The sequence below is a fragment of the Mangrovibacter sp. MFB070 genome, from assembly GCF_000705335.1.
Taxonomy (GTDB): domain Bacteria; phylum Pseudomonadota; class Gammaproteobacteria; order Enterobacterales; family Enterobacteriaceae; genus Mangrovibacter; species Mangrovibacter plantisponsor.
The window spans coordinates 173,015-230,685 of the sequence record NZ_JJMI01000019.1; the positions used below are offsets into that span (position 1 = coordinate 173,015).

General features: G+C 50.1%; 52 protein-coding genes, 3 tRNA genes, 1 pseudogene and 1 other annotated feature (1 of these 57 cut by a window edge). Of the genes and pseudogenes, 19 read left to right on the forward strand and 37 right to left on the reverse strand.

Going from position 1 to position 57,671, the window contains the following annotated elements; all coding sequences use genetic code 11:
- Positions 1–2,158, reverse strand: partial view of an isoleucine--tRNA ligase gene (ileS, locus tag DT73_RS07365; RefSeq protein WP_036106328.1) — the 5' portion only. Its footprint begins 692 nt before the window's first position; only the first 2,158 of its 2,850 coding nucleotides appear in the window; the start codon lies at positions 2,156–2,158; the stop codon falls past the left edge of the window.
- Positions 2,159–2,266: 108 nt separating this feature from the next.
- On the reverse strand, positions 2,267–3,202 hold the full coding sequence (gene ribF / locus DT73_RS07370; protein WP_036106331.1) for a bifunctional riboflavin kinase/FAD synthetase: 936 nt from the start codon (positions 3,200–3,202) through the stop codon (positions 2,267–2,269).
- Between the two features lie 329 nt (positions 3,203–3,531).
- Here ribF and rpsT point away from each other — a divergent pair, with 329 nt between their 5' ends.
- On the forward strand, positions 3,532–3,795 hold the full coding sequence (gene rpsT / locus DT73_RS07375; protein ID WP_036106334.1) for a 30S ribosomal protein S20: 264 nt from the start codon (positions 3,532–3,534) through the stop codon (positions 3,793–3,795).
- Between the two features lie 68 nt (positions 3,796–3,863).
- On the opposite strand, the gene nhaR is transcribed toward rpsT, so the two are convergent.
- The 4 genes from nhaR to dnaK all read right to left on the reverse strand — a co-directional run bounded on the left by nhaR (position 3,864) and on the right by dnaK (position 9,595).
- Complete coding sequence (nhaR, locus tag DT73_RS07380; protein ID WP_036106337.1) at positions 3,864–4,769, reverse strand: transcriptional activator NhaR; 906 nt, start codon at positions 4,767–4,769, stop codon at positions 3,864–3,866.
- A gap of 78 nt (positions 4,770–4,847) precedes the next feature.
- Positions 4,848–6,017, reverse strand: coding sequence for a Na+/H+ antiporter NhaA (gene nhaA, locus DT73_RS07385; RefSeq protein ID WP_036106340.1), 1,170 nt, complete (start codon positions 6,015–6,017; stop codon positions 4,848–4,850).
- A 268-nt stretch (positions 6,018–6,285) separates the two neighbouring features.
- The gene (dnaJ, locus tag DT73_RS07390) at positions 6,286–7,431 is read right to left on the reverse strand and encodes a molecular chaperone DnaJ (RefSeq protein ID WP_036106343.1); all 1,146 of its coding nucleotides are present in this window, start codon (positions 7,429–7,431) and stop codon (positions 6,286–6,288) included.
- 247 nt (positions 7,432–7,678) lie between these two features.
- The gene (dnaK, locus tag DT73_RS07395) at positions 7,679–9,595 is read right to left on the reverse strand and encodes a molecular chaperone DnaK (protein ID WP_036106346.1); all 1,917 of its coding nucleotides are present in this window, start codon (positions 9,593–9,595) and stop codon (positions 7,679–7,681) included.
- A 297-nt stretch (positions 9,596–9,892) separates the two neighbouring features.
- Between dnaK and satP the strand changes: the two genes are divergently transcribed.
- Positions 9,893–10,465: an acetate uptake transporter gene (satP, locus tag DT73_RS07400; RefSeq protein WP_036106349.1), complete on the forward strand. Its 573-nt coding sequence runs from the start codon at positions 9,893–9,895 to the stop codon at positions 10,463–10,465.
- Between the two features lie 51 nt (positions 10,466–10,516).
- Here the strand turns inward: satP and DT73_RS07405 are convergent, their stop codons facing one another.
- From DT73_RS07405 to tal, 3 genes are all read right to left on the reverse strand, one after another.
- Positions 10,517–11,827, reverse strand: coding sequence for an MFS transporter (locus DT73_RS07405; protein ID WP_036106352.1), 1,311 nt, complete (start codon positions 11,825–11,827; stop codon positions 10,517–10,519).
- A gap of 126 nt (positions 11,828–11,953) precedes the next feature.
- Positions 11,954–12,541 carry a molybdopterin adenylyltransferase gene (mog, locus tag DT73_RS07410; RefSeq protein WP_036106355.1) on the reverse strand — a complete coding sequence of 196 codons (588 nt, stop codon included), beginning with the start codon at positions 12,539–12,541 and terminating at the stop codon, positions 11,954–11,956.
- 206 nt (positions 12,542–12,747) lie between these two features.
- A complete protein-coding gene (gene tal / locus DT73_RS07415; RefSeq protein WP_036106358.1) occupies positions 12,748–13,701 on the reverse strand; it encodes a transaldolase in 954 nt (317 codons plus the stop codon).
- A gap of 201 nt (positions 13,702–13,902) precedes the next feature.
- Here tal and DT73_RS07420 point away from each other — a divergent pair, with 201 nt between their 5' ends.
- The 3 genes from DT73_RS07420 to DT73_RS07430 all read left to right on the forward strand — a co-directional run bounded on the left by DT73_RS07420 (position 13,903) and on the right by DT73_RS07430 (position 18,068).
- Complete coding sequence (locus tag DT73_RS07420) at positions 13,903–15,330, forward strand: sodium:alanine symporter family protein (protein ID WP_036106361.1); 1,428 nt, start codon at positions 13,903–13,905, stop codon at positions 15,328–15,330.
- A 91-nt stretch (positions 15,331–15,421) separates the two neighbouring features.
- Entirely contained in the window at positions 15,422–16,195 is a 774-nt protein-coding gene (yaaA, locus tag DT73_RS07425) for a peroxide stress protein YaaA (RefSeq protein ID WP_036106364.1), read from the forward strand.
- A 322-nt stretch (positions 16,196–16,517) separates the two neighbouring features.
- The gene (locus DT73_RS07430; protein WP_051691294.1) at positions 16,518–18,068 is read left to right on the forward strand and encodes an AbgT family transporter; all 1,551 of its coding nucleotides are present in this window, start codon (positions 16,518–16,520) and stop codon (positions 18,066–18,068) included.
- 94 nt (positions 18,069–18,162) lie between these two features.
- On the opposite strand, the gene thrC is transcribed toward DT73_RS07430, so the two are convergent.
- The 6 genes and pseudogenes from thrC to yjjY all read right to left on the reverse strand — a co-directional run bounded on the left by thrC (position 18,163) and on the right by yjjY (position 24,423).
- A complete protein-coding gene (gene thrC / locus DT73_RS07435; protein ID WP_036106367.1) occupies positions 18,163–19,449 on the reverse strand; it encodes a threonine synthase in 1,287 nt (428 codons plus the stop codon).
- A 3-nt stretch (positions 19,450–19,452) separates the two neighbouring features.
- Positions 19,453–20,382 carry a homoserine kinase gene (gene thrB, locus DT73_RS07440; RefSeq protein ID WP_036106370.1) on the reverse strand — a complete coding sequence of 310 codons (930 nt, stop codon included), beginning with the start codon at positions 20,380–20,382 and terminating at the stop codon, positions 19,453–19,455.
- A gap of 2 nt (positions 20,383–20,384) precedes the next feature.
- Entirely contained in the window at positions 20,385–22,847 is a 2,463-nt protein-coding gene (thrA, locus tag DT73_RS07445; protein WP_036106374.1) for a bifunctional aspartate kinase/homoserine dehydrogenase I, read from the reverse strand.
- A gap of 25 nt (positions 22,848–22,872) precedes the next feature.
- Positions 22,873–22,989, reverse strand: a sequence feature (Thr leader region).
- Positions 22,928–22,996: a thr operon leader peptide gene (locus tag DT73_RS27055; protein WP_072006919.1), complete on the reverse strand. Its 69-nt coding sequence runs from the start codon at positions 22,994–22,996 to the stop codon at positions 22,928–22,930. Its footprint overlaps the feature before it by 62 nt.
- Before the next feature lie 202 nt (positions 22,997–23,198).
- Positions 23,199–23,885, reverse strand: coding sequence for a tRNA/rRNA methyltransferase (locus DT73_RS07450; protein WP_036106377.1), 687 nt, complete (start codon positions 23,883–23,885; stop codon positions 23,199–23,201).
- Between the two features lie 396 nt (positions 23,886–24,281).
- A pseudogene (gene yjjY / locus DT73_RS26150) lies at positions 24,282–24,423 on the reverse strand (protein YjjY).
- Between the two features lie 97 nt (positions 24,424–24,520).
- Between yjjY and arcA the strand changes: the two are divergent.
- Positions 24,521–25,237, forward strand: a complete 717-nt coding sequence (arcA, locus tag DT73_RS07455) for a two-component system response regulator ArcA (protein WP_036106380.1) — start codon at positions 24,521–24,523, stop codon at positions 25,235–25,237.
- A gap of 65 nt (positions 25,238–25,302) precedes the next feature.
- On the opposite strand, the gene creA is transcribed toward arcA, so the two are convergent.
- On the reverse strand, positions 25,303–25,770 hold the full coding sequence (gene creA, locus DT73_RS07460; RefSeq protein WP_036106383.1) for a protein CreA: 468 nt from the start codon (positions 25,768–25,770) through the stop codon (positions 25,303–25,305).
- A gap of 205 nt (positions 25,771–25,975) precedes the next feature.
- Between creA and robA the strand changes: the two genes are divergently transcribed.
- Positions 25,976–26,845: an MDR efflux pump AcrAB transcriptional activator RobA gene (gene robA, locus DT73_RS07465; RefSeq protein ID WP_036106388.1), complete on the forward strand. Its 870-nt coding sequence runs from the start codon at positions 25,976–25,978 to the stop codon at positions 26,843–26,845.
- Between the two features lie 7 nt (positions 26,846–26,852).
- Here the strand turns inward: robA and gpmB are convergent, their stop codons facing one another.
- On the reverse strand, positions 26,853–27,500 hold the full coding sequence (gene gpmB / locus DT73_RS07470; protein WP_036106391.1) for a 2,3-diphosphoglycerate-dependent phosphoglycerate mutase GpmB: 648 nt from the start codon (positions 27,498–27,500) through the stop codon (positions 26,853–26,855).
- Between the two features lie 52 nt (positions 27,501–27,552).
- Here gpmB and yjjX point away from each other — a divergent pair, with 52 nt between their 5' ends.
- Positions 27,553–28,065, forward strand: a complete 513-nt coding sequence (gene yjjX / locus DT73_RS07475; RefSeq protein ID WP_036106393.1) for an inosine/xanthosine triphosphatase — start codon at positions 27,553–27,555, stop codon at positions 28,063–28,065.
- 5 nt (positions 28,066–28,070) lie between these two features.
- Here yjjX and trpR read toward each other — a convergent pair whose 3' ends face one another.
- Both trpR and sltY read right to left on the reverse strand, forming a co-directional pair.
- The gene (trpR, locus tag DT73_RS07480; RefSeq protein WP_036106398.1) at positions 28,071–28,397 is read right to left on the reverse strand and encodes a trp operon repressor; all 327 of its coding nucleotides are present in this window, start codon (positions 28,395–28,397) and stop codon (positions 28,071–28,073) included.
- 55 nt (positions 28,398–28,452) lie between these two features.
- Positions 28,453–30,387 (reverse strand): murein transglycosylase, encoded by a 1,935-nt coding sequence (gene sltY, locus DT73_RS07485; protein ID WP_036106401.1) that lies wholly within the window; start codon positions 30,385–30,387, stop codon positions 28,453–28,455.
- Between the two features lie 234 nt (positions 30,388–30,621).
- On the opposite strand from sltY, the gene ettA reads away from it, so the two are divergent.
- The gene (ettA, locus tag DT73_RS07490) at positions 30,622–32,289 is read left to right on the forward strand and encodes an energy-dependent translational throttle protein EttA (protein WP_036106404.1); all 1,668 of its coding nucleotides are present in this window, start codon (positions 30,622–30,624) and stop codon (positions 32,287–32,289) included.
- Between the two features lie 135 nt (positions 32,290–32,424).
- On the opposite strand, the gene nadR is transcribed toward ettA, so the two are convergent.
- The 3 genes from nadR to serB all read right to left on the reverse strand — a co-directional run bounded on the left by nadR (position 32,425) and on the right by serB (position 36,213).
- Entirely contained in the window at positions 32,425–33,669 is a 1,245-nt protein-coding gene (nadR, locus tag DT73_RS07495) for a multifunctional transcriptional regulator/nicotinamide-nucleotide adenylyltransferase/ribosylnicotinamide kinase NadR (RefSeq protein ID WP_036106407.1), read from the reverse strand.
- 151 nt (positions 33,670–33,820) lie between these two features.
- On the reverse strand, positions 33,821–35,212 hold the full coding sequence (gene radA, locus DT73_RS07500; RefSeq protein WP_036106890.1) for a DNA repair protein RadA: 1,392 nt from the start codon (positions 35,210–35,212) through the stop codon (positions 33,821–33,823).
- A gap of 29 nt (positions 35,213–35,241) precedes the next feature.
- Complete coding sequence (gene serB, locus DT73_RS07505) at positions 35,242–36,213, reverse strand: phosphoserine phosphatase (RefSeq protein ID WP_036106410.1); 972 nt, start codon at positions 36,211–36,213, stop codon at positions 35,242–35,244.
- 110 nt (positions 36,214–36,323) lie between these two features.
- On the opposite strand from serB, the gene DT73_RS07510 reads away from it, so the two are divergent.
- Positions 36,324–36,980, forward strand: a complete 657-nt coding sequence (locus tag DT73_RS07510; RefSeq protein ID WP_036106412.1) for a YtjB family periplasmic protein — start codon at positions 36,324–36,326, stop codon at positions 36,978–36,980.
- A gap of 130 nt (positions 36,981–37,110) precedes the next feature.
- Here the strand turns inward: DT73_RS07510 and deoD are convergent, their stop codons facing one another.
- From deoD to DT73_RS07570, 13 genes are all read right to left on the reverse strand, one after another.
- Complete coding sequence (gene deoD, locus DT73_RS07515) at positions 37,111–37,830, reverse strand: purine-nucleoside phosphorylase (protein WP_036106415.1); 720 nt, start codon at positions 37,828–37,830, stop codon at positions 37,111–37,113.
- A gap of 130 nt (positions 37,831–37,960) precedes the next feature.
- Entirely contained in the window at positions 37,961–39,184 is a 1,224-nt protein-coding gene (deoB, locus tag DT73_RS07520) for a phosphopentomutase (RefSeq protein ID WP_036106418.1), read from the reverse strand.
- A gap of 73 nt (positions 39,185–39,257) precedes the next feature.
- Positions 39,258–40,580 (reverse strand): thymidine phosphorylase, encoded by a 1,323-nt coding sequence (gene deoA, locus DT73_RS07525; protein WP_036106420.1) that lies wholly within the window; start codon positions 40,578–40,580, stop codon positions 39,258–39,260.
- Positions 40,581–40,633: 53 nt separating this feature from the next.
- The gene (gene deoC, locus DT73_RS07530; protein ID WP_036106423.1) at positions 40,634–41,413 is read right to left on the reverse strand and encodes a deoxyribose-phosphate aldolase; all 780 of its coding nucleotides are present in this window, start codon (positions 41,411–41,413) and stop codon (positions 40,634–40,636) included.
- A 276-nt stretch (positions 41,414–41,689) separates the two neighbouring features.
- A complete protein-coding gene (locus DT73_RS07535) occupies positions 41,690–42,967 on the reverse strand; it encodes a NupC/NupG family nucleoside CNT transporter (protein ID WP_036106429.1) in 1,278 nt (425 codons plus the stop codon).
- Between the two features lie 159 nt (positions 42,968–43,126).
- Entirely contained in the window at positions 43,127–43,918 is a 792-nt protein-coding gene (locus DT73_RS07540; RefSeq protein WP_036106432.1) for a TatD family hydrolase, read from the reverse strand.
- Complete coding sequence (locus DT73_RS07545; protein WP_051691295.1) at positions 43,915–44,979, reverse strand: patatin family protein; 1,065 nt, start codon at positions 44,977–44,979, stop codon at positions 43,915–43,917. Before DT73_RS07545 ends, DT73_RS07540 begins: the two co-directional genes overlap by 4 nt.
- Before the next feature lie 103 nt (positions 44,980–45,082).
- On the reverse strand, positions 45,083–45,244 hold the full coding sequence (locus DT73_RS25435; RefSeq protein ID WP_072006915.1) for a DUF1328 domain-containing protein: 162 nt from the start codon (positions 45,242–45,244) through the stop codon (positions 45,083–45,085).
- 112 nt (positions 45,245–45,356) lie between these two features.
- Positions 45,357–45,974, reverse strand: a complete 618-nt coding sequence (gene osmY, locus DT73_RS07550; protein WP_036106434.1) for a molecular chaperone OsmY — start codon at positions 45,972–45,974, stop codon at positions 45,357–45,359.
- Positions 45,975–46,351: 377 nt separating this feature from the next.
- Positions 46,352–47,941, reverse strand: a complete 1,590-nt coding sequence (gene prfC, locus DT73_RS07555; RefSeq protein WP_036106437.1) for a peptide chain release factor 3 — start codon at positions 47,939–47,941, stop codon at positions 46,352–46,354.
- Positions 47,942–48,035: 94 nt separating this feature from the next.
- Positions 48,036–48,713: a pyrimidine 5'-nucleotidase gene (gene yjjG / locus DT73_RS07560; protein ID WP_036106440.1), complete on the reverse strand. Its 678-nt coding sequence runs from the start codon at positions 48,711–48,713 to the stop codon at positions 48,036–48,038.
- 30 nt (positions 48,714–48,743) lie between these two features.
- On the reverse strand, positions 48,744–49,187 hold the full coding sequence (rimI, locus tag DT73_RS07565) for a ribosomal protein S18-alanine N-acetyltransferase (protein ID WP_036106444.1): 444 nt from the start codon (positions 49,185–49,187) through the stop codon (positions 48,744–48,746).
- The gene (locus DT73_RS07570; protein WP_036106447.1) at positions 49,156–49,569 is read right to left on the reverse strand and encodes a DNA polymerase III subunit psi; all 414 of its coding nucleotides are present in this window, start codon (positions 49,567–49,569) and stop codon (positions 49,156–49,158) included. The genes rimI and DT73_RS07570 overlap by 32 nt, the downstream gene beginning before the upstream one ends.
- A 104-nt stretch (positions 49,570–49,673) precedes the next feature.
- Here DT73_RS07570 and rsmC point away from each other — a divergent pair, with 104 nt between their 5' ends.
- The 4 genes from rsmC (at position 49,674) to DT73_RS07590 (ending at position 51,152) form a co-directional block, all read left to right on the forward strand.
- Positions 49,674–50,702: a 16S rRNA (guanine(1207)-N(2))-methyltransferase RsmC gene (gene rsmC, locus DT73_RS07575; protein WP_036106451.1), complete on the forward strand. Its 1,029-nt coding sequence runs from the start codon at positions 49,674–49,676 to the stop codon at positions 50,700–50,702.
- Between the two features lie 136 nt (positions 50,703–50,838).
- Positions 50,839–50,925 (forward strand) — tRNA-Leu (locus tag DT73_RS07580).
- 26 nt (positions 50,926–50,951) lie between these two features.
- Positions 50,952–51,038, forward strand: a tRNA-Leu gene (locus tag DT73_RS07585).
- A gap of 27 nt (positions 51,039–51,065) precedes the next feature.
- Positions 51,066–51,152: transfer RNA gene (locus DT73_RS07590), tRNA-Leu, on the forward strand.
- Positions 51,153–51,252: 100 nt separating this feature from the next.
- Here the strand turns inward: DT73_RS07590 and DT73_RS07595 are convergent.
- A complete protein-coding gene (locus DT73_RS07595; RefSeq protein ID WP_072006916.1) occupies positions 51,253–51,498 on the reverse strand; it encodes a DUF1435 family protein in 246 nt (81 codons plus the stop codon).
- A 292-nt stretch (positions 51,499–51,790) separates the two neighbouring features.
- On the opposite strand from DT73_RS07595, the gene DT73_RS07600 reads away from it, so the two are divergent.
- Together DT73_RS07600 and fhuF are read left to right on the forward strand one after the other, a co-directional pair.
- On the forward strand, positions 51,791–52,861 hold the full coding sequence (locus DT73_RS07600) for a diguanylate cyclase (RefSeq protein ID WP_036106894.1): 1,071 nt from the start codon (positions 51,791–51,793) through the stop codon (positions 52,859–52,861).
- Positions 52,862–52,946: 85 nt separating this feature from the next.
- Positions 52,947–53,732 carry a siderophore-iron reductase FhuF gene (gene fhuF / locus DT73_RS07605; protein WP_036106459.1) on the forward strand — a complete coding sequence of 262 codons (786 nt, stop codon included), beginning with the start codon at positions 52,947–52,949 and terminating at the stop codon, positions 53,730–53,732.
- A gap of 349 nt (positions 53,733–54,081) precedes the next feature.
- Here fhuF and DT73_RS07610 read toward each other — a convergent pair whose 3' ends face one another.
- Complete coding sequence (locus DT73_RS07610) at positions 54,082–54,741, reverse strand: helix-turn-helix transcriptional regulator (RefSeq protein ID WP_036106462.1); 660 nt, start codon at positions 54,739–54,741, stop codon at positions 54,082–54,084.
- A 778-nt stretch (positions 54,742–55,519) separates the two neighbouring features.
- On the opposite strand from DT73_RS07610, the gene DT73_RS07615 reads away from it, so the two are divergent.
- The 3 genes from DT73_RS07615 (at position 55,520) to DT73_RS07625 (ending at position 57,571) form a co-directional block, all read left to right on the forward strand.
- Positions 55,520–56,296: a threonine/serine exporter ThrE family protein gene (locus DT73_RS07615; RefSeq protein WP_036106465.1), complete on the forward strand. Its 777-nt coding sequence runs from the start codon at positions 55,520–55,522 to the stop codon at positions 56,294–56,296.
- Positions 56,287–56,760, forward strand: a complete 474-nt coding sequence (locus DT73_RS07620) for a threonine/serine exporter (protein WP_036106468.1) — start codon at positions 56,287–56,289, stop codon at positions 56,758–56,760. Before DT73_RS07615 ends, DT73_RS07620 begins: the two co-directional genes overlap by 10 nt.
- A gap of 382 nt (positions 56,761–57,142) precedes the next feature.
- Positions 57,143–57,571 (forward strand): organic hydroperoxide resistance protein, encoded by a 429-nt coding sequence (locus tag DT73_RS07625; RefSeq protein ID WP_036106471.1) that lies wholly within the window; start codon positions 57,143–57,145, stop codon positions 57,569–57,571.
- The last annotated feature ends 100 nt before the right edge of the window (positions 57,572–57,671 follow it).

Here is a 57,671-nt window from a genome sequence, read left to right on the forward strand (position 1 = left end):
GGAAGTCATAGGATTCATACGCTGCGATGATGTCAGCCTGTGCCGCCTGGGCACAACCTACCGCCCAACGATCCAGCACCACCATATCTTCAGGCTGAACCATATCTTTCGCCGGATCAAACCCGTTGAGGTTTGCCAGCAAGAAGCGCGCAGTGTTACGAATACGACGATATGCGTCAGCAGCACGTTTGAGGATCTCGTCAGAAACCGCCATCTCGCCGGTGTAATCCGTAGAAGCCACCCACAGGCGAAGAATATCTGCACCCAGTTTATTCATGACGTCCTGAGGGCTGACAGTGTTGCCGATGGATTTGGACATTTTGCGCCCTTGCCCATCTACGGTGAACCCGTGGGTTAGCACCTGGCGGTAAGGCGCTTTGCCTTTCATTGCCACGCCAATCATCATGGAAGACATAAACCAGCCACGATGCTGGTCGGAACCTTCCAGGTACATATCAGCGCTGTGGCCGCCAAACTCAGGGCGGGCATCAACGACGGAGTAACTGGTTGATCCGGAATCGAACCACACATCCAGGGTATCCGGCACTTTGACATAGTCATCGGCTTCATCACCCATGATGTCGCGCGGGTCCAGATCCCACCAGGCCTGAATACCACCTTTTTCAACGCGCTGAGCAACCGCTTCAATCAGCTCTTCAGTGCGCGGGTGCAGCTCTTCTGTGTGTTTATGTACGAACAAGGCCATTGGAACACCCCAGGTACGCTGGCGGGAAATACACCAGTCCGGGCGGTTCGCAACCATTGATTCAATACGTGCTTTACCCCATGCCGGAACCCAACCGCTCAGGTGCTCTTTTTCCAGCCCTTCCTGCTCAATACGGTCGATTTCTTTCAGGGATTTAATACGCAGCCCTTGTTTATCCATGCTGATAAACCACTGCGGTGTTGCACGGAAAATAATCGGTGTTTTATGGCGCCAGCAATGCGGGTAGCTGTGCAGCATTTTCTCAACATGCAGCAATGCGCCTTTATCACGCAGCAGATTAACCACCAGGTCATTGGCCTTAAATACCTGCACGCCATCCAGCCCCGGATAAGTACCCGGCAGATAGCAACCATCCGGCCCAACCGGGTTGGCGATTTCCAGACCATATTTCTGGCTGATGACATAGTCGTCCGGGCCATGGCCACCCGCGGTGTGAACGGCACCAGTACCGGCATCCAGAGTGACGTGCTCACCCATAATGGCGGGTACATCAAACCCCATAAACGGATGAGTAAAGCGCAGCAGCTCCAGTGCGGCACCTTTAGCAGTACCCAACACGCGCCATTCAGTAATACCCGCACGCTTCATGACACTTTCAACCAGCTCGGTTGCCAGAATCATTGCCCGGTCTTCGGTTTGCACCAGTGCATACTCAAATTCAGGGTGCAAAGAAATTGCCCGGTTAGCCGGTAAAGTCCACGGAGTGGTAGTCCAGATAACCAGTGCGACAGGGCCTGTCACTTGCGCAACAGAGAAAGCTGCTTTAACGGCATCGCTATCGACGGCGTTAAACGCAACATCGATAGATGGAGAAGTTTTGTCGTAATACTCAACTTCGGCTTCAGCCAGTGCTGAGCGGCAATCCACGCACCAGTGCACTGGCTTGGCGCCTTTGAGCAAATGACCATTACCAATAATTTTACCCAGAGCCCGAATGATATTGGCTTCAGTGCCATAGTTCATCGTCAGGTAAGGATGTTGCCAGTCACCCAGCACACCCAGACGAATAAAGTCCTCACGCTGGCCGTTAACCTGCTCAGTGGCATACTTACGGCACTCAGCACGGAACTCGCCAGCAGACACTTTTTCACCCGGTTTGCCAACCAGTTGTTCAACTTTTAATTCGATAGGCAGACCGTGGCAGTCCCAGCCCGGAACATAAGGGGAATCATAACCAGATAACCCTTTGGATTTAATAATAATATCTTTGAGAATTTTGTTAACTGCGTGACCAATATGAATGCTACCGTTCGCATATGGAGGGCCATCATGCAAAATGAACGTTTTTTTGCCTTTTTTCGCATCACGGATGAGGCCATACAGACCGTCATCAGTCCAACGCGCCAGCATGCCCGGTTCGCGTTTTGCAAGATCACCGCGCATCGGGAACCCTGTTTCCGGCAAATTCAGGGTAGATTTATAGTCACTCATTAGATTTTCTATTCCGTCTTCGGTTTGATTAATAACCCGCTCTGGGATTACGCCGGTGCTTAGAAACTCACCGCCACCGGGGCCTCGCGTCTGTCATACGCGCCCCTGTTATTCAACATTCAGCCCTAACAATACCCGGGCCGTACTTTCATCTTTTGCGATTTGCGCTTTCAGTGCATCAAGTGATGCAAACCGCTGTTCATTGCGAATTTTATGGCGCAACACCACATCAATATGGCGCCCGTACAAATTCATATTGGTATCCAGCAGGTGTACTTCCAACTGCTGACGCACACCTGAAACCGTGGGACGTGTACCAATGTTGGCCACACCAGGAACCGGAGAGTCTCCTAACCCATTGACTTCTACAGCAAACACACCCTTAACCGGTGACACCTGGCGGCGCAATGGTAAATTAGCCGTGGGAAAACCAATGGTTCTGCCCAATTCATCGCCATGTACAACGCGCCCGGAAATAACGAATGGATGCCCCAGCAGGTTTTCTGCCCGGGCAAGGTCATCTTCTTTTAAAGCCTGGCGCACGGAAGTGCTGCTGATGCGCAGCCCGTCATGGCAATAGGTTTGCGCACTGGTAACATCAAACCCGTACTCTTTACCTGCCTGCTGTAATAACAGGAAATCGCCCTGGCGACCAGCACCAAAGCGGAAATCATCACCTACCGCCAGTAATTTGACACCGAGGCGGTCAACCAGCAAATCAGCGATAAATTGCTGCGCTGTCAGGGCGGCAAAACGCCTGTCAAAGCGGACACACAGGACATAATCCACTGCGCTGTCAGCCAGATAGCGTAATTTTTCACGCAAACGCGTTAACCGCGCAGGCGCACTTTCACCGGCAAATAACTCAAGCGGCTGCGGTTCAAAGATCATCACGACAACCGGGAGTTGACGTTTTGCCCCTTCCGCACACAACCCTTGCAGTAAAGCCTGGTGACCACGATGAACACCATCGAAATTTCCGATGGTTAACACACATCCGCGAGGTATCTGACTGAGATTATGTATGCCGCGTATCAGCTTCATGACTGGCTCAAAACTGTGGAAATTGGCGGATTATACCTTGTACAGCGGTTAAGGTTAACCCGCGATTGATGCTGGTAAGCGATAAACTGCCCGCCTTCAGGCTTAAGCCCGCTCTTTTTGTGTAAAAAGCACCTTACAGAGTACAATTTTCTCACTGCAGGACTATATTCGCAGCACGCAAACTGATAGAATCTTGCGCCACAATCAGGTAACAGGTGCCGCTTCATTAACGGCGCTTATTTGCACAAATCCATTGACAAAAGAAGGCTAAGAGGGCATATTCCTCGGCCTTTGAATCGTCCACATAGATTATATTTGGGAGTTGGACCTTGGCTAATATCAAATCAGCTAAGAAACGCGCCGTACAATCTGAGAAGCGCCGCAAGCACAATGCAAGCCGTCGCTCTATGATGCGCACCTTTGTTAAAAAGGTATACGCGGCGATTGCAGCTGGCGACAAAGAAGCTGCACAGAAAGCATTTAACGAAATGCAACCGATCGTGGATCGTCAGGCCAGCAAAGGTCTGATCCACAAAAACAAAGCAGCGCGTCATAAAGCTAACTTGACTGCGCAGATCAACAAACTGGCTTAATCCTGTTTGTTGTTGCTTTATAAAAAAACCGGCGCAAGCCGGTTTTTTTATTGCCCTGACATAAAACTTCAGGTCACTTTTTCGGGCAAGCGAAACAAGGCGCTGTAATCACGGTTACAGATACGCTGTACTGCCGGATGCTGAATCATACGTTCAGCAAAAATGGCATGGTACTCTTCCATCACGTTGTCGATACGCCCTATCTCGGTAATATTTTCGTCCTGATAAAAATCCTGGCCATATAGTGTCGGAGCCACAAAAATCGCATTGTGTGCCGCACCAAAAGCTTTCATTAGTGCCGCATCGTCGAACTCACCAAGAATTTCTACCTTCAGTCCCTGCGAATTAATCCAGTTAAGGATTTGCCGCCCCAACATAGAACGCCGACCGGGTATTAACAGTTTCCGCTCCTCCAGGCAGGCAGGAAAAGCCTGACGAGGTAACGGATGTTGCCCCCAAAAGCTGACACTGCATTCGCCGATTTTGACGGAGAACAACCCTTCTTGCTGGGTTGAATCAATGGGGCAATCAGAAATAATCATATCCAGCTTATGCTGACCAAGTTGTTCCAGCAGCATTTCATGGGTGGATTCAAAGCAACGTAAATGAATTTGCTCATCCTCTACCACAACAGCATCCAGAACCCCACTAACCAGGCGCTTGGACAATGCATCTGCCACCCCAACATCAAACAACAGATGTGATTCTTTGCGGTAATTAATGATATCCAGCATTTCCTGGCTTAACGTGAACATGCGGTCCGCGTAACGGAATACCAGTTCACCCAGTTCACTGGGTTCCAGGCCGCGCCCTTTTCGCTTGAATAACTTTCCTTGTAAACGTTCCTCCAGCGCTTTGATTTGCCCGGTTATGGTTTGTGGCGTTAAATACAACGCCTCTGCAGCACCTACAACAGATCCTTCCTTGTAGACATGCCAGAAATAATACAAATGGTTAAAGTTTACATGAGACATTTTGTCACTCCCTGATAATGATTACACCACTGCCACCTCCTGGCGGCAGTGGGCATTGCTCACTTAAAAAATGATACGTCAGGTACGTGTGGCACTCCTGGCACGTAGCAAGGCATATCCGGTGATTGCTGCAATAACAGACCCAACCAGAATCCCGAGTTTAGCAAGATTGATAAGCATTGGATCCAGGTCGCCAAAGGCCAGTGAAGCGATAAAAATTGACATGGTGAAACCAATTCCGCACAGCACACCAATTGCCAGAATATCCTTACCCGTTGTGCCTTCTGGCAAAGTCGCAAGCTTCAGTTTAATGGCCAGCCAACTGAACAGTGCAATACCTACGGGTTTACCAATGAACAAGCCAGCAATAATGCCAAGTGGCAGAACGGAGAACATACCGTTTACGTCCACACCGGCTAACGACACACCTGCGTTGGCAAAGGCAAACAAGGGCAAAATCAAATAAGCCACCCACGGGTGCAACACATGCTCAAGTTCACGAGCTGGCGAGTGCCCATCTTTTTCTTTCAATGGGATAAGGAAACCGACAATCACCCCGGCAAGGGTAGCATGAACCCCCGACTTCAGCACCGCGCCCCACAACACAGCCCCCACCAGAATATAAATCCCGGTGCGCCGTACATTGAGCAGGTTCATTACCACTAACACTGCAACCGCTGCTGCAGCCACCAGTAACGACATCACAGAAAGGTCACTGGTATAAAACAGCGCGATAATAATGATTGCACCCAGATCATCAATGATAGCTAACGCCATCAAAAATATTTTTAATGATGCCGGTACACGGTTACCCAGTAATGCCAAAATTCCCAGGGCGAAAGCAATATCCGTTGCAGCAGGAATCGCCCAGCCTTCACGGGTCACCGGGTCTGCACCGTTAAATAACAGATACACCAGCGCAGGTACTACCATACCGCCCACTGCGGCAATAGCCGGGAAAGAAGACTGGCGCAGGCTCGCCAACGACCCCACCATCATTTCGCGCTTCACTTCCAGCCCTATGACCAGGAAGAAGATAGCCATCAGGAAATCATTCACCCACAACAGCAGGTTCTTATTGATCTCCAGTAAGCCAAACCGGAATTCCACAGGCATAGACAGGAAAGACTGATAGGCCTGGCTGGTTGCGCCCAGGTTAGCCATTAACATGGCCAGAGCCGCCGCGATGATGAGAATCACCCCCCCAGACGCATCACTACTAAAAAATCGTTTTATGAGTTTCGTCATGAATTACAACCTAACATTCACTGTTATACATTTCGGTTTAATGGAACTGTTAATAAGAATAGCGGGAGAAACTCATCGTAAAAAGTAGGTTATATAAGGTAGTAACTTCGGTTTTTACGATTAATTAGCAGAAATGAGGCTGTATTTCTCGTATTGTTTACTTCTGTGCCATATTCAGTGTGGTACGAAATACAAAAAAGAAAAACCCGAATCAGTGTAAACTGACTCGGGCTTTATCAGATGACCTGCATCAAATTTATTATGACAATTAGCGAGTTAAGTCATCAAAGAATTTTTTTACGCCATCGAAAAAGCTTTTGGAACGAGGGCTATTTTTTTCGCCAGTGGGGCCGCCAAAGCTTTCCTGCAGTTCCTGCAGTAGCTGTTTCTGGCGATCATTGAGCCCAACTGGCGTTTCAACTACCACCCGGCACAACAAATCACCCTGAGCGCCACCACGCACAGATTTCACACCTTTACCGCGCATCCGGAAGAGCTTACCTGTCTGTGTTTCCCCTGGTACTTTTAATTTCACCCGGCCATCCAGGGTTGGCACTTCGATTTCGCCCCCCAGTGCAGCCATCGCAAAATTAATCGGGACTTCACAATACAGGTTGTTGCCTTCACGTTCGAAGATTGGGTGCTGTTTAACCTGAACCTGAACATACAGGTCCCCGGCTGGTGCGCCATGCTCCCCAGCTTCACCTTCGCCCGACAGACGGATTCTGTCGCCGGTGTCCACCCCTGCCGGAATTTTAACAGACAAGGTTTTGCTCTTTTCGACACGGCCATGACCATGGCAACTGTTGCAGGGATCTTTGATAATCGACCCACGCCCCTGGCAATGCGGACAGGTTTGCTGCACAGTGAAAAAGCCCTGACGCATTTGAACCTGGCCTGAGCCATGACAAGTTGGGCAGGTTTGCGGAGTAGAGCCAGGTTTTGCACCACTACCATGGCAAACTTCACACTCTTCCAGCGTTGGAATGCGGATTTCTTTTGTCACGCCACGGACAGCTTCTTCCAGCGTTAATTCCATGTTGTAACGCAAGTCAGCGCCACGAGCAGCCCGCGTTCTGCGGCCACCGCCAAAGATATCGCCGAATACATCACCAAAGATGTCGCTGAAATCAGCACCGCCGCCGCCGAAGCCGCCGCCACCGTAACCACCGCCACCCATGCCGCCCTGCTCAAAAGCAGCATGGCCATACTGGTCATATGCGGCACGTTTCTGTGCGTCGGTGAGGATTTCGTAAGCTTCTTTTACTTCTTTAAATTTTGCTTCGGCGTCTTTATCGCCCTGATTACGGTCAGGGTGATATTTCATTGCCAGGCGCTTGTAAGCCTTTTTGATTTCACGCTCTTCCGCTGTTTTCGGAACGCCCAAAACCTCGTAATAGTCTTTCTTCGCCATTGTGTGTCTGCCCTTAGAGCCTGTTCCACAGGCACTACAGTTATCGCTACATCAGGCAAATGCCTCACTACCCAGTGAGCAGGCAGCCAGAAAACATTGCCGGGAACGGCTCATACCTAATCTGAATATGGAAATAAACTGCAGAATTAAGTCGCCTGACATACGTACACGGGCGTGGAGTTGCCTCTACGCCCGTGCTGGTTACCGATCATAAACGCTTGTATGACCGCGCCCGCAATCAGGGCGATTATTTTTTATCTTTAACTTCTTCAAACTCTGCATCGACAACGTCGTCGTCTTGTGCAGCATTGTTATCTGCTGAACCCGTATCCGCCTGCTGCTGAGCATGCTGCTGCTGAGCGATTTCCATCAGTTTTGCAGAAACCTGAGCCAGCGCCTGCATTTTTGCTTCGATCTCAGCTTTATCTTCACCTTTCAGCGCCTTATCCAGGTCGCCCAGTGCGGCTTCGATTGCAGTTTTATCTTCTGCCGGCAGTTTGTCGCCTGCTTCTTCCACTTGTTTGCGAGTGCTGTGCAGCAAGTGGTCACCCTGGTTACGGGTCTGAACCAGTTCTTCAAACTTACGGTCAGATTCAGCGTTAGCTTCAGCTTCACGTACCATTTTCTGGATTTCATCTTCATTCAAACCAGAAGAGGCTTTGATAGTGATCTGCTGCTCACGACCCGTGTTTTTGTCTTTCGCAGAAACGTGCAGAATGCCATCAGCATCGATATCGAAAGTAACTTCGACTTGCGGCATACCGCGCGGTGCCGGGTTAATACCATCCAGGTTAAACTGACCCAGTGATTTGTTATCACCCGCACGTTTACGTTCACCCTGCAGTACATGGATGGTCACTGCAGACTGGTTATCTTCTGCGGTAGAGAACACCTGGCTGTGTTTAGTCGGGATAGTGGTGTTTTTAGTGATAAGCGCAGTCATCACACCACCCATGGTTTCGATACCCAGAGACAGCGGCGTAACATCCAGCAGCAGAACGTCTTTAACATCACCAGTCAGAACACCACCCTGAACCGCAGCACCAATAGCAACAGCTTCATCCGGGTTCACATCTTTACGTGGGTCTTTACCAAAGAATTCAGAAACTTTTTTCTGAACCATTGGCATACGAGTCTGTCCACCAACCAGGATAACGTCGTCGACTTCGGATACAGACAAACCAGCATCCTGCAGAGCAACTTTCAGCGGCTCAATTGAACGTGAAACCAGGTCTTCAACCAGAGATTCCAGTTTGGCGCGAGTCACTTTGATGTTCATGTGTTTCGGGCCAGTGGCATCTGCAGTGATATACGGCAGGTTCACGTCAGTTTGCTGTGCAGAAGACAGCTCAATTTTCGCTTTTTCTGCCGCTTCTTTCAGACGCTGCATTGCCAGCGGGTCGTTACGCAGGTCAATGCCCTGGTCTTTCTTGAATTCGTCAACCAGATAGTTGATAAGACGGCTGTCGAAGTCTTCACCACCCAGGTGAGTATCACCGTTGGTTGCCAGAACTTCGAAGGTTTTTTCGCCATCAACTTCATCAATTTCGATGATAGAGATATCAAAAGTACCGCCACCCAGGTCATACACAGCGATAGTACGGTTACCGGTTTCTTTATCCAGACCGTAAGCCAGTGCAGCGGCGGTAGGTTCGTTGATAATACGTTTTACTTCCAGGCCTGCGATACGGCCAGCATCTTTGGTTGCCTGGCGCTGAGCATCGTTGAAGTATGCAGGAACAGTGATAACAGCTTCAGTTACTGGCTCACCCAGGTAGTCTTCTGCTGTCTTTTTCATTTTTTTCAAAACTTCAGCAGAAATCTGCGGCGGAGCCACTTTCTGGCCTTTCACGTCCAGCCAGGCATCGCCATTATCAGCAGCCAGGATTTTGTACGGCATAATAGCCACATCGCGCTGAACTTCTTCATCCTGGAAGCGGCGGCCAATCAGGCGTTTAATCGCAAACAGGGTGTTTTGCGGGTTAGTCACTGCCTGACGTTTAGCCGGCTGACCAACCAGGGTTTCACCATCCTGAGTATAAGCAATGATTGAAGGTGTAGTACGATCACCTTCAGCGTTTTCCAGAACACGTGCCTGGGTGCCGTCCATAATCGCTACACAAGAGTTGGTTGTACCCAGGTCGATACCAATAATTTTACCCATCTAAACGTCTCCACTAAAAATTCGTCTTCATGTGGTTGTGAACCTGTTATGCGGCCAAAAAACAGTGTTTCAACCGCTTTTGTCGTCTTTTTTTCAGATTCAACAACTTTTCGATAACCAGAAGATGGGGGCGTGCAGCCATCCATCAAGGGGGGAAACAAAAAAAATTTTAATTCTTACCTTTTCAGATCATGGACTGCGCCTGAAAAGCTGATTACGATGCCGCGCCCTTTCAGCCTTTATCGGTTTGAAAGAGCTAAACACATAAACTTGTCTTTTTATTTTTTCAGAGGAATTATGGGCAACACTACGTTGGCTAACCCCGCACCACTGGGCTTAATGGGCTTCGGTATGACGACCATTCTGCTTAATCTGCACAATATTGGGTTTTATCCCCTGGATAGCATTATTCTTGCCATGGGCATTTTTTACGGCGGTATTGCGCAAATTTTCGCAGGGCTGCTGGAATTTAAGAAAGGCAATACATTCGGGCTCACTGCCTTCACGTCTTATGGCAGTTTCTGGCTGACCCTTGTAGCAATTCTTATGTTGCCTCACTTCGGCGTTGCTGAAGCAGCCAACCCGCATTTCCTCGGTGTCTATTTGGGATTGTGGGGTGTATTCACCCTGTTTATGTTCTTCGGCACACTGAAAGGCGCACGCGCATTACAGTTTGTATTCCTGAGCCTGACAGTGCTGTTTATGCTGCTATGTCTGGGGCATATGGTTGATAACGAAAGTATTGTGCATGTCGCAGGCTGGATTGGCCTGGTATGTGGCGCAAGCGCTATTTACCTGGCGATGGGCGAAGTACTGAACGAGCAGTTCGGCCGCACCATTCTGCCAATCGGCGCATCCTCGCATCACTGATTCACCAGTTAAGAATGGCTAAAGTGGCACGGAAGAGTGCCACTTTTTTTATCAGGCCGTGGTCCTCGCTTTTTCCGTTTCATGTACACTTGCCTCATCCAGCCGGTTACGTAGCACCAGCCCAATGCCAATCCCGAGTAATGACAACGCCAGTACATACCATGCAGGTGCCATTGGCGATATGCTCATCAGGACCGTGACAAGTACTGGTGTCAGGCCACCAAAAATGGCGTATGCAACATTGTAGGAAAAGGAAATACCGGTAAACCGGACTTCAGCAGGAAATGCCCGAACCATCACAAAAGGAACCGCGCCCACAACACCAACGCTGAAACCCGCCAGCCCGTATAACTCAAACAGGTACTCAGGCATAACAGCGGTTAAGTGGTAGAAGCACCAGGACGATACTGCCAGCAGGATCCCACCTACAGTAAAAGTGCGGCTGGCACCGAAGCGGTCTGCCGCCAGCCCGGCAACCAGGCATCCCACACACAACATCACAGTAGCCACACTATTAGCCTGTAGTGTTAATGCGGGTGCCAGACCAAGCTGTTTTTGCAACCACACTGGCGACATCAAGATAACCACGACAATACCGGCAGATAACAACCAGGTGAGCAGCATAGAAATAGCCACTGCTTTCTTGTGATGTATCACAACCGCTTTCAGGGGCAACTCTTCAGCCAGTGCTTTTTGGCGCTGCATTTCAATAAACACCGGAGTTTCCTGCAACCAGCGGCGTAAATACATAGCGACCAGGCCGAATCCCCCGCCAATAAAGAAAGGAATACGCCAGGCCCCATCATGAATGGCAACTTTGGTAAATGCAGTATTAATGATAGTCGCGACAACCGAGCCCAACAGTATCCCCACGGTCAGCCCGGCGGTCAGTGTCCCACAGGCAATACCAATACGTTTGGAAGGAACATGTTCTGCCACAAAAACCCAGGCACCAGGAACCTCACCGCCAATCGCGGCCCCTTGCAGTACGCGCATCAGCAACAACAGCAATGGCGCCATCACCCCCAACGAGCTGTAAGTAGGTAATAAGCCGATAGCGAGCGTAGGCAGAGCCATGAGTAAGATGCTCAGGGTAAACATCTTCTTGCGGCCAACTTTATCGCCGAAGTGCGCCATCACAATGCCGCCTAACGGGCGCGCCAGATAACCGGCAGCAAAAATACCGAATGTTTGCACTTGCCGCAGCCAGTCAGGCATGTCCGCCGGGAAAAACAGCTCCCCTACCACAGCAGCAAAAAAGACGAAGATGATGAAATCATAGAACTCCAGCGCACCCCCAAGGGCCGCCAGAGTCAACGTTTTGTAATCCTGCCGGTTCAGGGCTCTGTTCGCGTCAGACATAAAAAACCATTTGTAAATAGGTGGGAGAAAGATTTATTTACCAAAAACGTAAAGTAAAACTTACTATATCGTCAAAAATACATAACGCCCACTACAAATCGCTTTTATACCAGACAGTCTCTAAAATCAGGATTCGCTACTACGAATAGCACTTTTCGGACGAAAAGCTGCTACCACCTCAGGGTTGGTTTCCACATAAGGCCCCTCCATCAACTGTACACAATACGGTACACTTGCAAAGATACCTGGTATCAGAACCGCTCCATCCGCTGATTTCACCCCTTCCAGTGTTTCCTGAATGGATTTAGGCTGCCCGGGCAGGTTAAGAATAAGAGCCTGTTTACGGATAACACCGACCTGACGTGACAAAATCGCAGTAGGCACATAATGCAGGCTAATCTGGCGCATCTGCTCCCCAAACCCCGGCATTTGCCGGTCAGCGACAGCGAGAGTGGCATCCGGAGTGACATCCCTGCGTGCCGGGCCGGTTCCCCCGGTGGTGAATACCAAATGGCACCCCATTTCATCAACCAATTCACACAACGTTTGCTCAATTATTGCCTGCTCATCAGGAATCAGTCGGGTTTCGAACGTAAAGGGCGTAGTCAGTGCGCTGGCAAGCCAGCTTTCCAGTGCAGGAATACCTTTATCCTGGTAGACACCACTGGAAGCGCGGTCAGAAACAGAAACAAGGCCAATACGGAGTGTGCTCATAATCAATTCCGGTCAGTAAACGTAATGTTCTGATAATACACCGTGAGGCAGAGCGCAGACAAAAATGCAGGCAAGAAAGACGAGAAGAGACAGAGACAGAGACAGAGACAGAGACAGAGACAGAGACAGAGACAGAGACAGAGACAGAGACAGAGACAGAGACAGAGAAGATCATACGGCCGGAACACCGGCCGTATTCGGGGCAATTACAGCAAATCGCCCACCATTTTTTCCAGTTTACCCTGGTCAACAGCAAACTTACGGATACCATCAGCCAGTTTATCAACAGCCATAGGATCCTGGTTGTGCTCCCACAGGAACTGAGATTCCGTCATACGTTCCGGGCGCGCTTTCACTTCGCCGGTGTAAGACAGTTTACGCTCAACTGGGCCCTGTGCTTCAGAGAGTTCTTTCAATAAAGCCGGAGCAATAGTCAGGCGGTCACAACCAGCCAGTTCCAGAATTTCGCCGACATTACGGAAGCTTGCACCCATGACGACAGTTTCATAGCCATGCTGTTTGTAATATTCGTAAATTTCAGAAACAGAAACTACGCCCGGGTCTTCGCTTGCGGCGTACTCTTTTTTATCGGTATTCGCTTTATACCAGTCAAGAATACGGCCAACGAAAGGAGAAATCAGATACACACCAGCTTCAGCACAGGCACGAGCCTGGGCAAAAGAAAACAGCAACGTCAGGTTGCAGTTGATACCTTCTTTTTCCAGTTGTTCTGCCGCGCGAATACCCTGCCAGGTTGAGGCCAGCTTGATCAGAATACGATCATTGCTGATACCGGCATCGTTATACAGCTTAATCAGGCGTTTTGCCTTAGCAATGCTGGCTTCGGTATCGTATGACAGGCGGGCATCCACTTCAGTGGAAATGCGGCCAGGGATTAATTTAAGAATTTCCAGACCAATGTTTACAGCCAGTTTGTCTGTTGCATCAACCAGTTGCTGTTCACGGTCACTGCTTTGGTCGCGAGCCCAGGTTACGGCTTCATCGATTAACTTGCGGTATTCCGGGATCTGCGCAGCATTAAGAATCAGAGATGGGTTAGTGGTGGCATCCTGCGGCTGGTAAAGTTTCATTGCCGCGATGTCTCCGGTATCAGCAACAACCGTAGTCAGCTGACGCAAGGAGGTCAATTTATCCGTCATGATTATTCACTCATCAAAACTGCTTGTTAGGGAGATGTAACCGGTCTGTCCCGATGATAACACGGTGTGTTTCAGGTGCAACCTGCAGCAAACGCCACGGGCTCATTATGGTAAACTCCACTCACAAACTGTACGCCCCCGGTTGGATTCAGCCGCCATGGCGTGGGTCGTTCCAGAAAATTGATGTTTTAAAAGGAAAAAATGCAGGACTTTCTGGCATTTATCAACCAAGTGCTGTGGGGAGCAATTTTACTCTACCTGGTTCCGGCCACCGGAGTCTGGTTTACGTTGCGCTGCAGCTTTATTCAGTTTCGTTACTTTTTGCCGGCTGTAAAAAGTCTGAAAATCACCTTTCGCACCAAAAATAAAAATATCACGCCTTTTCAGTCAATTTGCACCAGTATGGCTGCGCGCGTCGGCAGCGGAAATTTGGCAGGCGTCGTCATTGCACTGGCCGGTGGCGGGCCCGGTGCTCTCTTCTGGATGTGGTTTGCAGCCCTGACCGGTATGGCGACAACATTTGCAGAATGCACGCTGGCGCAGTTGTACAAAACACCCAATAAAAACGGCGGGTTCCGCGGAGGCCCGGCCTGGTATATGGCGCATGGCCTGGGTATGCGCTGGATGGGCGTTGCGTTCTCATTGTTCTTACTGGTTGCTTTCGGGCTGGTATTTAATACCGTTCAGGCCAACGCCATTGCGGTAGCAATGTCCGGTTCATTCTCTGTTGCACCGATAATCAGCGGCAGTGTGCTGGCTATTGTTGCCTGCCTGGTTTTCACCCGTGGGTTACCCGGAATTGCCCGAATACTGCAATGGCTGGTGCCACTCATGGCCATACTGTGGATTGGTGTCAGCCTGAGCGTAGTGTTTACCCATATTGAACAAGTACCAGGCGTGATACGGCGGGTTATTGAGTATGCTTTTGGCTGGCAACAGATAACATCGGGCGCACTGGGTTATACCTTAAGCCAGGCGATTGCCAGCGGCCTGCAGCGTGCCATGTTCTCTAATGAATCCGGTATGGGCTCAACCCCAAATGCGGCGGCGGCGGCTGAAGCCATTCCTGCTCACCCGGCCTCTCAGGGTATTGTTCAAATGGCGGGAGTAATGTTTGACACATTTGGTATCTGTACCGCAACGGCTGCTATTATTCTGCTCTCAGGCAGCAATACCGAAGTGATTGACCGGGCAAACAGTATCAATCTGCTACAAAACGCACTCAGCACGCTTTCCGGCGCATGGGGCGCAAACTTTGTCGCGTTTATCACCGTGTTATTCGCATTCACTTCTGTGCTGGCTAACTACAGTTATGCAGAGAACAACCTGTCATTTCTGCGCCTGGACACTCCCCGTATCGTGACATCGCTGCGGGTGATAGTCAGCCTGACATTACTGGCCGGAGCCCTTTCCAGTATCGACCTGGTGTGGTCACTGGCTGATATTATTATGGCGTTCATGGCAATTACCAACCTTACCGCAATATTACTACTTTCCCCTGTCGTCCGTGATGTCACGTTAGATTACCATCGTCAACGAAAACTGGGCCTGACACCAACGTTTGACCCCGACCGTTTCCCTGATATCAGCGGGCAGTTGTTCCCAGGCGTTTGGAAGGCAAAAAAATAAAAACATCCCGACCAATCATAACCATTGATAAGCCGCCACTGAAAATTTGCTACAGTGGGTGCAAAGAAAAAGTATTAAGGAGCGCGCTGTTATGCTGATTTTAATTTCACCTGCAAAGACACTGGATTACCAAAGCCCGCTGGCAACCACTCGTTTCACCCAACCCGAGTTACTGGATTACAGCCAGCAGTTAATTACCGAAGCTCGTAAATTAAGTGAGGCGCAAATCGCGTCATTAATGGGGATCAGCGATAAACTGGCGTCATTAAACGCAACACGGTTCCACGACTGGCAGGCTAATTTCACCCCGGAAAATGCCCGCCAGGCCATTCTCGCTTTCAAGGGAGATGTGTACACAGGTTTACAGGCTGAATCCTTTTCTGAAGCCGATTTCGATTTTGCCCAGTCACATTTAAGAATGCTGTCCGGGTTATATGGCGTGTTACGCCCACTGGATCTGATGCAGCCTTACCGGCTGGAAATGGGCATTCGCCTGGCGAACGCTAACGGCAAAGATCTCTACCAGTTTTGGGGAGATACCATTACAGATAAACTGAATCAGCACATCCTTGAACAACAAGAGCAGGCTGTGGTGAACCTTGCGTCTGATGAATACTTCAAATCTGTAAAAACCGCGAAACTCAAGGCGCCCATCATCAAGCCTGTGTTCCTTGATGAAAAAAATGGCAAATACAAAGTCATCAGCTTCTATGCCAAAAAAGCCCGTGGGTTGATGAGCCGGTTTATCATTCAACACCGCCTGACCAAACCTGAACAGCTCGCTGAGTTTAACGAGGAAGGCTATACCTTCGATAGCGCAACCTCAACCGACCAGGAACTGGTTTTCCGCCGTTCGGAACAATAAAGCACCTGGCTGGCTCCCCGCCAGCCATACTACCTGGCTCGCATTCTTCTCATTATATTCCCCTGCCATTTGGCTTACGTTCAAGATTTATACTTTATCATTCGCTTTTACTCATATTATCCACTATAAAAGCCACGCGTTTTACATGGCTATTTTTACATCGCTATAAAGACACACAACGGACAATCCCCAACAGATGCAGGGGGTAATACCTGCCGGTCCCCCGGTAAAACCTGCATCTGGTGCTGCCAATAGCAGAGCAAGCAGTTCCTCAGCGCTATTGCTACAAAACACAGGGGTCAATGCATAACAGAGGAATATCATGCAAAGCACAACAAGGAACAAGGAAGGGCGTTTGTTATCAGGCTTTCTTAATGCTGTAGAAAAAGCCGGGAATAAATTACCCGAACCGGCACTGATCTTTTTTTATATGCTGCTGGGAGTGATGGGGCTGTCTCTCATTCTCTCCTGGGTTGATTTCGGCATTGTTAATCCGGTAACCAGTGAAGCCGTTCAGGTAAACAACCTGCTGGCTCCAGAAGCACTGGTTAGCTCACTCACCAATATGATAACAACCTTCACAACGTTCGCACCTCTGGGGATTGTTCTGGTCGCCATGCTGGGTGTGGGGGTTGCTGAACGCTCCGGTTTCATCAATACCGCGCTGAAAAAGATGCTGAACGTCACCCCGCGCCGGTTATTGACCCCAATGCTTATCTTTGTTGCCATGTTCAGCCATGTAGCTGCAGATGCCGGCTATGTACTGGTTATTCCACTGGGCGCGATTATTTTTATGTCGGCCGGGCGCCATCCCCTGGTCGGTATTGCTGCAGCGTTTTCCGGTGTTTCGGGTGGTTTCGCCGCGAACATGGTGCCTACTGGTAACGATGCATTATTGCAGGGCTTCACTCAGGCAGCAGCACAACTGCTGGACAGCACCTATACCGTTAACACGCTGTGTAACCTGTTCTTTGGGATCGCGTCATCTGTAGTAATCACCCTTACAGGGTGGTGGGTAACTGAACGTATCGTTGAACCTCGTGTTTCAAAAATGCCGATAGACGGCGATTATGTTCATGATGACGATATGTCGAACTACTCCCCAAAAGAGAGCAAAGCGTTTATTTTGGCAACGCTTGTCATGCTCCTTGGGCTGGGTTTGCTGGCCGTTGTCTCCTGGCCGGCTGACTCCATCATGCGTGGGGCAGATGGTTCTCTGACGGGCTACAGCGCGCCAATAATGAAAGCAATCGTGCCGCTTATTTTCCTGGTATTTATCATCCCCGGTATTGTCTACGGCTACGCATCAGGCACATTCAGTAAAGGCAAAGATGTTATTGATGCCATGAATGACACCATGAGTAAAATGGGCTCTTACATGGTGATGGCTTTCTTTTGCGCCATGTTTATCAAGGCCTTTGGCGACTCCAATATTGGTACGCTGTTAGCACTGGCAGGTGCGGATGCCCTGAAGGCGATGTCATTACCTGGTGGCGTAACCATTGTCGGCATGATTGTGCTGACAGCAGTTGTCAATATTCTGATTGGCTCGGCTTCAGCCAAGTGGGCTCTGCTTTCGCCTATCATGGTTCCAATGCTGATGGCTGTCGGGATCTCTCCGGAATTAACTCAGGCCGCGTTCCGCATTGGGGATTCAACGACCAATATCATTACGCCGTTAATGGTCTTCTTCCCGCTAGTGGTGGTTTACTGCCAGCGCTATGTCAAAAGTGCTGGTGTAGGTACTCTGGTTTCCATGATGTTGCCTTATTCCATAGTCCTGTTCGTTGTCTGGAGCCTGTTCCTGCTTATTTGGTGGGGCCTGGGTATGCCACTGGGTCTGGCTGCACCTTATACCTATCCGGTTCCATGATCAGGCACGCCTGGTCTTGCCTCAGGGTATAAGATAAAAAAATGGCCACTTCACTGAAGTGGCCATTTATGTATTTCAACGCACTCTGGCGTGATTATTTGCCGCGCAGCATAAATGCGCGCAACTGGTCATAATCGGCCGGTAAGAAGTGAGACAACAGTTCAAGGTCAGCCCTTGCCGCCAGTTCTTCAGGCAGTGGCAACGTTTTATCCAGGATAACCTCAACACTTTCTTTAAATTTAGCCGGGTGAGCAGTACCAAGGAACAGCCCGTATTCACCGTCATGTAACTGGTCACGTAATGCCCGGTAGGCAATTGCCGCATGGGGCTCTGAAACATAACCGAGTTCATCCAGAGCACGCATAGTAGCTTTGGTTGTCTCGTCGTCTACAGTTGCATAGCCCAGTTCATTCAGGCGCCAAATCTTACGGCGGAATAACTCTTCCACACGCGGCCAGTTGTTGGGCTGGCTGACATCCATAGCATTAGAGAGCGTAGCAACCGTCGCGTTGGGAGCCCATTCACCGCCAGCCAAATAGCGCGGCACAGTATCATTCGCGTTTGTTGCTGCAATAAAGCGTTTAACCGGCAAACCCAGTGATTTAGCCAGCAGGCCGGCAGTCAGGTCACCGAAGTTACCGCTGGGCACAGACACGACCAGTTGATTACGGGCTTCCTGTGGCAGTTGCGCTACCGCTTCGAAGTAGTAACAAATTTGCGCCAGTAACCGGCTGATATTAATCGAGTTAGCGGAGTTAAGGCCCAGCGCGACTTTCAGTTCTTCATCATCAAAAGCCTGTTTCACCAAAGCCTGGCACGCATCGAAGTCACCTTTAACCGCAACCGTTTCGATATTGCCACCCAGGGTGCAGAATAATTTTTCCTGCAACGGGCTGATTTTCCCTTCCGGGTAAAGAATCACCACGCGCACATTCGGCAGGCCAAAGAAAGCATGGGCAACAGCGGCACCAGTGTCACCGGACGTTGCGGTCAGAATAGTGACCGGCTTGTCTCCACTGATATGGGCAAGGATCTGCGCCATAAAACGGCCACCAAAGTCTTTGAATGCCAGCGTGGGGCCATGGAACAATTCAAGACAACCCACATCACTTTCTACCGGCTTAACCGGCGCCGGGAAAGTAAACGCAGCCTTCACCAGAGCCGCCAGTTGTGCCTCAGGAATTTCATCACCAATAAATGCTGACAAAATCTTGCTACTACGCGTGACGAAATCCATCTCCAGCATTTCATCAATGTCGGTGAGGCTGAATTCAGGAAGCTCATGAGGAAAAAACAGGCCCTGATTACGGCCAAGCCCCTGAGTTACTGCCTGTGAAAAGCTGACCTGCTCATTGTGATCTTTCAGATTGTAGAGTTTCATTACTTATCCCATTACTCGTGCACCTGCCGTATCGAGACGGCAGATATGTACAAAGCCTTCCTGATTCTGGACGTAATTCTGGCTTAACCAGTCAGCTACCTGTTGAGCAGCATCAGCCCGGTTACATACGGCAAACATCGTTGGCCCTGAGCCAGAAATGCCACATGCCAGCGCACCCAGTTCCATCGCCGCCTGGCGTGCAGCTTCAAAGCCTGGCAATAACTGTGTGCGATAAGGTTCAGCAATCACATCCTTCATTAATGCGGCAGCCAACGCAGGCTGGCCGGTATGGCAGGCATGAATAAACCCGCCCAAATAGCGGCCATGGCGGATACAATCCTGGCGGCGATATTCAGCAGGAAGAATCGCCCGGGCCTGTGCTGTAGACACTTTAATGCCCGGGTAAGCCATCACCCACTGCCAGTCGTCAAAACCAGGCACCGACTGGCTGATTATCCCTTGCTCTTCCAGCATAAGTTGCATTCCCCCCAGAAAACAGGGAGCAACGTTGTCGTAATGCACACTGCCGGAAATGCGCCCTTCCATTTCTCCCATCAGGCCAAGCAGTGCCGTGTCATCCAAAGGCTTGCCACAAAACTCGTTCATTGCCATCAATGCAGCGACCACCGAACAGGCACTGGAACCCAGCCCGGAGCCGATAGGCATGTTTTTTTCCAGCGTCATCGCTACCGGAACCTGTTTACCGATAGCCTGGCAAAAACGTTCCCAGCACTGCCAGACAATATTATCTTCCGCCCGGGGAGGTAATTTGCTGACAAAACGCCCAACATTTTTCAGTGAAAAAGTGTCAGCCGCTTCCACCGAAACACAATCGCCCAGCAATGCGCCATCCAGCGGAGACACTGCTGCGCCTAAGACATCAAACCCTACACTCACATTGCCAATGGAGGCAGGTGCATACACAGTAACCATTATTAAACTCCCAACTTCCATGACAAAGTGCGCAGCAGGTCGGCAAATACCCCGGCAGCCGTCACATCATTTCCTGCACCATACCCACGTAATACCAGCGGCAACGGGTGGTAGTAATGGCTGTAAAAGGCAAGCGCGTTTTCGCCATTTTTCACTTTGAATAAAGGATCGTTGCCATCAACAGCGTCGATTTTCACAACACAACGGCCGTCTTCCTGAATCTGCCCGACATAACGCAGAACTTTGCCTTCGTCACGAGCCTTTGCAACGCGAGCAGAGAATGCATCGTCCAGTTCAGGTAAACGCGCCATGAATTGGGTGACATCGCCAGACGAATCGAATTCAGGTGGCAGAACTGGCTCAACAATAATGTCGTCAAGCTCCAGTTCGTGGCCATTTTCCCGGGCAAGGATCAATAATTTGCGCGCCACATCCATACCAGACAAATCATCACGCGGGTCTGGCTCGGTATAACCCAGTTCCCGTGCAACGCGGGTAGCCTCAGACAGTGACACACCTTCATCCAGTTTGCCAAAGATAAAAGAGAGCGAGCCAGACAAAATGCCCGAGAAATGCTGCAATTCATCACCGGCATCCAGTAAGTTCTGCAAGTTTTCAATAACCGGTAACCCGGCACCTACGTTGGTATCATAAAGGAACTTACGGCGTGATTTTTCTGCGGCCTGTCGCAACTCATGGTAATAGGCCATGGATGAGGTATTCGCTTTTTTGTTCGGCGTAACCACATGAAAACCTTCCCGCAGAAAATCAACATACTGGTCTGCCACTGACTGGTTTGATGTGCAGTCAACTATCACCGGATTCAGCAGGTGATATTCTTTTACCAGGCGAATCAGGCGGCCCAGGTTAAAGGGTTCTTTGGCCTCACCCAACATGGACTGCCAGTTTTCCAAATCCAGACCGTGCACGCTAGTCAGCAGAGCGCGGGAATTAGCAACACCACAAACACGCAAATCTATGTGTTTGCGCTTGAGCCAGGGTTGCTGGCGTTTGATCTGCTCGATCAACGCACTACCAACACCACCCACACCAATCACAAACACTTCAACAACCTGGTCTGTATTGAACAGCATCTGATGGGTAACCCGCACCCCGGTCATCGCATCATCATTACTGACCACAACCGAGATTGACCGCTCCGAGGATCCCTGGGCAATGGCAACAATGTTGATATTCGCACGAGCAAGCGCGGCGAAGAATTTAGCAGAAATACCGCGCAGGGTGCGCATACCGTCACCGACGGCAGAGATAATGGCCAGCCGCTCAGTTATCATAAACGGCTCCAGCAACCCTTCTTTCAGCTCCAGATAAAACTCATCTTCAAGTGCTTTAGCCGCCCGCACACATTCAGACTGCGGCACACAGAAGCTGATACTGTATTCAGAAGAGGACTGGGTTATCAGTACCACCGAAATGCCGTTACGTGACATGGCAGCAAACACACGGGCAGCCATGCCTACCATGCCTTTCATTCCCGGACCAGACACACTGAACATCGCCATATTATTCAGATTACTGATACCTTTTACCGGCAGGTTATCATCATCTTTAGTGGCTCCAATTAAGGTACCTGGCGCATCCGGGTTTCCGGTGTTTTTAATCAGGCAGGGAATTTGAAACTGGGCGATGGGGGTAATGGTGCGAGGGTGAAGAACTTTGGCGCCGAAGTAAGAAAGCTCCATGGCCTCCTGGTACGACATCGATTTCAATAACCTCGCATCGGGTACCTGCCGTGGGTCACAAGTATAGACACCATCAACATCGGTCCAGATTTCGCAGCAATCCGCCCTCAGGCAGGCTGCCAGCACTGCGGCAGAATAGTCAGAACCATTACGGCCCAACACAACCAGTTCATTTTTTTCATTACCGGCGGTAAAACCAGCCATCAGAATCATATTCTCTGCCGGGATCCGGCTGGCAGCGATACGGCGAGTAGACTCAGGAATATCAACTGTAGATTCCAGATAGTGCCCATTGGCCAGCAATTTTTCGACGGGATCAATCACCGACACTTGGTGACCGCGCGCAGTAAGCAATGCCGCCATAATGGCGATGGATAATTTTTCCCCACGCGAGATAAACGCAGCGTTAATGCTGTCAGGGCACTGACCCAGCAAGCTGATACCATGCAGAACATGCTTAATCTGGGCAAATTCGTGCTCAACAACACTTTTCATTTCAGCCAGAGGGAAACCGGGCTGAAGCTGAGCCAGTCCATTAAGTAAATCTGCAAAAATTTGCCCGGCGTCGCTGATATTCGGCATAGCGTCCTGGCCGCTAATTGTTTTTTCTATCATCGCGACCAAATGGTTTGTAATTTTCGCCGGCGCAGAAAGCACGGTGGCGACCTGTTCCTGTTGCGCCTTGCTTTCCAGAATCTCAGCTACGCACAGAAAACGTTGTGCGTTTGCTACTGAAGTACCGCCGAATTTCAACACTCGCATGGTTGTTACCCCTTGAACATAAGCCGAAAAAAAAGCCCGCACTGTTCAGGTGCGGGCTTTTTCTGTATTTCCTGTACGCGTCAGCCCGCACCGTTACCTGTTGTAATGGTGGTAATAATAATGGTTGTGACCAGGCTGAAATGCATCATGGATGTTGTGTGCTCGAATTCTTAATATGAATTGCCTATATTGGTTAAAGTATTATGCGGGTTAAGTCAATATTTTTTTATTTTTAGCACTTTCTGTGACCTTGCCGACAGATCCCGTCTTTTCTCTTTTCACCTTGATAAAACACTGTTAACTACCCAGTTACCCATTCATTCATTGGGAATAGAGGTATTTACCAACAGGTTACTCTGGCAGTTTTTTTTCAATATCATGGGCCAGTTGATGCAACATTGCGATATCCCGTTGGGCTAATCCACCCAGCCGTTGTTGCAGCCAGTCGCTGAGCTTATGGTCGTCAGCAACATCCAGTTTATCCAACAAGCCAGCCAGTCGGTGGCGCAATGCTGCTAACTGCCCAGGATCAGTTTCTGGGCGAGTCTCTGTCGCCGTATTAATTAGCGATGCTAATTGGTAGCAATACACCATTACAGCCTGGCCAAGGTTCAGCGACGGGTAATCCGCAACCATAGGCACACCCGAAAGGATGTCTGCCAGGGCCAGTTCTTCATTCGTCAGTCCACTATCTTCACGGCCAAATACCACCGCAGCAGAACGTAACCACTGCTGTTTTTCTTCCAGTACCGGCAACAATTCCTGGGGCGTGACATAGTAATGGAAACGGGCCCGGCTCCGGGCTGTGGTCGCAATAGTCAGATCAATATCAGCAACAGCTGCTGCGAGATCAGGAAAAACTTCAATATTATCAATTATGTCACCTGAACCATGCGCAACCCATCTTGTTGCCGGTTCCAGGTGAGCCTGGCTGTCAACGATACGCAGTGTGGTAAATCCCATGGTTTTCATCGCCCTGGCAGCAGCACCAATGTTCTCGGGGCGGGCGGGGGATACCAGAATAATAACGAATTGCATACGCTTCTCTTTTCGTGTTTTTCGAATGATTTAACATTGCCTGCCAAACATATTACGCGGCAAAAATTTACTTTATCGCAACATTTTTCAGAACTTTACTGCAATTATCAGATTAAAAATCCTAACCAAAAAAGTGACAGCAGAGTTCTCTCACCAAGAACAAAACCCTGCATATCCTTATGTTTATTATAAAAAAATTACATTAAAATAAGACTTGTCAATTTCATTTCAATTGTTTATTAATTATAATGCCTGATTATACCGGTGTTTACGTAAATGTTGCTCAGTTTAGTCACACTGTCTGGTGATATCATCAGAGTGTTAACGTGCTACAATTGAATTTGATATATGTCAACGAAGCGTAGTTTTATTGGGTGTTGCCGTCGTATGACTCTGTTATGTCGCTGTTAAAATCGCTACCATAGTGGCCGTTTTCGACACCGCAGGGTCGCAAGGGAAAAGTACCCATGACCAAGCTAATGATGTTGTTGACGTTGATGGATTATGCATCAAGAACACAATTATGTACTTTAGTCATGTTACGCCGGCATGTTAATTTTTCGCATGCACTTTCAGGCAGGCCCGGGACTTTTGTACTCCTGTTTCGATTTAGTTGGCAATTTTAGGTAGCAAACATGCAGACCCCGCACATTCTTATCGTCGAAGACGAATTAGTTACACGTAACACATTAAAAAGCATTTTCGAGGCAGAAGGTTACGATGTTTTCGAAGCGACAGATGGCGCTGAAATGCATCAGATTCTGTCCGAGAATGACGTTAACCTGGTTATCATGGACATCAACCTGCCAGGCAAGAATGGCCTGCTACTCGCCCGCGAATTGCGTGAACAGGCAAATGTCGCACTGATGTTCCTGACAGGCCGTGATAACGAAGTCGATAAAATCCTTGGGTTAGAAATTGGTGCAGATGATTACATCACCAAACCTTTTAACCCTCGTGAACTGACTATCCGTGCACGTAACCTGCTGTCCCGTACCATGAATCTGGGCACTACAACGGAAGAACGCCGTGCTGTAGAAACCTACAAGTTCAATGGCTGGGAACTGGATATCAACAGCCGTTCTTTGATTAGCCCTAACGGTGATCAATACAAACTGCCGCGTAGTGAATTCCGTGCCATGCTGCATTTCTGTGAGAACCCTGGGAAAATCCAGACTCGCGCAGAACTGCTGAAGAAAATGACTGGCCGCGAACTGAAACCACATGACCGTACTGTTGACGTGACTATTCGCCGCATCCGCAAACATTTCGAATCCACACCAGATACCCCAGAAATTATTGCGACTATTCATGGCGAAGGCTACCGCTTCTGCGGCGATCTTCAGGAGTAATTTCCCCTACTCCGGGTAAAATGTAAAAAAGGGCTTAATGCCCTTTTTTGTTGCCTGCTGAACGCCTATTTCCACGGCATAATCGGAACCGCGCTTATCGCGTTTTTCGGCGAGCCATCCACTAACTTATCCGAATACGCCAGGTAAGCCAGTGTGTTGCGCTTTTTATCGTAAAAGCGAACAACCTGTAACTTCTTGAACACCAGCGATGTCCGTTTTTTAAAGACAACCTCGCCTTCTTTTTTGCCCGTGCTGATGGCCTCACTCAACTCAACAGGCCCGGTTTGCTGGCAGGAAATTGCCGCATCGGAGGTATCTTCAGCCAGCCCCAGACCACCTTTGATCCCCCCAGTTTTCGCCCGGCTAAGGTAGCAAGTTACGTTTTTTACGTCCGGGTCATCGAACGCTTCGACAACAATCTTATGATCCGGCCCGATCAGTTTGAAAACTGTATCAACAGAGCCAATTTCTTCTGCATGGGCGACACTCAGAGCGCTCAAAACAGTGGTTAAAAAGAGAATAGAATATTTCATATTGTTACCAATTCTGAAATTACCGATATGTGATTATTTAATATTCGAGAATTTCTTCTTGAAGATCATGATTTTGTAAGAAAAAACTTAAATTTATACAGGCGTAACCCCATTATGCGCCAAGAAAACTGCACGCCAGAAGAAAATAAAAAGTGCTATTATTCCGCGTCGTTATACCCCGCGCTTATCAGGATGAGGATATTATATGGATCAGGTTGGGATCATTAGTGATTTGCTTAACTGGCTTGAAAGCCATCTGGACCAACCTTTGTCGCTCGACAATGTGGCGGCTAAAGCAGGGTACTCTAAATGGCATCTGCAACGAATGTTCAAAGATGTGACCGGGCAGGCAATTGGTGCCTATATTCGTGCACGTCGTTTGTCCAAATCAGCAGTTGCACTCAAACTAACTGCCCGGCCAATACTGGACATTGCCTTGCAATACCGGTTTGATTCCCAGCAAACTTTCACCCGGGCATTTAAAAAGCAATTCGCACTAACGCCAGCGCTCTACCGCCGCTCTCCTGAGTGGAATGCCTCGGGTATACGCCCGCCAATCCGCCTGGATAATACACCACTTCCAGAAGCCACTTTCGTTACCCTGCCTGATACTGAACTGGTTGGGGTGACTCAGAGTTATAGTTGTACTCTGGAACAAATCACCCAATATCGCCACGAAATGCGTATTCAGTTCTGGCGGGCATTTCTTGCCAATACGACCAGTATTCCGCCTGTGCTTTATGGCCTTGCAGAGCCACGCCCCAGTGCAGAGAAAGACGATGAGCAGGAAGTCTTTTACACTACGGCATTGCCGCCTGATATCGCCAAAAGTTACGTTCAGAATGCACATCCGGTAGTACTGGCTGGTGGTGATTACGTAAAATTTGTTTATGAAGGTGAGCCCGACGAACTGCAATCATTTATCCTGACGGTGTATGGCACTTGCATGCCAACACTGGGCCTGGTTCGCCGTGAAGGGCAGGATATTGAGCGGCTGCAACCAGAGTTCACCAATGGTTCTGACCAGCCGCCTTCAAGCATCCGTTGCGATTACCTGATTCCGGTACGCCGCTAACAGCAACTCAGCGTTGTAGTTCATCCAATGCCGGGGCATCAAGATGCGAAACATCCCCGGCGGTTTCAACCACCCACCCGGAAGCCAGCCACGCGCTCTGCTGGTAATCAACCCGGGAAATAGAGCAGTTACGCAACCTCAGGCGCCGTTCTGCATAAGGCGGTAGCCCGAGAATCGTGCTCACCAGGCATCCCAGCGCCATACCATGGCTTACCAGCAGCGGGCGGCTTTGCGCAGGCAATTCAAGGCAGGCACTCAAAGCAGCATGCATACGCTGGCTCAGTTCCGTCATTGATTCCCCCTGGGGGATTCGCCCGTCTGGCGTACCGTCAACTAAACGCCTCCGCCAGGACTCTTCTTCTTCAGTGAGGCTGTCGATATCGCGTTGTTCCAGTACCCCCATATCCAGTTCGCGCAGGCGGTCATCAACGACATAATCACACCCGATGGCTTGCGCAATAATGCGTGCCGTTTGCTGTGTTCTCCCCAAATCACTGGAGATAATATGCGTAATGCCCAGATGCCTGACACGCTGAGCAACTTGCTGTGCCTGCTGGATACCTTTCTCGGTCAGCCCACTGTCAGACTGGCCCTGAATGCGTCGTTCCACATTCCACTGCGTTTCGCCGTGGCGAACAAGATAGACCTGTAACATGTACTTTATCCGTTATACTGCTCTGATGTTTTCATTAGGCGTTTACTAAATTATGTACCAGGTTGTCACAGCCACCAAAAATCCAGCCAAAATTAACGCAATTTTACATGCATTTGAAATCATCTTTGGCGAAGGATCTTGCCACATTATTGCTGCAGGCGTCGAGAGCGGCGTCCCGGAACAACCAATAGGCAGCGCTGAAACTCTGGCTGGCGCACGCCAGCGTGTTATCAATGCCCGCGAAGTTTACCCGCAAGCAGATTTCTGGGTCGCTATTGAAGCAGGTATAGATGAGGGTAGCACGTTCAGTTGGGTGGTGATTGAAAATTCAGACAAGCGCGGAGAAGCGCGTTCTGCATCGCTGCCTTTGCCCGAAGCGGTTCTTTCTGCCATTACCCGCGGAGAAACACTGGGTGATGTTATCAGCGCGATCACAGGTATTGAGCAACCTGGGCGCAAAGAAGGTGCTATAGGGATTTTCACGAAAGGCGCGCTGACCAGAAGCAGTGTTTACAGCCAGGCGGTTGTGCTGGCACTCAGCCCTTTTCACCACCCGGCCTGGTAACAGAATCACTCGGCGTCGAGCAATTTCACTTCCAGCCACTGGCGCAGTGCGAATGGTGCCGTTTTCAGGCTGTTCGAGCCCCGAGTTATTGTGGCGATACCCGCGCCCAGCTCGCTTTTGAGCTCACGCTGGCTCATTTTCCCACGAAGCAGCTCTTCAATAATACGCACACGTGTACCTAAGGCCGTGCGCTCATCAGGCGTCAGGAGTAAGGTCAGAAGTGGAAGGTGGAGATCTTCACCAAAAGAAGCCTGCAGTAATTCCACAAAACGGAGCCATTCCTGGTTGGCGTTTTCTTCCTGCGGAGAAGAGAACGGCGTCTGCTGAGTCATGTTATGCCACCATACTATTTAACTAGTACAGCAGCATAACACACTCCTGAAAAAATCAGTAACGCTGCTGCCACTCCTGTTGCGTCAGTAACGGTGAGTTATCACCATCGAAATAGCGGTAATAGGCATCATAGGCGAGCACATTTTTCACATAACGCCGGGTTTCTGAGAAAGGAATACTCTCAATAAACGCGACGGCGTCGATTCGACCAGAACTATTACCCTGCCAGCTCCGCACCCGGCCAGGCCCGGCATTATATGCCGCAGAAGCAAATATACGGTTATCACCAAATTGCTGATACACATACTGCAGATATTGCGTACCAATATTAATGTTGGTGTCCGGGTCGAGTAACTGGCTACTACTGCTGTACCCAGGGATATTAAACATCTTCACAGTATGTGTGGCCGTTGCGGGCATTAACTGCATCAGGCCTGTGGCACCAACCGGTGAGCGCACTTTTGGGTTCCAGGCACTTTCCTGGCGAGCAATAGCCATGGCATACGTGCTGGAAATATCTTTACCACTGACATAATGGTCGAACGTTGCTTTCCAGGCCGGAGGGAAACGCTCCGTCAGGTTATCCCATAATTTACCGGCAATCGTCGCCTGCACACTCAAATCCCACCAGCCTTGCTTCAGGGCATAATGTGCTAAAGCGGCCTGTTCCTCAGGTGGGCGGCTGGCAATATAACCCGCCCATTCACTGCGCGCCGTATTATCAAGGTTCCAGTACATCAGTTCACGAATACGAGCCAGAACAGGCCCGTTAACCAGTGAGCCACTGGCTTCAGGAGCATCATTCACCGTTAACTGGTAAGGTACACCCAGGCGCTGTGCCGCAACCATTGGGTAAAACCCCCGGGCTTTCATCAAATCCTGCAAAATAGCCCGGCCTTCCGTTTCACGCCCACGTTCCAGCAAAAGTACAGCCTGCCAGTAACGCCACTCGTCTTCCTGCTTGGCCTCCATAGAGAGGCGTGATAACCAGGTATTCAGCCCGGCTCTGTCACCTTCACCTAACGCCATACGAATGCGCCGCTCAATTAATGAATCTGAGCCTGAACGCATAATGATGTCATCCCGCCAGCTCGCCTGTTCATCGGTAATGTCGTTACCGAACAAGCGCCAGGCCACAATATCTTTCAGATTTTGAGCCTGGTCGTCGTCCAGCCCGGATGCCTGAACTAATGCCGGGATCATGGCCCGCGCGTTTTCCACATCCTGGCGTGCCACACTGGCAAACGCCAGCTCAACCAGGCGGCGAGTAAAGTCAGAAGGTTTGACTGTGCGTGCAAATGAAAGCACCGTTTGCGGGTCATCAGCAAGGCTCATTACCGAAGAGGACAATGTCAGGTCATTATCCGGTAACTGGCCTGCCAGTGCGTCCACCAGCGCGGTATTACCTGCTTTCATCGCCAGCACAATACGGGATAAATAATCATCAACAGATTGCTGGCCGGAAGCACGCCATGCCGTGAACAAATTCTCACAAGTTAATGGCAGAGTACGCCCTGTTTGCCACAACTTATGCGCCCCCTCCCATGCCGCACTGGTCTGCCCGGTCTGCCATTTTGCATTGTAATAATTACACTTTGCTTCAGTTGTCGGCGGTTCTGTTGGGCTGAACGCCAGCAAGCCTTTCCAGTCACTGCGGCGTGCCAGTTCATTAATGAAGCGCGTTGTCAGCGCTTTGCTGATGGGCATTGTGGGGTACTGTTGGACAAACTGTGTAACAGCAACAGCAGTTTCATTCTGTAAGTCTGAAGTCAATTCCCGATATTCAAGATAAGGATAAAGGGGGTAATCTTTCAGGCCTGGCATCATTTGCTGCACAACATCCATCTGCCGTTGATCCCAGGCCTGTTTTATTGCGCTGTAGCGCTGACGCTGTTCATCCAGTGAATCTGCCCAAACCGCATGGCTGACGGTAAGCAGGCAGAGGCTTGCAGCCGCGAAGCGCCAGGTACCCTGTTTTGCTTTCCCCACAACAACTCCTTAGTCTTCTTGTACGTCAGGATGCCCGAAACATCCTTCAGGAAATCTCATGCTAACCAGGCAAAAAGTAATCTGCCATGCCACAAACACTTTTTTACGTAATTCTTTTCGAGAAGAGGATATCGTCCTTCCGTGCTGATAGCTGGGATTAAGGCAAGAAAAAGGCTAAACTTCGCCAGTGTTACTCAATACCCTAAATCACGATTAAAGAGGCGAAGTCGCAACGTGGCTCAATTCGTATATACCATGCATCGTGTCGGCAAAGTGGTTCCGCCGAAACGGCACATTCTTAAGAATATTTCTCTGAGCTTCTTCCCCGGCGCCAAAATCGGTGTGCTGGGCCTTAATGGTGCCGGTAAATCAACATTGCTGCGTATCATGGCGGGCATTGATACCGATATCGAAGGTGAGGCCCGCCCTCAGCCTGGGATCAAAATCGGTTACCTGCCGCAGGAACCTCAGCTCAACCCGGAACACACTGTTCGCGAATCGATTGAAGAAGCTGTCGCGGAAGTCGTCGGTGCGCTTAAGCGCCTTGATGAAGTCTATGCCCTGTATGCAGACCCGGAAGCAGACTTCGACAAACTGGCTGCCGAACAAGGTAAGTTAGAAGAGATTATCCAGGCGCATGATGGCCACAACCTGAACAACCAGTTAGAACGAGCGGCAGACGCACTCCGCTTACCTGACTGGGACGCGACAATCGCAAACTTATCCGGGGGTGAACGCCGCCGTGTCGCTCTGTGCCGCCTGCTGTTAGAAAAACCTGACATGCTGCTGCTGGACGAACCAACCAACCACCTGGATGCTGAATCTGTTGCCTGGCTGGAACGCTTCCTGCACGACTTCGAAGGGACTGTGGTGGCAATTACCCACGACCGTTACTTCCTGGATAACGTTGCTGGCTGGATCCTTGAACTTGACCGTGGTGAAGGCATTCCCTGGGAAGGGAACTACTCTTCCTGGCTGGAACAGAAAGATCAACGTCTGGCACAAGAAGCTTCTGCTGAAGCCGCACGCCGTAAATCCATTGAGAAAGAACTGGAATGGGTTCGCCAGGGCGCCCGTGGCCGCCAGTCTAAAGGCAAAGCACGTCTGGCCCGTTTTGAAGAACTCAACAACGTGGAATACCAGAAACGTAATGAAACCAGCGAGCTGTTTATTCCACCCGGACCTCGCCTGGGCGACAAAGTGCTGGAGGTAGAAAACCTCACCAAGTCTTACGGTGACCGGGTTCTGATTGACGACCTCTCTTTCTCTATTCCGAAAGGCGCTATCGTGGGGATTATCGGCCCTAACGGCGCCGGTAAATCTACACTGTTCCGTATGGTAACCGGCCAGGAACAGCCCAACAGCGGGAATATCACACTGGGCGATACCGTAAAAATTGCCGCAGTAGAACAGTTCCGTGATGCCATGGACAACAAGAAGACTGTCTGGGAAGAAGTCTCCGGCGGCCTGGATATCATGAAGATTGGTAACTTTGAAATCCCCAGCCGTGCTTACGTGGGGCGCTTTAACTTCAAAGGCACTGACCAGGGTAAACGGGTTGGCGAACTGTCTGGTGGTGAACGTGGGCGCCTGCATCTGGCTAAACTGTTGCAGGTAGGCGGCAACATGTTACTGCTCGATGAACCAACCAACGACCTGGATGTAGAAACCCTGCGAGCACTGGAAAACGCCCTGCTAGAGTTCCCGGGTTGCGCCATGGTTATTTCCCATGACCGTTGGTTCCTGGACCGTATTGCGACGCATATTCTGGACTACCAGGATGAAGGCAAAGTTGAATTCTTCGAAGGTAACTTTACTGAGTACGAAGAATACAAAAAACGCACTCTGGGTGCTGAAGCTCTTGAGCCAAAACGCATCAAATATAAGCGTATTACTAAATAAATAGTTTACTGCTTATCTCTTTTCAGCCACCTTACACAGGTGGCTGTTTTCTTTGTTGTCACCGTTGGTTTTCGTTGTGAGCAAGTTCCGAGTATGGCTGCCACCGGGATACTGGCTCAGAAACAGCCGTGTGTTTTATTGCCCACTCTCTTCACCCATCAACTGGCGCACCAGGCTGACACAACGTAGAAAGCGCGTATCGTAGTCTGTCTCATCAACATGAGCATAAACAATGCCATTTTCCTGCAGCATAGACACTAACTGTGCCTGAAAAGCCTTACGCTCGCGTTCACTACTACTCCCGGAACGGCGAAAATCCCCTGCCACCCATGGCATGTTGTTTTCCAGCAAAATCACCAGGTCAAACCGGTATTCATCAATCATCGCCTGCACAAAAGGGTGTTCCCGCCCTTCATTTGCCTTGCAAAAGGCCTGAATAGTAACGAAGTCAGTATCAATAAACACCACTTTATTGGCATATTTAACTGCAAAATCAACATATTGAGAATGGCCAATGGCAATCTTATCATAGTCAGTATATTGCAATGCCCGGCCATCTCCCCCCAAATGAGAGAAGACATACTCGCGGCCAAATTCCCAGGCACTGGTGGTATTGAAGATATTAGCCAGTTTGTTCACCATGGTGGATTTCCCGCTGGACTCGCCGCCCAAAATAGCCACAGTGCGCACAAAAAAGGGTTTTACTTCAGTAGGGATGTAATCCCAGAAGCGGAACGGGTTTTCACGAATTTGGCCGCCACTGATGTTCATAAATGTGCGGTCAGGATCCACCAGCACCGTATTGATCCCTAAATGTTCCAGGTACTGCGGTGCATCTGAGGCTTCTGAAGTATAAATTTGGTCCGGGAAAATACCTTCACTGTCCATAAACGCTTTAATACCAGCACTCCAGACATCCCAACCCCAGGGATAAGGCTCCATGCCCTCTTCATTAAACGCATGAATGTGGATATTTTTCTGATACTTAAAGGTTTGCAGCAACCAGCGCAAACGGTCACTGATAGTGGGCTGTTGCGACATCGCACTGGCTTCAAACAGCTCGCGATCACGCGTTTCGTCATAACCCATAATGATATGCAGCTCATCAACCTGGCTACAGGCGCGCTGAATTAAATAGATATGGCCAGTGTGCAGAGGGTAAAACTTGCCAAATACTACCCCAACACGCTTCTCTACACGGGGGAATTCCAGGCTAAGGAACCGGTGCAAAGCCTCCAGCTTTTGGGCACTGGGGCTTTTGATTTTGGCGTTTAATAATTGGCTCAAATAGCCTTTCGTCATGCCACTGGCATCAGCGACTTGCTGGAGTGTGCAGCCCTTCTGGCGAATAGCGTGTTTTAAATATTCAAACGATGACAAGCGTTGCCTCCTGCAATCTCCGGGGATACCTGCCTCTGTGTAATATACGCAGGAACAAGTAAGAATAACCAGGTTCGGTTTCAGCCCACTACCTGTTGAATCGCGGGGCTGAAACCTGGTGGGCTACCAAAAGAAGCAACCACCGGTGTTGTTATGTGACAAATAAATCATCAAATACAGACAGCGCATCCGCCAGTTTTTTTACACCGAAGATTTCCATTCCCGCAGGCGGGCGTTTTGGAACATTGGCGTAGGGAACAATCGCCCGGCGGAAACCATGTTTAGACGCTTCGGTGATACGCTCCTGCCCACTCGGTACCGGGCGAATCTCCCCGGAAAGGCCAACTTCACCAAACACCACCAGGTCTTGCGGCAAAGGGCGGTCTCTCAGGCTGGAGACAATCGCCAGCAACAGTGCTAAATCCACACTGGTTTCCGCTACTTTTACGCCGCCCACCACATTAACAAACACATCCTGGTCTGCCATTTGTAAACCACCATGGCGGTGCAGCACCGCAAGCAGAATGGCCAGGCGGTTTTGCTCAAGCCCTACAGCCACACGCCGGGGGTTAGACATCATAGACTGATCCACCAGCGCCTGAATTTCTACCAGTAAAGGCCGGGTTCCTTCCCAAACCACCATCACAGAACTGCCTGAAGTCAGCTCATCGCCCCGGCTAAGGAAAATCGCTGATGGGTTGCTCACTTCGCGCATCCCCTGCTCGGTCATGGCAAAAACGCCCAACTCATTCACAGCACCGAAACGGTTTTTGTGGCTACGCAGTGTACGAAAACGCGAGTCTGCATCGCCATCCAGCAACACAGAACAGTCAATACAGTGTTCCAGCACTTTTGGGCCGGCCAGTGAGCCATCTTTGGTGACATGGCCCACCATAATCACTGCCACACCACGCATCTTCGCATAGCGCGTCAAATACGCAGCCGTTTCCCGCACCTGAGCCACACTGCCTGGTGATGACTGAACATCCGCCATATGCATAACCTGAATGGAGTCGATAACCATCAGTTTTGGCTGCTCCTGGTCAGCCACCAGGCAAATCTGTTCAATGCTGGTTTCTGACAGCATATTCAGATTGCTGCCAGGCAACCCCAGGCGATGGGCACGCATGGCCACCTGCTGGAGCGACTCTTCCCCGGTGACATACAGCGTTTTCATTTGTTCAGCGAGTTTGCACAGGGTTTGCAGCAACAGGGTGGATTTCCCGGCACCAGGATTACCGCCGATTAAAATGGCGCTTCCCGGCACCACACCCCCCCCCAAAACCCGGTCGAACTCTTTAAAGCCCGTAGAGAAACGAGGGAGCTCCTCAAGACTGATTTCCGACAGCTTCTGCACTTTACTGACACCAGCATTGCCCGCATAGCCTGACAGTTTTTCATTGCGGGCAACCTGAGGCGATGCCGCTATTCGCACCTCGGTAATGGTATTCCAGGCATGGCATGCACTGCACTGCCCCTGCCAGCGCGGGTAATCCGCACCACACTCATTACAGACAAACGCTCTTTTCGGTGCTTTTGCCACCACATTACCTCACTCTTGTTACTGCCGGGTTATTCCTGCTTCAGGCTGCCAGAAAGAATACAGAATACCCCGAGAAGATCCGCATGGCGGATAGTCACTTCCGTTTTCTCATTCACTTTTGGCTTAGCGTGGTAAGCAATCCCCAGCCCGGCCGCTTTAATCATTAATAGATCGTTGGCGCCATCGCCAATTGCCACAGTTTGCGCAGGGTCGATGTTCCAGGTATCAGCAAGCTGCTTGAGGGTATCGGCTTTATAGCGTGCATCCACAATTGGGCCAACCACTTCTCCGGTAAGCTTACCCTGGGCAATCCCCATTTGGTTTGCCACCGCAGCGCATAAGTTCAGTTGATTTTTCAGGTGATCGGCAAAAAAGGTAAAGCCACCGGAAGCAATGGCAACCTGCCAGCCAAAGGCGTGCAGTTTCGCCACCATAGCAGTCAGCCCGGGCATCAGCGGCAAGGTATCCAGCACTTGCTGAAGGATACCGGCATCGGCACCTTTCAGTGTGCCTACACGCTCGCGCAAGCTGGCGGCGAAATCCAGTTCGCCACGCATGGCGCGCTCTGTAACTGCCGCGACTTGTTCGCCAGTACCAGCCAGTTTGGCAATTTCATCAATACACTCAATCTGGATGGCGGTTGAGTCCATATCCATAACCAGCAACCCGGGAACACGCAGGTTAGGTAATTTACCCAGGGGCGCGACATCCAGACCGGCCTCATGGGCCAGTTTGGTCGCTCTGGGAGTCAGTGAGCCCGCAAGGCGAACCACCTGATACTCTTCAACATCCCAGGCGGAGACAATCACCATAGCGGCGCCCAGCTTACGCTGATATTTGGTCAGACTATTTTTATCCAGGCCGCGCCCATACAGGAGCCAGCCAGTCCGGCCAGCGCGGTAATCCAGCGGCATCACTTCATCGCCACTGAGCGAAAGCGGCAGTCCGGGCCACAAGGAAACATCGTTGGGCAAATCGCACCATGTCAGGCTATTTGGCATTACAGCTCCTGTAAAAATCGAATTCATGCCGGAATAAAACAACGCATGAGGCTACCCTGTGATGCCTGCTTCTGGCAACATGCAGACAGCAATTTTTCAATAGGTGAGTTATGGCACTGGCTAAACTGAAATTCCGTGTGCATCGTACATTAATTATCTTAATTTGCCTGGCCTTGCTGGTTGCATTAATGCAAGGCGCGTCGTGGTTCAGCCAGAGCCACCAAAAAACCCGTAATTTGCAATTTGAAGAGCTGGCTAACACCCTGGCAATACAGGTCAGTTACCGCCTGGTCCCCCTGCTCAAAGGGGATGCCCCGGATGAAAAACATATTGCAGTCATTTTGCGTAATTTAACCCAGCAAGGGCGTATTCTCGATGCAGGTGTCTACGATTCGCAAGGAAATTTAATCGTCAAGGCTGGGGAAAATGTCAATGTGCGAGACAGGCTGGCTTTAGATGGAAAAAAGGCAGGCAGTTATTTCAACCAACAAATCGTCCAGCCCGTTGAAGACAAAAACACGCTACTGGGCTATTTGCGTTTAACGCTCGACACCCACTCCCTGCCAACCGACGCACGCCAGGTAGATAACACAACCAATATTTTACGCCTGATGATGCTGTTATGTGTCGCCATTGGCATTATTCTCGCCCGTATCTTATTGCAGGGTAAACGTACACGCTGGCAGCAATCGCCGTTCCTGCTTACTGCCAGTAAGTCGGTAAAAGAAGAAGATAACGATACGCCAGAAGGGAAAGACAAACCTTAAGTGGCGGGCACTATGTGTGCCATGCATCAGGTATTTTCCAGGAACAGAGAAGTGGCGTGAACAAAGTGGGGAACAGCTAAGAAGTTGTTGTGCCAGACAAACTGGCACAACAAAAAGCAACAGTACGTTATCAGGCTTTATCGCCCAGCAGTACCGATTCCAGGGCAATCTTTATCATGTCATTAAAGGTAGTCTGGCGTTCTTCTGCGGTAGTTTGCTCGTGAGTACGGATATGGTCAGACACCGTACAAATCGCCAGCGCTTTCGCGCCAAACTCCGCGGCAACACCATAAATACCAGCCGCTTCCATTTCCACGCCCAGGATTCCGTATTGCTCCATCACATCAAACATGGAAGGGTCCGGAGAGTAGAACAAGTCAGCTGAAAACAAATTACCAACCCGGGCATCCACACCTAACGCTTTTGCGGCGTCAACCGCATTACGCACCATGTCAAAATCGGCCAGCGCTGCAAAATCATGGTCTTTAAAACGAATGCGGTTTACTTTGGAGTCCGTACTGGCGCCCATACCAATGACGACATCACGCAAATGGACGTCCTGGCGCACAGCACCACATGAGCCGACACGGATAATTTTCTTCACACCAAACTCTGTTATCAGCTCTTTGGTGTAAATAGAGCAGGATGGGATCCCCATACCATGGCCCATTACGGAGATTTTGCGGCCTTTATAAGTGCCAGTAAAACCTAACATACCGCGAACATTATTCACTTCCCGCACATCTTCCAGGAAGGTTTCAGCAATGTGTTTGGCACGCAGCGGGTCACCCGGCATCAAAACGACGTCAGCGAAATCACCCATTTCTGCATTAATATGTGGCGTTGCCATTGTTATATTCCTTAATCAGTAGTCAGCGTTAAGAAGGTCACTTGTCAAAACCAGGCACAGGGTGCAGCAGGCTGCTACTGGCACAGCATTCTGACATGGGCGGTTCGTCCCCGCCCACAGCTACCGTCACTCACAACATATTTTTGCCATAGTCCATGGCAGAGGTACCAAAATAGTGGGCCAGTGTCTGCCCGATATCGGCAAAGGTTTCGCGGTGCCCCAAAGAACCAGGTTGCACACGTGGGCCGGCAATTAATACCGGAATGTGCTCGCGAGTATGATCAGTACCAGCCCAGGTTGGGTCGCAACCATGATCGGCTGTCAGGATCAGGAGATCATCCCCTTCCAATAAAGCCAGTAACTCAGGCAAACGGCGGTCGAACAGTTCCAGACCGGCAGCATACCCGGCCACATCACGGCGGTGCCCCCAGGAAGAGTCAAAATCGACAAAGTTGGTAAACACAATGGTGTTATCCCCTGCCGCTTTCATTTCTGCCAGAGTCGCGTCAAATAACGCATCCAGCCCGGTCGCTTTCACCTTTTTAGTGATACCCACATTGGCATAGATATCCGCAATTTTACCCACAGACACCACCTGGCCTTGCTTTTCATCCACCAGCTTTTTCAACACAGTCGCTGACGGCGGTTCGACAGCCAGGTCATGGCGGTTTCCGGTCCGTTCAAAGGCTCCGGCTTTTTCACCCACAAAAGGACGCGCAATGACACGGCCAATGTTATAGCCCCCGTTGGTCAGCACCTCACGCGCAATTTCGCACAAGTCGTACAGGCGTTGCAGACCGAAGGTTTCTTCATGGCAGGCAATCTGGAAAACGGAGTCAGCAGAGGTGTAGAAAATCGGTTTCCCGGTTTTCATATGCTCTTCACCCAGTTTGTCGAGAATGACGGTGCCCGAAGAGTGGCAGTTACCCAGGTAACCAGGCAGGTCAGCGCGTTGCACCAGTTCATCCAGCAATTTCTGGGGGAAGCTGTTTTCTACGTCGCTGAAATAGCCCCAGTCAAACAACACAGGCACACCGGCTATTTCCCAGTGCCCGGACGGGGTGTCTTTACCAGAAGAGAGTTCATGCGCCCAGCCGTATGCACCAGTAATTACTGCATTACCGTCCATACCAGCCGGAAGGCTCCCGGTGGAACCTTCGTGGGCTTTCGCCAGGCCAAGTTGAGTTAAATTAGGTAAGTTCAGCGGGCCATGACGGCCTTTATCTGCCTCGCCGTTAGCACAGGCCTGAGCAATATGGCCCAGAGTATCTGAGCCTGCATCACCGAATTTATCGGCATCTTCAGTTGCGCCAATGCCGAACGAGTCCAGCACCATAATGAATGCACGTTTCATAATTTCTCCTGCATCGTTGCCAGCGGCTGGCAACCGACGGCGCTAAAAGAAAGTGATCAGATCAGTATGCCAGTTATTGGGTGATAGTGCTATATACCACCGGGGTGTCAGCCACTGGATCACTGCCGATGGTGATAGCCGTTTTCACCATTTGCGCCGCAGCCAGCCATTCCGCCTCACCGCGCGCATGGATAATTGCCAGAGGGCGCTGGCCATCAATTTCTTCACCCAGGCGCACAACATCAGATAACCCAACGCTGTAATCAATCTCATCGCTGGCCTGATGGCGGCCACCGCCCAAAGCAACCACAGCCATACCGAGCATACGGGTATCCATCGCGCTCACGTAGCCACTGGTGTCGGCAAACACCGCTTTGCTAAGCATGGCTTCCGGCAGGTAACGGTCATAATGTTCGACGAAATCAGCAGGCCCGTTCTGGGCAGCAACCATGCGGCCAAAACATTCTGCAGCTTTGCCGTTATCCAGCACGTCATTCAGCATTTTCCGGGCGGTTGCTTCATCGGCAGCCAGTTTGCCCGACAACAGCATTTCAACGCTCAACGCCATGGTAACAGCCTCCAGGCGCGGATTACGCTGCTCACCCGTAAGGAAGCGCACAGCTTCACGCACTTCCAGCGCATTCCCCGCCGATGAAGCCAGCACCTGGTTCATATCCGTGAGCAAAGCAGTGGTACGCACACCTGCGCCATTCGCAACGGAGACAATTGCCCGGGCCAGTGCTTCAGACTGTTCATAAGTTGGCATAAATGCGCCACTACCCACTTTGATGTCCATCACCAGCGCATCCAGCCCTTCAGCCAGCTTTTTCGCCAAAATAGATGCGGTTATCAGTGGAATGGAATCGACCGTTGCGGTGATATCCCGGGTGGCATAAAAGCGGCGGTCAGCCGGAGCCAGGGAATTGGTTTGCCCAATAATGGCCACACCAACAGAAGAAATGATGTTGCGAAAATGCGTATCGTCCGGGTAAATATCAAAGCCCGGAATGGATTCCAGTTTATCCAGAGTTCCACCAGTGTGGCCCAGCCCTCGCCCGGAAATCATCGGCACATACCCACCGCAGGCTGCCACCATGGGGCCAAGCATCAGAGAAGTTACATCGCCCACACCACCAGTGGAGTGTTTATCCACAATCGGGCCATGCAAATTGAGCGCTGACCAGTCCAGTACTGTGCCTGAATCCCGCATCGCCATTGTCAGCGACACACGCTCAGACATCGTCATATCATGGAAAAAAATGGTCATCGCCAGGGCTGCGATTTGCCCTTCTGAAACGGTGTTATCGCGGATCCCGTTGACAAAAAAACGGATCTCTTCGTCACTGAGCGGGTGTCCATCACGTTTTTTACGGATAATTTCCTGGGCAAGAAACACTGTCGCCTCCTGAAGGTATCAGGGAGCCAGGGCGGGCCTGCTCCCTGGAAGAATCAATATTGACTGTTGCTCTGGCCGTCACCGTGACCAAGGGCTTTTAATAAACTGGCAAGCAGGCTGGAAGCACCGAAGCGGAAATGGCGGGCATCTGCCCACTTTTCACCAAGAATGTCGTCAGCCATTTGCAAATACAGTTGTGCATCTTCGGCGGTACGCACGCCGCCAGCAGGTTTAAAGCCCACGGTTTCCTGTACGCCCATATCCCGAATAACTTCCATCATCAGGCGTGCACTTTCCGGGGTAGCGTTAACCGGCACTTTCCCGGTAGATGTCTTAATGAAGTCGGCACCGGCATTAATGGCAATGGCAGACGCCTTGCGAATCAGCGCTTCCGTTTTTAACTCACCGGTTTCAATAATGACTTTCAGCAACACATTCGCAGCCTGGCAGGCCGCTTTACAGGCACTAACCAGTGCAAACCCGGTATCTTCATCACCAGCCATTAATGTGCGGTAAGGGAACACAACATCCACTTCATCCGCACCATAAGCAATGGCTGCGCGGGTTTCTGCCAGCGCAATCTCGATGTCATCATTGCCATGGGGGAAATTGGTCACTGTTGCAATCCGCACATCCGGCGTCCCCTGAGCCTTCAGCGCCTTACGGGCTACGGGAATAAAGCGAGGATAAATACAAATGGCCGCTGGTGTCCCCACGGGTGTTTTGGCCTGGCGGCACAACGCAATCACTTTTTCATCCGTGTCGTCTTCATTCAGGGTGGTTAAATCCATTAAGTGCAGTGCACGCAGGCTGCTGCTGGTTAAATCATTCATCATCGTCTCCAACGAAAAGCATGGCACTGGCACCCGGAATCAGAGCTTAAGCTCACCACACTATTTCAGTTTCGCAGTATATGTAATGTTAAAATTCTAACATTCATCACCAGCCATGTTTTGTGCAGAGTTTCGCAAAACAGAGAACACTGGCGATGTTCCTGCAACAATTATATGCGACAGACAAGATAAAATCACGTTTACCTAAAATGAAAAAGGCCGGTTATTCTCCGGCCTTTTTGGCATCACAAAATGTTATAAAAATAACAAAATGCGCTACATGGACAGGAATATCCCGGCAATGGTTGCACTCATCAGGTTAGATAATGTCCCGGCGGCAACCGCCTTTAAGCCCATGCGTGCGACATCATGGCGACGGCCAGGGGCCATACTGCCCAACCCACCAATCAGAATGGCAATGGAAGACAGGTTGGCAAAACCACACAGTGCAAAAGAGATAATCGCTTTGGTGTGGGAAGACAGCACTTGCAGGCCTGCAGCAGCCACAGTTGCGTCATCTTTCAGGTAAGCGCCAAAGTTCAGGTAGGCAACAAACTCATTAATGATCAGTTTCTGCCCAATAAAGGAACCGGCAACCGTCGCTTCATTCCACGGCACACCAATAATCCAGGCCAGCGGAGAAAATACCCAGCCCAGAATCAACTGCATGGAGAGTTCCGGGTGATTGAACCAGCCACCGACACCGGACAAAATGCCGTTGAGCAACGCAATCAGCGCAACAAACGCTAACAGCATAGCCCCAACATTCAGCGCCAGTTGCATACCAGAAGAAGCACCAGAGGCAGCAGCATCAAGCACGTTGCTCGGGCGGTCAGGGTCGTTTTCACCAATTTTCAGATCCGGCGCATCATGGGGAGTTTCTGTTTCCGGCACTATCAGTTTGGCAAACAGCAGGCCACCTGGAGCCGCCATGAAAGAAGCAGCAATCAAATACTCAAGTGGAACACCCATCTGTGCATAACCAGCCAGTACAGAACCGGCAACCGATGCCAGGCCACCACACATTACGGCAAACAACTCTGAACGTGTCATTGTGGCAATATAGGGCCGAACAACAAGTGGCGCTTCAGTCTGCCCAACAAAGATATTCGCTGTGGCAGAAAGTGATTCAGTGCGCGAGGTTTTCAACACATAACGCAAGCCACCCCCGAGAATACGGATGACCAGTTGCATGATCCCCAGGTAATACAGCACAGCAATCAGTGATGAGAAGAAGACAATAATGGGCAGGACGCGCAATGCAAAAACAAAGCCCTGGTTACCAAACACTTCGAACATTTTGTCGGAAGCCAGGCCCCCAAACAGGAATGAAATCCCGTCATTGCCGTAGGCAATCACTTTCGCAACGCCTTCCGACATTGCCAACAGCACCTTACGCCCAACAGGCACATAAAGAACCAGTGCACCAATCAATACCTGAATAACCCAGGCACCAATTACAGTACGAAAATTAATAGCTTTACGGTTACTTGAAAGGAGCACGCCGATCAGTAACAACACGATCATGCCCACTAACCCCATGAGGATTTGCATAGATGGATTCCTGCGCCAAAGAGAAATATTCGTTAACAGAATTATTGGTCGAAAACGCTGGCATTATAACGGCAGGAAATCACTAAATTGATATATGAATCACGTTATCTAAGCAACAAATACAAACGTTAATCTTATACAGTGATCTACGTCACACTTTTAAGCTTTTTGCGCAACTAATGGGAAAAGTGCGCAAGTATTTCGCCACACAGCATCGGCTATTTCCTCCGGATTTTCGCTACGCAACTGGCAAAGTATGTCAAAAACCAGCGCAACCCGCTCAGGGCGATTCGCCTGCCCCTGCCAGCCATTAAGAGGCATATCCGGCGCATCCGTTTCGAGTACTAATGCTTCAAGTGGCAACCGGCTAATGGCCTTGCGCGTTTTTGCCGCTCGTGGGTAAGTGATGGTGCCACCCACACCAATGTAATACCCCAGTTCTATAAACCGCATCGCTTGCTCAAAACTACCGGAAAACCCGTGTACTACGCCGGTTTTTGGCAATGAAGCCTGGCGTAATAACATTGCCAGCTTGTCGTGAGTGCGCCGGGAATGAAGGATAACCGGCAACTGCCAGCGTTTTGCCAGCGCAAACTGCGCCTGGAGCATAGCAACCTGCTTAGGGAGATCAGGTGATTCCCGGTAAGCATCCAGACCAGTTTCCCCCACAGCCACCACTTTTTCCGGCTGGCTGGCTAAAGCGTTCTCTAAGGCCTGCAAAGCGGTATCATCATGCTGTTCGATATACATGGGGTGCAGACCCAAAGCAGCATAGACCGCCGGGTAGTCCCGTGCCAGGGCAAGTACCGTATTGAACCGCCCGGCACCGATTGCCGGAACGATAATTTTTTCCACACCAGCGTTCGCTGCACGAGCCAGACTGGCCTTTTCATCGCCAGTAAACGGGGGAAAATCAAAATGGCAGTGGGTATCGATAAACCGGTACGTCACGCGCTGTCTCCCTGCCCAAGGCAGCCATCACGGCCAAATGTGTCATCATTTGCCTGGTGAGCAGGCACCATATCGTTAGCCGCCTCACCCGGAATAATGATTTTGCCCGTAACAGGCAACTCCGTTGCATGAGGATGTACCGCGCCTAACCATTTCGCGACAGTCGCCAGGAAATAGCGCCCACATAACCGCCCGGTTTTATAGTCGGCACGAAGCGCAGGCAGGCGGCTTCCCAGAGCCATGCTTTTCAGCGCGACAGGCGGGTATATTTCAATAACATTGACCCCTTCAGGTGGCGACTCAATAAACTGCTGCGTTGCGCTGTAACAGGCTTCATGGTGCTGAACCAGGTTAACCAGGGGTTGCAGGCTGCTTTCACCTAACCAGCGTTGCATGCGTTGAAACCACTGCGGTGTGTAATACATTTGCGAGGGAACCGTGCGAATGACAACCACAGTTTTTGCTCCACGACGCACAGCCTCCTGTACCGGAATAGCATCACTAATGCCACCATCCTGATAGCTGATACCATTCAGTGTCACGCCATTGCGGTAAAAACCCGGTATCGCACTGGAGGCACGGATAAGGTCCAGCCAGGTGTCTGTATCAGGGGTAAAATATTCTGGCGTGTAATCATCACTACGGCAGGCACACAGGTAAAAACGTTTACCCTGGTCAAACAGCCTGGCCGCCTGGTCCATTGCCAGTGGCATAGTTTTCGCCGTGGAGTCTACCAGCCAGTCGAGGTCAATAAGGTGCCCGCCACGCACAAAGCGCACCGGGTCAAAAAACTCTCTCTGCGTGGTGAAGCGGGTGATAACACGCCAGGCATAACCCCGTTGCCCGCACAGCCAGGAGGACAGGTTCTGTGCACCAGCAGAAGTACCGTAGAAATCATCAAATGGATTAAAACCGGCACGCAGAAACTCATCAAGCACACCGGCAGTAAAAATACCGCGCTGCCCACCACCTTCACATACCAGCGCCATTCTGCCTGGTTCAAAAGGTGCTAACGAGAGTGGGGAGAGATCCCCAAGTGTCACCGGTATATATTGTCCCATGGGCGGTCTGCCTGATTAGCTATACAAAAGGAATGTCCAGACAGTAAAAAGCCAGTCGCCCGGACTGGCTCTTACTCACCCATGTTGTACCACACTTTCCGGTCTATGGACGCCGACGGCCGGTAAAAAGACTGACCAGAAAGAGAACAATACCGACAACAAAGACGATTTTCGCAGCACCCGCCGCAGTCCCCGCCAGGCCACCGAAGCCTAACGCCGCCGCAATCACTGCCACAATTAAGAAGATAATTCCCCAACGAAACATAAACGCTCCTTACCCAAAGTGAATAATGATTGCCACCGGCCAGTGCACCAGTAACACCTGGTTGGTTCGCGTCGGGCCTGCCTGTGGCAAGCCCGGGTCCGTCTTATTACTCTTACGCTTTAACTTTTAGTTCATTTTTGACACTTTTCACGCCATCAATGGCTTTAGCAATGGTTTCTGCCCGCTGTGCCTGTGCACTGTTATTCACTGTACCCGTCAGCAGTACCACACCCTGGGTGGTTTCCACTTTGATTTTGCGCGACGGAACAATGTCATCGGCCAGGAACTTCGCCTTAATCTCGCTGGTCGTTGCGGTATCACCGGCATAGCCTTTCAGGCTCTGCGAATCGCTGTCTTTCACCTGCAACTTATCACTGACTGATTTCACGCCATCCACATGCTGGGCGACATTCACTGCTGTTTCAGCCAGTTTCTGGCTGGTGACAAACCCACTCAGGGTCACAACGCCTTTATCTGTATCGACGGAGATATCGGTACTTTTGACCGAGTCGTTATCCATTAAAGCCGATTTCACTTTTGCCGTTATGGCACTGTCATCCATGAAATTACCGACTTTAGTGACAGAGCTGTCGATTTTTTGTCCCGCGGAATCCGCCATGGTCTGTGCTTTAGCGGCTGTGGTACTTTCAGCGAACGCTGCACCACTCACCAGAACAGAACCCAACGCAATTGCCAGCAGAGAGTGAGAAACCTTGTTTGTCATCTTCATCGATTCTTTCCTTATGTTTGCTCAGTATTTGAGCCAGTGCTGGTAGTAACCAGCCGTTATTCACCACATCTAAAAAACCCATTAATGGTGAATAAATTCAACAAAAGAACAATTAACCAAGATTTAAAACCACAATAAACATGTTTATTAGCGTTTTAAACTAAGAGTTACTATCAGGGGTAACTATAGTTCACTGGCAGTAAAAAACGATCGGATAAACGGAAAAAACTGCTGAACAGGGCTGATTTCGGGGGTTTTTAAGAACATTCTGCGCAAAAAGCACAATGACAGAAAGGATATAAAAAAGCCTGGCCCGCGTTAATTTCGCAGGCCAGGCTCTGGCAAAACCGGCACTCACCGGTTGGCAAAATGCCCTGTTAGTGTTCGCGCGTTTTGCGGAATGTCACGTCAGGGTAACGTTCCTGAGTCAGGTTGAGGTTAACCATGGTTGGTGCGATATACGCCAGGTTATCTCCCCCATCCAGAGCCAGCTGTACTTCATTTTTACGTTTAAATTCTTCGAATTTTTTCACGTCAGCGCATTCAACCCAACGTGCAGTGGCAACGTTGACTGACTCATAAATTGCTTCAACGTTGTATTCACTTTTCAGGCGCGCCACAACCACATCAAACTGCAGCACACCAACCGCGCCAACAATCAAATCGTTGTTGATAAGCGGACGGAACACCTGCACCGCACCTTCTTCCGAAAGCTGTACCAGCCCCTTGAGCAACTGTTTTTGTTTCAGCGGGTCACGCAGGCGAATACGGCGGAACAATTCAGGGGCGAAGTTCGGGATCCCGGTAAACTTCATGTTTTCACCCTGAGTGAAGGTATCACCAATCTGGATGGTACCGTGGTTATGCAAACCAAGGATATCGCCAGGATAGGCTTCTTCAACATGAGCACGGTCACCAGCCATGAAAGTCAGGGCGTCAGAAATAACCACATCTTTGCCGGTACGCACCTGGCGCAGCTTCATGCCCTTTTCATACTTACCAGACACAACACGCATAAATGCCACACGGTCGCGGTGTTTCGGGTCCATATTGGCCTGAATTTTGAAAACAAAGCCGGTGAATTTATCTTCTTTCGCTTCCACAACACGCTGGTCAGTCTGGCGAGGCATTGGCGTTGGGGCCCAGGAAACCAGGCCGTCGAGCATATGATCGACACCAAAGTTACCCAGCGCGGTACCGAAGAACACAGGCGTAATATCACCGCTCAGGAACAGTTCTTCATCAAACTCATTGGAAGCCCCTTTCACCAGTTCCAGTTCATCGCGTAATTGACCAGCCAGATCTTCACCCACTGCTTTATCCAGCTCGGGGTTATCCAGGCCTTTAACGATGCGAACTTCCTGAATAGTGTGGCCCTGGCCACTCTGATACAGATAGGTTTCGTCTTTATACAGGTGATACACGCCTTTAAACAATTTTCCACAACCAATCGGCCAGGTAATAGGGGCGCAGGAGATCTTCAGTTCGTTTTCGACTTCATCCAGCAACTCCATTGGGTCGCGGATATCACGGTCGAGTTTGTTCATAAACGTCAGGATAGGCGTATCACGCAAGCGTGTGACCTCCATCAGTTTACGGGTACGGTCTTCAACACCTTTTGCCGCATCAATCACCATCAGGCAGCAGTCCACCGCGGTCAGAGTACGGTAAGTATCTTCGGAGAAGTCTTCGTGCCCTGGGGTATCAAGCAGGTTAACCAGGCAATCGTGATACGGGAACTGCATCACCGATGTGGTGATAGAAATCCCACGCTGCTTTTCCATCTCCATCCAGTCAGATTTTGCATGATGGCTGGAGCCACGGCCTTTCACTGTCCCCGCGGTCTGAATAGCCTGTCCGAACAACAGCACTTTTTCAGTAATGGTTGTTTTACCCGCATCCGGGTGAGAAATAATGGCAAAAGTGCGGCGGCGGGCCACCTCTTGCTCGAAAGGAGACAACGTCATAATTCAGTCTTCTGTGTCAGGGCGCGAACCGTGTTCACACCACAAGGATTGGTAAAAATGTGCGCTATTTTACCCAACAGTCCGGGCCAGACAATCATTGTTTACACAGGCGTTGCTCCAGTTCGCTAAGCGTAGCCACCTGCCAGTCTGGTGTAATCCCTTCCGGTAGAGTGCGCTGATGGCTGTTGACCCAGCAAGTTGCCAGACCCGAGTTAATTCCACCAAGAATATCGGACTCTGGTGTATCCCCAACCATTAACACACGTTCCCGGGGCGGATTCCCCATTTTATTCAGTGCATAATCGAAGATTGAAGCATCTGGTTTCGCCACACCCACTTGCTCAGAAATCACCAGCAGATCAAACAAATGCGCTGTACCAGTTCGCGCCAGGCGACGCTCCTGAAGCGCCGTAAAACCATTAGTGATGATGCCCATTTTCACCTTGCCATACAGTGCATTGAGCAGGGAAAGCGCGCCTGGTAGCGGTGTACAAATTTCCGCCATGGCATTTAAAAAGGCATCATTCAGTTCAGCAGGCGGCACGCGCAATTTGTCGGCCCACCCCTGGAAACGTTGGTGCTGTAATTGTAACGCGCTAATCGCACCGTTTTGATAATCCACCCACAACGGCTTATTGACCGCCTGATAATCCTGGAAATCTTCGGATGTAAACGTAACGCTATAATCCAGAAACATTCTTTGTAAGCCGCTGAATGCATCAAATGTAAACAGCGTTTCATCGGCATCAAACAGAATCCAGTCCCACTGCATGGCTTCGCTCCGTTAATTCTCTTCTTTAATTCACCCCAGCGGCAGAGCCATAACAATGGCATCCTCACGCCCGGCCGCGCACGGATAGTAATTGCGGCGCACGGTGACTTCGTTAAAACCTAATAGCTCGTATAAGGCGCGGGCACCCAGGTTCGACTCGCGGACTTCCAGCCACAATGTGAGCACATCGCTCTGCTCCAGCTCTGCGACCAGGTGCTCAAGCAATTCGCGCCCCAGCCCTTTACGTTGCCAGGCAGGATCAACGGCAATATTGAACAGTGTGGCTTCATCCAGCACAACCTGGGTTATGGCAAAGGCCACCAGTTGCCCGTCGGACCATAAACCCAAATTACGGTAACGCTCGCCCTGGTTGCTGATGAGCGTTTTTTCACTCCATGGGAAAGCATGGCTGCGTTGTTCTATCGCCCAGGCGGCGGCGAGATCAGCCTGCGTCAGGGAAGAGATCGTGTTCATGTTGGCAAATTTGTTTCCACAGCGCCTGGCGCGCCTGGTGGTCCTGATAAAGTTCATCCAGCCCGGGAGAAGACAGATTTACCCCGGGTAACGCCGCAGGGCATGAGGCCCCCAGCCACCAGGTATGGCAGCGGCTGCCAGACGGCAACATGTCGACCCGTTCAGGGGGTAACAACATGACCTGCTCTGTTGAGAGTTGCAAACTACGCAGAACATCCTGAATAAAAGGGTTATGTAATTCAGGTAATGGCCGGGCGACTATCAATAATCGCACCGCAGACGGCACTGTGATAGCAACCTCACCTTGCAACACGCCCGGGCGGCGTAGCACCCATTGGGTGATGCCCAGTTGCTGCAATTGCCAGTCTCGTCGGGATGTCATGCGTAGCCTTGTTTCTCGTCAGAAGGGCGCAAATATAGCAAATCCGTCGTATCTGCGCCAACAAACCACTATAATCACGCCTCAGAATATTAAGGAGACAATTAATGTCAGCGTATACCCCTGCCAGTGAAGTGCTGCTGCGCAACAGTGATGATTTTCAGGACAGCCATATTTTATTTGCAGGTGACCTGCAAGACATGTTGCCCGCGCAACTCCCCTGCGCCTCAGCCAGGGTATTTACTCAACAATATCATCACTGGCAACAGCTACATGCACAAATGGGTGAACAGGCAAGTTGGGGCATGTATGCAGAAGCTGAACAGGTTGCCGGCTGCGATACGCTGATTTATTACTGGCCGAAAAACAAGCCTGAAGCGCATTACCAGCTAATGAACCTGCTGGCACTGCTCCCCACAGGCAGCCATATTTTTGTCGTGGGTGAAAACCGTAGCGGGATCCGTAGCGCGGAACAAATGATCGAGGCATTTTGCCCATTAACCAAAGTTGACAGTGCACGCCGTTGTGGTCTGTACCATGGTCAACTTGAAAAACAGCCCGCATTTTCTCCTGATACCTGGTGGGGCGAATACCAGGCCGACGGCGTTACGGTCAAAACACTCCCGGGCGTTTTCAGCCGGGACGGGCTGGACTCAGGCAGCCAACTGCTCCTGTCCACCTTCACACCACACACGAAAGGCAAAGTGCTGGATGTCGGTTGTGGTGCAGGTGTACTGGCTGCGTCACTGGCGGCACACTCACCTAAAGTACGCCTGACATTATGTGATGTCAGCGCCGCGGCAATTGAAGCCACTAAAGCCACGCTGCTGGCTAATGAAGTAGAAGGCCAGGTCCTGGCAAGTAATGTATTTAGCGACATCCAGGGCCGGTTTGACATGATAATCTCCAACCCACCGTTTCATGATGGGATCCAGACCAGTCTGGACGCAGCCCAGCAGTTAATCCGCGGTGCGGCGCGTCACCTGAATATTGGTGGGGAATTACGTATCGTTGCCAACGCATTTCTTCCTTACCCCAGGGTGCTGGATGAGACCTTTGGCAGCCATGAAGTCATTGCCCAAACCGGGCGTTTTAAAGTCTACAGCGCCATACTGCGGCGTCCTGGTAAAAAATAACGCAAAGTGTGGGGTGTTGCCGGATGCCGTTTTTTACACCATTCAGAAAAGCGGCATGTAATTAACAGTTGACGAATAGCAGAAAACCACTAGAATGCGCCTCCGTGGTTACAACACTTTAATGTGTTGATGGTATGCGAAGGTGGCGGAATTGGTAGACGCGCTAGCTTCAGGTGTTAGTGTCCTTTCGGACGTGAGGGTTCAAGTCCCTCCCCTCGCACCAATAATCACAGATATCGTTCGCACTGCGCGAAGGTGGCGGAATTGGTAGACGCGCTAGCTTCAGGTGTTAGTGTTCTTACGGACGTGAGGGTTCAAGTCCCTCCCCTCGCACCAATGCGAAAATGATATCTCTCTTACTGTGCGAAGGTGGCGGAATTGGTAGACGCGCTAGCTTCAGGTGTTAGTGTCCTTTCGGACGTGAGGGTTCAAGTCCCTCCCCTCGCACCAGTTTCCTGATTTCCCCTGCAGCCCTGTTTCGTTATTCCCTGCCTGCCTTTCCATGCCTGTTTCTTTCTGTATTAAAACGCTTTACAGCAATAACCCGTGTTCAGGGAAAAACTGGCCAGGTCATCATCGCTTTTAGCAGCAACACAGCACCGCTCCCGAGCGCCATTGCAGAAGAGAGTAAAATAAAATGCCGCAGCCGGGGGTGCCACAACATTGCTGCAGTGCTTAACAATGCCACCGCAGTTAACACTCGCCATAACGAAAATGGCAGGCCAATAAACGCGAGGCCAAGAATCACCCCGCTCCCCAGAATTAACCCCCAGCCCCCTTCAAGACACTTGCGCATCACTTCCTCACCGCAGCCAGAAATTTGATAACAGATATCATATGCTAATAGTTATCATTTTCAATTAAATATTACATTCCTGGAACCAGGATGCAGCGTTGTCAAAATGACAAATAAGGCTGGGGTGACAGATTATTCTTAAGATGATAAATTGAGCGATTAAACATAACACTCATCCGACCTCATTCTGGCTAAACGCATTCTGTAGATTAAGTTCCTCAGATAAGGTCTGGACATAACGCCAGCAATATCACTGATATTGCAAAATATTTTATTCTTACCACTGATTTTTATGACGACACCATCATGGCAAGGCCTGATGAAAGAAAAGTATCAACTTTCATTACGCCTGTTTTTGCTCCTGAACGCGCTGAGCTCACTTTATTGCATGCTCAACCCGGTAGCCAACAAAGTGCATATTATTGTGCGCACTCCTGTGGCAATGATTTTCATTGGCAGTACGTTTTTACTTATCTCAAATTTAAAAAATAAAAAAATACGCGTACATATAAATATCATCTCACTGATATTTGGTATTTTTTGGGCCTGGAATGCCGTACTGACACAGCATGTCTTACAAACCACAGATCTTTCATGGTTTATGGTGACATTACTGGCTGTCCTGTTTATTGGGGCAATTGCGTTCATCAATAACTTAATCAGTTTCCTGCTGCATTGCCTGCCCACCACACTGACCATCCTGTTTCTTTCCAGGGGAGAATACTGGGTGCCGGTGTTGTTTGCTTTTGCATTACCAACCATCGGGATTGCCATTCACCAGGTAATAAAGCAGCGTAACGACAGGTTTATCCTGAGCCTGCTTAATACACTGGAAGCAGAGAAAGAAACGCTAATCGACCTCAGTATGATAGACCCGCTTACCGGCCTGTATAATCGACGTGGTTTTGAGAACCGGACAGAAAACGCCTTAGCGGATTCTTCTTCTGTACATACGTTATTGCTGCTGGATATTGATCATTTTAAAGCCTATAACGACCACTACGGGCACATGATGGGCGACCAGGCACTGACGCGTGTTTCCGCCGCCATTCGCGATACAGTCCGCTCCAGAGATATTGTTGGCCGCTATGGCGGCGAAGAATTTATGGTCTTACTGGTCAATACAACGCCACAACAAGCCAGCGAAATGGCCGAGCGCATTCGCCAGCGGGTTTACGATCTCTCTATTCCGCACATGTTTAATGAAAGTGTCGCAACCAATGTGACAATCAGCATCGGCACCGCACAAGTCAAAAACAATGATATGGGAACAGCCCTGAGCCAGGCAGACCAGGCGCTTTACAGTGCCAAGAACCAGGGGCGCAACAGCATTCTGTCCTTTGATACCTGGAGTGCTGCCTGACACCCGGGTAGCAACGCTTGTATGTGTCTGGCATCGCGGTTAGTATTAGTAATTATTATCATTTATATTTACATTGCTTACCGCTATGGCTTATTTTGCGTTTCGCCAACCAGCAGAAGAATGGGGAACGGTTCCCCGTTTTTTCCCCCGTACCCTGTCAGACAAGGTAAAAGCAACATTTACGCGCCATAGCCCATGGTTTAATGACTTTATTTTCCCAGGCGCACAGGCTCCATCAGACGCCCTGACACTTGCGCAATGGTCGCAACCGGCTGAACTTGCCGCCTTACTGGAGCGCTACGCCAGCCACTGTTACCGCGATACGCCTGAGAAAAAACAACAGAATAAGCCCCTACTTTCTTTATGGGCTCAGTGGTACACCGGGCTACTGGTCCCCCCGCTGATGCTGGCGCAACTGACTATGTCATGCCCCCTTGACCTCTCACCAGAACGGGTCTGTGTGCGTTTCCATGAAACCGGCCGGGCAGAAAAATTCTGGCTGGATGTTCAGCCCGCTCACCATGATGCCCCCCGGGATGCAATTTCCCGCATGGAGCACCTTATTGAAAGTGGGATTACACCGGTCGTTGCAGCCCTGGAAGCAACCGGTCATATCAACGGCAAGCTTATCTGGAGCAACCTGGGTTACATTGTTAACTGGTTTCTCAATGAAATGAGCAAATTCCACCCTCAGGAAGAGCTCAATGCACTACATCGCCACTGCTTCCTCTCTGCGCAATTACGCACCGGGAGTGCTAACCCCCTGTTCCGCACTATGCTGGAACGGGAAGGCCTGTGGGTGCGCCGCACATGCTGCCAGCGTAACCGCCTGCCAGGTGTGCAACAATGTGGTGACTGCACACTGGCATAAATAACCATGTGGGATGGTTGCGTTTGCCGCTGCCACACACCAGGTGGAACCCGGGCAGATTACCAGGGTGTTATCCCTGCAAATTAACGCCCGGGCACGGGTCTGTGAGAAAGCACAAATGGGCCACAAGAGCCCATTTCAGATTGATGAAAAAGAAGGAAAAAGCGTGGTTTTTCCTTCTTTTTAGTTAGCAGCCGAAAATCAATGAATTGATTTTACTGGTTTTTTATTAGGTGACATTCTCTCGTTCTGTGCGGACATGAGGTTTGTCATCAGACTCAAATGGGCCACAAGGGCCCATTTACATGAAAGCAGCCACATACCGGTTAAGCCCAGTAACCGCCCTGCCTCACAGTTCGTTGGAAAGTTCCACTTTGCCAGCTTCGCTGTTAATCCAGGCATACATATCGGCATTACTGCGCAGTGATAAACGACGCAATGCGCTCCGTTTCTGGGCGCTAATCGTTTTATTGCTTTTTTGCAGCACATTTGCCACCTGGTTCACCCCGAGCCCACGCCCAAGCAGGCGCAAAACTCGTTTTTCCGATGCAGTCAGTTTATGGTGCTCCTGGGGAATTTGTGCACTGGAGCAGGCTTCGGCGTCAGCCTCTGTATCCCCCGGAATGTACATGCAATCCAGAAAGGGGTGCAGCAGATTTATCAGCTCAGTTTCAGGAACCAACAGAGGAATCAAATGGATATTAGGTAAACCATGCCATTTTTCATATTGCTGTTCATCTGCGGATATCAACATAACCCACTGGCATTTTTGCCCGCTGTGGACACTTTCCAGATAATGATAATAAATATCATCACTGTGGTTTTCACCGGAGAGATCACAAAAAATGATATCGTTATTAACGGTAAGACTAAGCTGACCATCGCACTTTACATCACAAACACTCAGGTTGATATTATCGAAATTTCTTAAAATCAGTGATTCAATCCCGGCAGCGATTATCGCTGAACGACTAATAACCGCACCGTCTTTATAGCTTCCTGCTGTCATATTTTGCTCCTGTTGATATCTGCCCTCTGTACCCTGCGTTGTTTCTGGTGGTTTACGGAGCCCCACGCATTTCCGTGCAATCAAAACAGCAGTAAACTTTAAAAATCAATATATTATTTGAAAAGCCTACGCCACCACTATAGCAATATGCACCAGAAAACCGCATGACACGGAGAACAGACCTGGATAAGTTGAATAGAAAAGACATAAATTTAAAAAACTACAGATAAATACAAATACTGAACCTGTTCAGATGAACATTAGGCCTATAATCCCACGCCACACCTGAATAAAACCTAAACACTACGCAATATGCAGCAAGATGAATACAACCAGGGCGTGTTGTAATTATAACACGGCACATCTAAGCAAATAATTAATAGCCCTCAGTAAAAAAATATTGATGGAATATTCCTGGTCAAAAAAAATAAAAAGTAAAAAAATCATTAATACAAAGTTAAGAAAAAAACACTTTCACGGCATAAATTGCCTTATCTGGTCTGTCGCGCTTTCCCATTGTTACTTTGCGGCTCTGCTTCCATCTGCAAAATGTTCGCAGCAAAATGTTCGCCAGGCTGTTTCCCATCGTGGGTAAATATCTTAAATTGAATAAAGGTTGAACGGAGATACCTTCTCACTAACAGAGCTTGTGCCCCCAAAAACAGGTAATACCCCCGTCAGTTTGTACGGGTAGCCGTTCAACGCACAACCCCGTTACCTTGCGTGCGCATTAACAGCCACGCTTTTATCTCTACTTTTGGTTTTGGCAGGTCTGAAAATGGAAGCAATAGCGGTAAAACAGCGTGAAGTAACCCGGCTGTGCATTCAGTGCGCACTCTTTCTGCTTCAGCACGGCGCTGAAAGTGCCCTGGTGGAAGAACTTTCCGGGCGGTTGGGTAAAGCCCTGGGCATGGATAGCGTTGAAAGCGCCATTTCTGCTAATGCCATTGTGCTGACAACTATCGTTGATGATCACTGCCTGACATCCACACGTAAAAATATTGACCGTGGGATCAATATGCACGTAGTGACCCAGGTTCAGCATATTGTCATTATGACCGAGCACAAGCTGCTGGATGACAAAGACGTCCGGCGCCGGTTTGCCCATATTCGACCATTGCGTTACCCCCGGTGGCTGGTCGTTCTGATGGTTGGGCTCTCCTGTGGGTGCTTTTGTAAACTCAACAATGGCGGGTGGGATGGCGCACTTATCGCCTTTCTTGCCAGTAGCGTTGCCATGTTTGTTCGCCAGGTACTCACTCACCGCCATTTTCACCCGCAGATTAACTTTTGCATCACGGCATTTGTTGCGACAACGCTTTCCGGGCTGTTGTTGTCCACCCCGCTGTTTCGCCACACATCCACCATTGCCATGGCCGCCAGTGTTTTATTATTAGTGCCGGGCTTTCCATTGATTAATGCCGTCGCGGATATGTTCAAAGGCCATATCAACACCGGCCTTGCGCGCTGGGCCATGGCAAGCCTGCTTACACTTGCAACCTGTATTGGTGTGGTCACGGCGCTGGCACTGTGGGGGTTACGCGGATGGGCATAATGACGTTTTTATTGAACCTGCTTCAGGATATGGCGCTGGCCTCTATTCCGGCAGTCGGTTTTGCCATGGTTTTCAACGTGCCACTCAGAGCATTGCCTTACTGTGCTTTACTGGGAGCTATAGGCCACGGAGCCCGGTTTATCCTGATGCACTTTGGTGGCAACATTGAATGGAGCACATTTCTCGCATCCATTCTGGTCGGCTGCATTGGGATTCAGTGGTCTCGCTGGTACCTTGCTCACCCCAAAGTTTTCACGGTCGCGGCCGTCATCCCAATGTTCCCGGGGATCTACGCCTATACCGCCATGATATCTGCAGTGAAGCTGAGCCACTTCGGCTATACAGAGCCGCTGATGATAATGCTGGTAACCAATTTCCTGAAAGCCGCATTTATTGTTGGCGCGTTATCTATTGGTTTGTCCCTGCCAGGCTTATGGCTCTACCGCAAACGTCCGCGGGTGTAACCCGCGTCAGATTGATGAAAAAGAAGGAAAAAGCGTGGTTTTTCCTTCTTTCTGGTTAGCAGCCGAATATCAATGAATTGATTTTCCTGGTTTTTTATTGGGTGGCATCCTCTCGTTCTCTGCGAACATGAGGTTTGTCATCAGACTCACTTGAACTACGATGTATTGTGGCTTTAGTTAAATAAAAAAATAACTTGCAATTAAATAGCGCACTACTTAAATTAATCACAGAGCAAGACTGAATGGTCACGCGCAGAACTTAACCATCGTGCCTTAAGGCACATATTCTTACGGGTAATGTCCTGCACCACTTCAGTCTCAATTTAGTCACCGTCTATTAAGTCGCTCACGACTTAATAGTGAAATATACAAAGGAGTCAACATGTCTTTAGAACAAGTGGTTTACCGGGCAAAAGCAAAAGCCACCGGGGGCCGTGACGGCCGCGCTGTTTCATCTGATGGTGTACTGGATGTCAAACTGGGTGTGCCAAAAGAGATGGGCGGGCTCGGTGGTGAAGTTACCAACCCCGAACAGCTTTTTGCTGCCGGTTACTCTGCATGCTTTTTAGGTGCCATGAAATTCGTTGCTGGCCGCGATAAAATCGCCCTGCCAAAAGAAGCCTTTATTGAAGGTGAAGTCGGTATTGGTCCGATTCCTGATGGTTTTGGTATTGAAGCAAAGCTGAATATCCACCTGCCGGGCATGGACAGTGCTGAAGCCAAAAAACTGGTGGATGCCGCTCATATCGTCTGCCCTTACTCCAATGCCACCCGTGGTAACATCGATGTCACGCTAAATATCATTAACTAAGCGTTGTTGCCCCAGCAACCAGGCCGCTTGTGCGGTCTGGTGCTACCTGTTTTGCTCGCCATGCTGATTATCCCCACTGCTTTCCTTTCAATCTGCCCCG

Bases quoted from the DNA above. Each gene is read 5' to 3' on its own strand.
- DT73_RS07545 (WP_051691295.1), bottom strand. From the start codon at position 44,979: ATGGGACAATATATACCGGTGACACTTGGGGATCTCTCCCCACTCTCG.
- DT73_RS07610 (WP_036106462.1), bottom strand. From the start codon at position 54,741: ATGACAGCAGGAAGCTATAAAGACGGTGCGGTTATTAGTCGTTCAGCG.
- yaaA (WP_036106364.1), top strand. From the start codon at position 15,422: ATGCTGATTTTAATTTCACCTGCAAAGACACTGGATTACCAAAGCCCG.
- deoB (WP_036106418.1), bottom strand. From the start codon at position 39,184: ATGAAACGTGCATTCATTATGGTGCTGGACTCGTTCGGCATTGGCGCA.
- DT73_RS07420 (WP_036106361.1), top strand. From the start codon at position 13,903: ATGCAGGACTTTCTGGCATTTATCAACCAAGTGCTGTGGGGAGCAATT.
- thrB (WP_036106370.1), bottom strand. From the start codon at position 20,382: ATGGTTACTGTGTATGCACCTGCCTCCATTGGCAATGTGAGTGTAGGG.
- DT73_RS07620 (WP_036106468.1), top strand. From the start codon at position 56,287: ATGGGCATAATGACGTTTTTATTGAACCTGCTTCAGGATATGGCGCTG.
- tal (WP_036106358.1), bottom strand. From the start codon at position 13,701: ATGACGGATAAATTGACCTCCTTGCGTCAGCTGACTACGGTTGTTGCT.
- yjjX (WP_036106393.1), top strand. From the start codon at position 27,553: ATGTACCAGGTTGTCACAGCCACCAAAAATCCAGCCAAAATTAACGCA.
- satP (WP_036106349.1), top strand. From the start codon at position 9,893: ATGGGCAACACTACGTTGGCTAACCCCGCACCACTGGGCTTAATGGGC.
- DT73_RS07450 (WP_036106377.1), bottom strand. From the start codon at position 23,885: ATGCAATTCGTTATTATTCTGGTATCCCCCGCCCGCCCCGAGAACATT.
- dnaK (WP_036106346.1), bottom strand. From the start codon at position 9,595: ATGGGTAAAATTATTGGTATCGACCTGGGTACAACCAACTCTTGTGTA.
- gpmB (WP_036106391.1), bottom strand. From the start codon at position 27,500: ATGTTACAGGTCTATCTTGTTCGCCACGGCGAAACGCAGTGGAATGTG.
- deoD (WP_036106415.1), bottom strand. From the start codon at position 37,830: ATGGCAACGCCACATATTAATGCAGAAATGGGTGATTTCGCTGACGTC.
- rimI (WP_036106444.1), bottom strand. From the start codon at position 49,187: ATGAACACGATCTCTTCCCTGACGCAGGCTGATCTCGCCGCCGCCTGG.
- nhaR (WP_036106337.1), bottom strand. From the start codon at position 4,769: ATGTCTCATGTAAACTTTAACCATTTGTATTATTTCTGGCATGTCTAC.
- DT73_RS07595 (WP_072006916.1), bottom strand. From the start codon at position 51,498: ATGCGCAAGTGTCTTGAAGGGGGCTGGGGGTTAATTCTGGGGAGCGGG.
- serB (WP_036106410.1), bottom strand. From the start codon at position 36,213: ATGCCAAATAGCCTGACATGGTGCGATTTGCCCAACGATGTTTCCTTG.
- thrA (WP_036106374.1), bottom strand. From the start codon at position 22,847: ATGCGAGTGTTGAAATTCGGCGGTACTTCAGTAGCAAACGCACAACGT.
- arcA (WP_036106380.1), top strand. From the start codon at position 24,521: ATGCAGACCCCGCACATTCTTATCGTCGAAGACGAATTAGTTACACGT.
- DT73_RS07405 (WP_036106352.1), bottom strand. From the start codon at position 11,827: ATGTCTGACGCGAACAGAGCCCTGAACCGGCAGGATTACAAAACGTTG.
- DT73_RS07570 (WP_036106447.1), bottom strand. From the start codon at position 49,569: ATGACATCCCGACGAGACTGGCAATTGCAGCAACTGGGCATCACCCAA.
- DT73_RS07510 (WP_036106412.1), top strand. From the start codon at position 36,324: ATGGCACTGGCTAAACTGAAATTCCGTGTGCATCGTACATTAATTATC.
- dnaJ (WP_036106343.1), bottom strand. From the start codon at position 7,431: ATGGCGAAGAAAGACTATTACGAGGTTTTGGGCGTTCCGAAAACAGCG.
- DT73_RS07615 (WP_036106465.1), top strand. From the start codon at position 55,520: ATGGAAGCAATAGCGGTAAAACAGCGTGAAGTAACCCGGCTGTGCATT.
- trpR (WP_036106398.1), bottom strand. From the start codon at position 28,397: ATGACTCAGCAGACGCCGTTCTCTTCTCCGCAGGAAGAAAACGCCAAC.
- thrC (WP_036106367.1), bottom strand. From the start codon at position 19,449: ATGAAACTCTACAATCTGAAAGATCACAATGAGCAGGTCAGCTTTTCA.
- prfC (WP_036106437.1), bottom strand. From the start codon at position 47,941: ATGACGTTGTCTCCTTTCGAGCAAGAGGTGGCCCGCCGCCGCACTTTT.
- mog (WP_036106355.1), bottom strand. From the start codon at position 12,541: ATGAGCACACTCCGTATTGGCCTTGTTTCTGTTTCTGACCGCGCTTCC.
- DT73_RS07600 (WP_036106894.1), top strand. From the start codon at position 51,791: ATGACGACACCATCATGGCAAGGCCTGATGAAAGAAAAGTATCAACTT.
- deoC (WP_036106423.1), bottom strand. From the start codon at position 41,413: ATGAATGATTTAACCAGCAGCAGCCTGCGTGCACTGCACTTAATGGAT.
- ribF (WP_036106331.1), bottom strand. From the start codon at position 3,202: ATGAAGCTGATACGCGGCATACATAATCTCAGTCAGATACCTCGCGGA.
- robA (WP_036106388.1), top strand. From the start codon at position 25,976: ATGGATCAGGTTGGGATCATTAGTGATTTGCTTAACTGGCTTGAAAGC.
- fhuF (WP_036106459.1), top strand. From the start codon at position 52,947: ATGGCTTATTTTGCGTTTCGCCAACCAGCAGAAGAATGGGGAACGGTT.
- DT73_RS07430 (WP_051691294.1), top strand. From the start codon at position 16,518: ATGCAAAGCACAACAAGGAACAAGGAAGGGCGTTTGTTATCAGGCTTT.
- DT73_RS07625 (WP_036106471.1), top strand. From the start codon at position 57,143: ATGTCTTTAGAACAAGTGGTTTACCGGGCAAAAGCAAAAGCCACCGGG.
- creA (WP_036106383.1), bottom strand. From the start codon at position 25,770: ATGAAATATTCTATTCTCTTTTTAACCACTGTTTTGAGCGCTCTGAGT.
- DT73_RS07535 (WP_036106429.1), bottom strand. From the start codon at position 42,967: ATGCAAATCCTCATGGGGTTAGTGGGCATGATCGTGTTGTTACTGATC.
- yjjG (WP_036106440.1), bottom strand. From the start codon at position 48,713: ATGCAGTGGGACTGGATTCTGTTTGATGCCGATGAAACGCTGTTTACA.
- rsmC (WP_036106451.1), top strand. From the start codon at position 49,674: ATGTCAGCGTATACCCCTGCCAGTGAAGTGCTGCTGCGCAACAGTGAT.
- nhaA (WP_036106340.1), bottom strand. From the start codon at position 6,017: ATGACGAAACTCATAAAACGATTTTTTAGTAGTGATGCGTCTGGGGGG.
- osmY (WP_036106434.1), bottom strand. From the start codon at position 45,974: ATGAAGATGACAAACAAGGTTTCTCACTCTCTGCTGGCAATTGCGTTG.
- DT73_RS25435 (WP_072006915.1), bottom strand. From the start codon at position 45,244: ATGTTTCGTTGGGGAATTATCTTCTTAATTGTGGCAGTGATTGCGGCG.